This window comes from Vibrio cidicii, from assembly GCF_009665415.1.
GTDB lineage: Bacteria > Pseudomonadota > Gammaproteobacteria > Enterobacterales > Vibrionaceae > Vibrio > Vibrio cidicii.
The window spans coordinates 173015-230685 of sequence record NZ_CP035922.1; the positions used below are offsets into that span (position 1 = coordinate 173015).

A 57671-nucleotide genomic window follows, 5' to 3' on the forward strand; every position below is an offset into this window, starting at 1 on the left:
AAATAGTGATTCATGTTAAAAATAAGGAGCTTGCGAGCTCCTTTTTTTCTTGCCTGATGATAATTAATTAAAGTTATTTGCCTTAAATTCTCTGTGGGTGAGAATGGAGCGGGCATGATTCAGTGACATTCCTGACGATGGCGGCACACTGCCTGTTTGAAAAATTGTTGTCTGTCTGGACAACAACGAGCAACAAAAGGGGTGTTATGAACAATGTTGTCTCTGTTGGCCCGCTAGCGTCTTTTCTCGTGGCGATCGGTGTGCTGTTTCTTGGTGGCTTGATAAATGGCCGTTTTCCTCTTCTGAAAAAATTCAATATTCCTGAACCTATCGTGGGTGGCTTAGTGATGGCGACGGTCATGACCTTGCTGCACTTTCGTGGTACGACATTCAACTTCGACCTGCCGCTGCAAAAAACCTTAATGCTGATGTTTTTCGCAACGGTTGGTTTGGCGGCAAACTATAGTCAGTTGCTCAAAGGAGGCGTGAAAGTCGTGCTCTTTTTGGCGATCGCCTCGCTCTATATTGTGATTCAAAATGGCATTGGTGTCTCAATGGCAAGCTTGTTGGGGCTCGATCCGCTGATGGGCCTGATTGCAGGGTCGATCACCTTGTCTGGCGGGCATGGTACGGGCGCGGCATGGTCACAAACCCTCACCGAGCTTTATGGCATTGAAAATACACTCGAAATAGCCATGGCATCGGCAACCTTTGGTTTAGTGGTCGGCGGGATCTTAGGCAGCCCTCTTGCGCAGCGCCTGATTGATAAACATCAGTTGGAATCGCATTACGGGCGTGGCCCACAAGCGCATCAACGCTTCCCTGAGCTTGTTACCTACAACCAGTATGAAGAAGACAAAGTGACCGCGCAGAAAGTGATTGAGAGCTTAGCGTTGATTCTGCTATGTGTACTAGGTGCTCGCTATTTGGAGCAGTGGGTCTCTGCCTTAGCTATCCGCTGGCTGATGATCCCCGATTTTGTCTATGCCTTGCTGATTGGCGTCGTGGTCACAAATTTGCTTGAAGTGACCCGAGTGAGAAAATTGGAAGCGGAGACGGTGGATATCATCGGTACCGTCTCATTGTCACTGTTTTTGGCTATGGCGTTGATGAGTTTGAAACTGTGGAATATTTTTGATTTAGCGTTGCCGTTTTTACTCATTCTCACTGTGCAATCTTTCGCCATGGTGCTGTTTGCCTATGGTGTGACGTATCGTTTAATGGGGCGCGGTTATGACAGCGCGGTGATTGCCAGCGGCCATTGTGGGTTTGGCCTCGGCGCGACACCAACGGCAGTGATGAACATGGGGACTATCGTCAATCGTTTTGGCCCGTCTCCACAGGCATTTCTGGTGGTGCCGATTGTTGGTGCTTTTTTTATCGACTTAATGAACATGATCATCTTACAGGGGTTTATTTCCCTGCTTGGCTAAGCCTTTGACTTGGGAGCGTGAGCTCCCTTTTCTTTATAAAACAGCGAACTATCTGATTCAGTCATCTTCTATTACAATGGTTTTGCAACCGTTTGCACCGTTTTGCTGGCGGCATAAAGAGGAAAGGTAAACCGAGGGCAGCATGATGAGCGAAAAAATTTCCACCACGGCATTGGCCAAAATGCGTAACATGGATGCTCCGATGTTGTTTAGCGATCTCAAACGTGCTGGCTACATCAGCCGCGTGGGTGATAAATGGATTTTAACGGAACTCGGCGCGCGTTTTGGCGGAGAGTATGTCGATCACCCTAAGTTCGGTCAATTCATTGTGTGGCCCGCCAATTTACATGTTGAATTGGCCAATACTCAAGGCAAGCTGCTTAGCGCCACCGAACTGGGGGCAGCGTGGCAACTTAATGCGAAAAAAATCAACCAACTGTTGAGTGAGCTGGGTTGGATGTTCAAATCAGAGCAAGGTTGGCAGTTAACCGAATCTGGGATCCGCGCTGGTGGCAAGCAAAGAGGCGATGGTAGCGAGCACCCGTTCTACGTGCTGTGGCACGATTCTCTGCTGCGTCACAAGCGTTTACGTCAATCGGTGGTGGAATTTTTAGGTCAAGATGCACAGACGCAATCCACCGATCGCTCACTGTCGAATTTCCGGCAGAAATTTGAGGCCAAACACCGCACTTTAGATGGCCACTACGTCCGCTCGAAAGGTGAGCTGCTGATTGACAATTGGCTGTACATGGCGGGTGTCGTGCACGCTTATGAAAGACAGCTGCCGATAGAAGAAGAGGTGATGAGCGATTTCTACTTGCCCGCAGGCAAGGTCTATCTGCAATTTTGGGGTTCAGACAACAGTGTAACGGCAGGCAGTATCAGAGAAAAAACCAGAGCCATCTACCAAGCGCACCATTTTAATCTGATCGAAATTGAGCCTGAAGAGGTGGATAAATTGGATGATGTGTTGCCAGCAAGGCTGCGTCAGTTTGGCATCAAAGCCTACTGAAAAAGAGCCAATAAAAATCCCGCGTTTGATGCGGGATTTTTTTATGAAAATGAAACGTAGCGAGGGCGATTAGAAGCCTTCGATGTTTTTTGCTTCTAGCTCAGAGAAGTATTTTACGGTTTTTACTTTGAGCTCTTGGGTCGATGGTGCGTCACACACAATCACCGATTTCGGATGCAATTGTAGTGCAGACACGGTCCATAAGTGGTTAACACTGCCTTCTACTGCGGCTTCCAGTGCGAGCGCTTTGTTGTGACCCGTTACTAGGATCATGATCTCATGTGAATCGAGCAAGGTGCCTACACCGATGGTCAGTGCGTATTTGGGTACCTGATTGATATCGCCATCGAAGAAACGTGAGTTGGCAATACGCGTGTCTTCGGTCAGAGTTTTGATGCGAGTACGAGATGACAGAGAAGACGCTGGCTCGTTGAAAGCAATATGACCGTCGTTACCCACGCCGCCCATAAACAGATTGATCTTGCCGTAAGACTTGATTTTATCTTCGTAGCGTTGGCATTCGACTTCGTGATCTTCAGCGTTGCCGTTGAGCAGGTTGATGTTTTCTTCCTGGATATCCACGTGATTGAAGAAGTTGTTGTACATGAACGAGCGGTAAGATTCTGGATGCTGTGGATCGAGACCCACGTACTCGTCCATATTGAACGTGACCACATGTTTAAAGCTTACTTCGCCTGCTTTGTACAGCTCGATCAGCGCTTTATAAGTCGCGAGTGGAGTTCCGCCAGTTGGCAGGCCAAGCACAAACGGACGCTCTGCCGTTGGGTTGAAATCATTGATGCGTTTAGCAATGTGCGCCGCTGCCCACTTACCAACTTGTGCCGCGGTTTGTAACGGGATAAGTCTCATTTTTCGCCCCTAGATATTGGAAATTTTGTTATGCTGAAACATTATTTTGCATTATAAAATAAGTTTTCTGGGTCTGCCATTGTTTTAGGTCAAAATTTCACAACTTTTGTTTTTCTAGGTTACATTTCGCCGGGTTAGTGGCGATTTTGTCCATATTGTGACCGACGTACGCTGCTGGCGGGGGAGTAAAATAAGCAGGTTTTCGCTAGGATGAAAGGATAAATTTACCACTTGAATTAAGTGAGCTTTTGATGGGCTTCATGTTTCGCTGTTGGCAAAAGTTTGTGTCGTTAACCATACTTAAAATGTCTCTCTGTTCAGGAGTACCTTTATGAAAAACGAACTCGATCCCACCAAAATTTTGCATGCTTATGAAGTGATTATGGAGCGTGGTACGCCGACGGAGTTCGGAAAAATCTATGAAGGCGTCGAAGCCTTCTCCGATTACGATGGCTACAGTGTCTACATGCGCGGCAATGGTGTTGAGTTGAAAATTGGTTTTCACAACACTTATCATCTTGACTACGATCAGGAACACCTTAAAGAGAGTTTCTTGAAGAAAGTGGCGATGCTGGCGAAATAGCGGGCAGAGTGCGGTTGCCCAAGTCATACGATTCTAAGCTCTACATAGCCTGTGGAGCTTTTTTCTATGGATCGTTTTACGGTTCTGTGGCCGTCAGATTTTTAGGCTGTCAATTAAATAAGTGAGATGTGGCTCTGCCTCGGCGCGCTTATCCATCAACAGGTGAGGCGGTTTGGTTAACCAGCCGCGCGCGACTAGTTCGTCAAGCAGATCGAGATAGCGGTGGCTGCATTTGCCCAGTAAAAGATTATCGAGGCTGCGCTGCTGCTCAAGTTGGCGCATGTGCAAAAAGCCGCTGAGATAGAGGTGATCTTTGGTAAAACCGCCGCCCCGGTAAACGCGCATGGTGGTGGTCCAAGCACTCTCTTGGTGCAACGCCAGTTCCTCACGCAGATATTGGTATGTTTGGTAGAAATTATGCTCTTTGAGCATCGAGTGCACCGCCAGTACTCGCGTGGCTAAGAGTTTCAGCCGCTGGTGGGACATCCAGCCCGCTTTGTATTCGGCCAAGATGGCCAGCCCTTCTTGAGTGGCGGGCGCGCCGGGCAAACCTAAACGAAACAGATTGAGCGGCTGCTTTCTTGCGTTCAGCGTTGTCGCCATATGCACGCCAAGCTCGTGGTGGATTAAACGCTGTACTTCGGCGTGAGAAAAGCCTGCTTTGCCATTGATCAGCAGAGTCGGTGGCTGGGATGTCACCATGGCTTTGGCCGCCAGTGAAGTAGACACAGTGACTTTACACGGCATGTGCCACTGCTCGGCTGCCTGTTGCATTAGCTGCTTGGCCTGCTGTGCGTTGTATTGCTCAATTTCATCCTCTGCCAGTGCTTTGGCGTAAAGAAGAAACTGAGCGTTATTGATCGCGTTGTTATCCGGTTGACCATAGTGGCGCAAAGAGTGATACAGAAACGATTCTTGGCCGACGCTGGTAAGCAGATCGACTTGTTCGCTCAAGCTATTGAGCGTGTCGCTGTAAAGCTGGCGCATGTCTGGATCGGCAATCTCTTCAATCGGTAACCGATAAAGCTGAGATTTAAACTCGTTGGCATGCAGGGGAAGCTGACGGTAACGGTAGTCCGGTTGATAGCGACTCGGTGCGGCTTCAAAACGCTTTTTCTCTGCGCTGAGATTGGTTGGGTTGACGTATTTAAGCGTTTCCAGTTTTTGCGCCAGTTTGTACAGCGCCTTGTCAACGTGCAGAACCGCAGGTTCAATCGATGAGCTGAGCATGTCGGCTTTACCAATGCGATGCTGGCGGTTAAAGTGGCGCTGAAAATAAGCCCCTGTTTGGCTAAAGGCTTGCTTGAGCCCGGTTTGCAATGCTTCCAACACCAGCGGAAATAGAGCTCCGCTCTCTTCCTCCATAAAGACTTTTTTCACTTCGGTTGGCAAAACCAGCGTGCGGTCAAAGTGGGCATTGGTGTGGGAAATCAGATACCCTCGACCTTCAAACACCGCATTGATTGCCGCGCTGGTGGTCATGTTGGGTAGCGTTATCTGCTCAAGCTCAGTGCAGAAACGTTTCACTACCGGGCCCCAACGTTCCATATCTATCTGCGCGGTGCCGATGTTGAATACTGGCGCGTCGGTCTTTTGCCGTTTGTAGTTGTATGAATGGAGATCAAACACCACCACCATCCCGTGCAGAGCTTCTAGCTTGCCAATCAGTGCTTCATAGAGCGTATAGAAGGTGGCGTGTTTGCGATGGCTCTCTTGCCGTTGATGAGCGCTGAGCGCTTTTTGCCACACTTGTCGGCTCCATGCCGATTTATAATAGGTACTGAGCGCCATCGGACGATTGAGATCGTACTCAAAACGAGAGTCCAGACCGATTAACGTAATTGCCTGGGAGGCGATCATTTGATCGGTAAACGGGTCTTCTTCAAAAAAGCGTTCGTCTGAGTTAAGCAAGCACTGTTTGTGCAGTTCGGGTCTTAAACGATGTCCGGCATGAATCGCGGTACAGACCACGGGAAGATATTCATCGATTTTAATGTAACAGCCCGCACCGATTAACTCGCCGTTAAATGGCAATCCTTGCTTGATAAACCCAAGCATCTCTTGCAGGGAGTAAGCATTAGTGTTCGATGTGTGCATTTTGCACGGCGCTGCGAAACGCGCTTTTGCGCTGTTGCAACAGGTCTTTTGAGTTGACGATGTTTTCAACAAAATCAATCACCTGACGCTGAAGCCGCACACGGTTTAATTTGTTGATGCGTGTGATGCCACCGGGGCTGAGTACGTTCACTTCCACCAGCTTGTTACCAATTACATCAAGGCCGGTAAAATAGAGGCCATCGCGAACCAATTTGGGCCCGATTGCCGCGCAAAGGCGTCGCTCCTCTTTGCTTATCACATGCTTAACCACCGAGCCGCCCGCGTGGACATTGGAGCGAAACTCTCCGCTCGCCGGGACGCGGCGCATCGCACCAATCGGCTCTCCGTTTAGCATCAGAATGCGTTTGTCACCCTCTTCAGCACCTTCGATGTAATCTTGCAAAATTACGTAGTTACTCTGTTCCCCTTCGCCAATGTAAAAATCGAGTAGAGAACGAAAGTTTTGCCGCGCGTTTTTCTCAATCACAATCACGCCATGACCGCCAAAGCCATTGAGTGGTTTTAAAATCATCTTCTCGCTGGGCGATTCTTCCAACACGCGCTGAAGGTAATCGCGGTTTTTTGAGACGTGGGTGCTGGGAAGAAACTCGCTTGCCGTTCCGCCCATGCTGGCGGTGTAAAGCTTGTTATTGGCAATGCGCAGCCCTTCCAAGTCATTGATGATCAAGGTGTCATCTTTGATTGAATCGAGAAAGTTTAACGCCAGATTATCCAGTGGCGGATTGGCGCGCATAAAAATAACGTCAAAGCCCGCCATGGGGAGGCGGGCTTTTTGAAACTCAGCTTGGCGATAGAAAGTGGGCACTTTCTCGGAGATTTTTTGGCCCTTTTTCAGGACCTGACAGAAACCGAACACGTTGCTGTCACGAATGGTTAACCCGCTTGTTGTTGTAATGGCAACCGTATGGCCTCTGGACGCGCATTCGTGCACTAAGCGCAACGTGGTGTCCGTTTCCGCACATACCTGCTCCCATGGATACATCAAAAAGCAGATATGCATTAATCTTCCTCGTTTAAGCTTGCGTCCTCTTCCACGTAATCATCCCCTGCGTCTGGCTTATTGCGGCCATTCAAAGTGTGAAAACGCTTGCGACCACGCGCTAAACGAACGTATTTGAGCCAAGTGCGTTCTACTTTGCTGTTGGCATTTTCTGGGTTATCCAGCAGAGTTAGAAAATGCGCTTCTGCTTCGTTTTCTGGTGTCAATGCACCTGTTTCCAGAGCCTGCAAAGTGTCCCCATAAAGTGTTAGGATTTCCTCTTCTGCCAGAGTAAAATCACCGGACTTGGCAAATCCTCTAGGAAACTTTGCGTTATCGTAAAAACGTTTTTTGCCATGACGAATCGTCGTGTCAGACATATCAAACAGCCTCTATAACCGTTATTGATCAACAATGATGATTTACGGCGAAAATTAGGCGCAAAATTAACAAAAGAAAAACAAAACTTTTTTATCGAAAAGATTGTTTTTTATTGTTAATCTGATGCCGATTAACCCGGAGAAGTGCAATGGACGTAAAGGTCTTTCGAACATTTTTAGAGTTGGCTAAGGTCCGTCATTTTGGTCGAGCGGCAGAAAATCTCTACATCACACAGGCTGCGGTGAGCGCCCGAATTAAGCAGCTAGAAAGCTATTTTGATACCCAGTTATTTATTCGTGATCGCAACAACATCAAATTGACGTCCGCGGGTGAGCGCTTGGTTGGCTACGCGGAAGTGATGGTGGCGACGCTGCAACAGGCTAAGTTAGAGTTGTCGATGCAAGATGGCCGAGGATTACAATTGACACTGGGCGGAACGCCTAATGTGTGGGATGCCTATCTGCAAAACTGTTTGAGTGTGGTGAGCGATGCATTTGGTGGCTACGGTTTTATCGCCGAAGTGATGGGGCGGGAGCAACTCAATCGTGGTTTACAAGAGCGTACCTTAGACATGGCGTTTGCGTTTGACCAAATTAAAGCCGATGAACTGTACTGCAAAAAAGTGGCCGATTTAGTGCTGATACTGGTGTCGACTCAGCCGCACAACAAAGAGACCGTGTTTGACGACAAATATGTTTATGTCGATTGGGGCACCAAATTCGCGTCTGAGCACGCAGAGCGTCATCCCAAAAGCATGGCTCCATACTTACGTACTTCGACTGCGCGTATCGCCTTGGATTTCATTTTAGAGAAAGGGGGCAGCGCTTATCTGCCAGCTTCTTTGGTCCAGCCGTTCATTGCCAATGAGCAACTGTATCGAGTTCCGGGCGTTGAAGATTGGTACCGCCCTATTTATCTGAGCTATCGTAAAGCCAGCTCAACCATAGATGCGATTCGCCAAGTGGAAGAGTTGGTGAAGATGATCGATCCACTCACCGCCTACAGTTTGCAACAAGTGGCCGAGCGGCCTGTTGAAGACGAATAAAATTGTTCTGGCCCAAACAGACAACAAAAGCCTCATGAAGAGGCTTTTTGTGTTTTAGGAGCAGTGCTACAGGTTCATCAGGCTTTCAAGAGAATCCTCAATGTTGTTGCAGTGATAGGTTCGGATAAAGTTCCCATCACGGGCATTGATTTGAATGGTTGAGATGCTTTTAGGCCCTTGAGTTTCGATGATGCCTAGCGAGTCTTCTACTGAGTTGCTGGTAATGACATTGCTGTTGCGCAGCACAATAATGCAGGTATGCAGATCCATAGCCGTTTTCCTTCTATCTGACGTTGCTGACCCAGCCATTCATAAGCAGTGAACTGGTGTCACAACTTTCACCTTAGTTCACTTTGGCAAATTTGCCACAACAATCGATGAAGCGAAGGTCGATTATTTTGTGTTCATCATTGAGTTCCGAAATTGGCTGGTTGTACGCGCTGTGATGTTTACAATTAGGGCATCAGCAAAGGAGTGTTTTTGTGGCGATATCAGTCTATTCACCGTTGACGAAAGAGCAATGCCAGCAGGCAAGAATGGCGCGTGACAGTCGTTTTGATGGCTTATTTTATGTGGCAGTCAAAACCACAGGTATCTTTTGTCGACCGGTTTGTCCGGCGAATCTACCGAAAGAAGAAAATGTGGAATACTACAGCGATCGCACTCAGGCGCTTGATGCAGGATATCGACCTTGTTTGCGTTGCAGGCCAGAAAGTCACCCAGGCTCCTGGGCGTGGAAAGGGGTAGAAACTACCTTCCAGCGCGCGCTCCATCTTATTGATAGTGGTGCGTTGCAGCAGCACTCGCTCGCTGAGCTTGCACAGCGATTAGGCGTGAGCGATCGTTATGTTCGGCAACTGTTTTCACGCTATTTGGGTATCGCGCCCAAGCAGTACGCCCAATATCAACAGCTGATGTTTGCCAAACAACTGCTGCATATGAGTAATCTCAGTGTCACGGACATCGGCTTTGCCGCGGGTTTTAACAGCACGCGCCGCTTTAATGACGCTTTTAAAAAAGTGATCCAGTTGACCCCCTCACAGGTGCGGCGAGAAGTTACGCTGCCAGCCGGTGAACAAGCGCTGATAATCCCTTTTCAGGGCGCGATGGGTTGGTCACACATGTTGAACTTCTACCGTTTACGCGCCATTGAGGGGGTCGAGCAAGTGGATGAGAACAGCTATTCTCGCTTTGCGAATTTGGCGGGCTCTCGCGTTTGGTTTAGGGTGCAGCAAACGGCAGAGCAGCAGATGACGGTGTGGTTTCGATTAGACGATGTTGGCCAACTGCACTTGCTAGTGAAAAAAATTCGCCAAATGCTCGATCTGAATTGCAATACCGATAACATTGAGCGCCATTTGCAGTCACTCGCTCCTGGCCTTGTCAAACAAACCGGTATTCGCATTCCCGGAGTATGGAATGCATGGGAAGCGGGCGTTCGCGCCATTTTAGGCCAGCAAGTGTCGGTTAAGGCGGCCATCGGACAGCTTAACTTGCTGGTGAGCACGCTCATGCCAGAGCCTAGTGAGCGTTGTTTCCCAACCCCTTTGCAACTTGCTCAAGCGAATCTCGATTTTCTGCGCATGCCGAAAAGCCGTAAGGAGACTTTGCATCGCTTCGCCTGTTATGTGCAAGACGACCCTGATGCGGATCCCGAAACGTGGTTAGCGCTCAAAGGGATAGGTCCATGGACGGTCAGTTATGCGCAGCTCAGGGGAGAATCGCGCCCAGATTGCTTTTTAGATAAAGACTTGGTAGTGAAAAAAGCCTTGTTAGCTTATCCGCAACTGAACGCAAAAACGGCCTCCCCATGGGGTAGTTACGCCACTTTTCATCTATGGAATCAGTGATATGAACTATTACACTATCGCACCAAGCCCGTTGGGTGAGATGACGTTGCAAGCCAATGATGAAGGCATCCTTGGCATCTGGTTTACCACTCAAACGACTCTGCCAGATGATCTCGGTCAGGAAAATGCCAACCACTCAGTGCTTAGTCTGGCGTTAACTCAACTGGATGAATACTTCTCGGGAAAGAGGACCCAATTCGATTTACCGATTGCGGCTAAAGGAACTGCTTTTCAGATGCAGGTTTGGCAGGCGTTAACCACCATTCCTTATGGAGAAACATGGAGTTATCAGGAGTTAGCTAATGCGATTGGCAACCCAAAAGCAGTTCGGGCGGTCGGGCTTGCCAATGGTAAAAACCCGGTTTCGATCGTAGTGCCTTGCCATCGTGTGATTGGTAAGAACGGCAAACTTACAGGTTATGCAGGCGGAATTGAGCGGAAGCGGTGGTTATTGGAGAAAGAGAGTAATCAGGGACGATAAGCCCCTGATTAAGTGATTGTTAAGCCGTTTGAGTTTTTGCTTGATAGCGCCCGGGTTTGTGATTCATGGCCAAAATCAAGTTGGTGGCCACTGCGCCTAACACGGAAAGCGCAATCAGAGTTGGCTCAACAATAAACAGTGACATGATGACGATGCCGCAATCGAGCGCCATTTGCACTTTACCTGCTCGGATGCCAAAACGTTCTTGTAAAAACAGCGCAAGAATGTTGAAGCCGCCCAAACTCATTTTGTGGCGGAAAATGATCAGCATGCCTATCCCAATCAATCCGCCGCCCAGCAGTGCTGCGTAGAACGGATCAATATGTGCGATTTCAATCACGTGATGCAGATGGTCAACGGCGAAGGAGACAATCGTAACCGAGATAAAGGTGTTGATGGTAAAACGCCAACCCATGCGCAGCACGGAAAGTAGGTAAAAAGGCAAGTTGAGGGCAAAAAATACCTGACCAAAACTAAAGTCGCTGATTTTTGTCAGGAAAATTGCTAATCCAGCGGTACCACCTGTGAGCAGTCCTACTTTGCTGAAAAAAATGACGCCGAGTGAAACCAAGGCACTACCTAGCGTCAGCGCCAATAGATTTTCTCTGAGGCTATGATCTTTATCCATTATCATGATTCCTTTCTTATTTGGTCGTCAAAGACGTAAAACGGGCAAAAAACTGGCTAAAGATGTCGATTATTGTGTTTTTTGTCGAGTGGCATACTGAAATCGGCAAAATGTTATGTGTTTAACAAAATTTACACAGCGGATTTGAGGTTGAGGGAAAAAATGAGTTTGCTACAAGGCGCATACAAGGAGAACTTCAATGATCAAACAAATTGGAAAAACCCCGATATTAGAAAAACATACCGCTTCCTGCCATTGTGGCAAGGTTGTGCTCGAACTGAGCCTGCCCAATGGTATTGATAAACCAAGACGCTGTGACTGTTCGATTTGCCGACGAAAAGGGGCCATCGTCGCTTCGGTGAAATTGGACGGTATCCGTATTTTGCAAGGTGAAGAGTCGCTCAAGCTATACCAATTTAATACCCACACCGCCAAGCACTACTTTTGCTCTCACTGCGGCATCTATACTCATCATCAACGTCGTTCCGCGCCGGACGAATATGGCTACAACCTCGGTTGTCTGGATGGCGTGAACCCGTATGAGTTGGGCGATGTGCCGCTCATGGATGGCGTCAACCACCCAGCGGACCGGCAGTAACTGGCTGGGGGATTTCGCACCAAAGTGCGCCAAGCGAAAGCTTTATCGGGGCAAACGAATCGGTTTACCCCTTTTTTCGCTTCAGAGCGTAAACAATGCAGAGTTAAACATTAAATGGACGGCAATGCTGGCAAAGTAACCAAACAAAATCACAGGTGTCCATTTTAAGTGACCAAAGAAGGTATATTGCCCTCTGGCGGCGCCCATCAATGCGACCCCCGCCGCTGAGCCAATCGAGAGTAAACTGCCGCCAACGCCTGCGGTTAGCGTAACCAGTAACCAGTTACCCGTTGACATGGTGGGCTCCATAGTCAACACGGCGAACATTACCGGGATGTTATCAACAATTGCCGAGAGAAAACCAACCATGACGTTGGCCCAGATCGGATCCCACTCGCTGTACATGGTGAGCGAAACCACGTGCAAATAGCCAAGCAAACTGAGCCCACCGACACACATCACTACGCCGTAGAAAAACAGCAAGGTGTCCCATTCGGCGCGCGAGATGCGGTGAAAAACATCAAACGGCACTATGGAACCCAAGCGTTTCAACGCTTCTTCATCGCCATTAGCAATAGCGATGGCGGTTTTTCTCGCCAAAGAGCGCACCAAGGTTTTTCTGAGAAAATAGCCAAAGAACTGCAGATAGGCCAAGCCCATCATCATTCCCATCACAGGAGGAAAATGCAGCACGGCATGGAAAGCCACTGCCGTGGCGATGGTCAGGACGAACAGAGCGACGATACGCCTCGCACCGCGTTTCAGCTCGACGTGTTGGTGAAGAGTTTGTGGTCGTTCTTGAGGAATAAAAAACGACATGATCAAAGCGGGCACCAAGTAGTTGATGACGGAAGGCAGAAACAGCGGCATAAACTGAGAAAAACTGACATGGCCAGCTTGCCACACCATCAGTGTAGTGATATCGCCAAACGGGCTGAACGCGCCTCCAGCGTTGGCTGCCACCACGATATTAATACAGGCAATATTGACAAAACGCCGATTATCGCCGGAGACTTTGAGTACCACGGTGCACATCAAAAGGGCGGTTGTGAGGTTATCGGCAATCGGAGAAATAAAGAAAGCGAGAGAGCCCGTGAGCCAGAAGAGTTTGCGAAAATCGAAGCCTTTTCCCACCATCCAAGCCTGCAATGCGTCAAACAACCCGCGTTCTTCCATCGCGTTAATGTAGGTCATTGCCACCAGCAAGAACAGCAGTAGTTCAGCGTACTCGAGTAAGTTGTGTTCTAAGGCCAGTTTAGCAACGTCACTTTGTCCATGAGCTTGATAAGCAAAACCAATCAGGATCCAGATGAGACCCGCTGCCAGCAGCACTGGCTTGGACTTACGCATCTTGAGATACTCTTCCAGCATCACCAAGAGATAGGCGAAAAGGAAAATAACCAGCGAGACGATTCCAATGGCAGAAGTGGTGAGATCAAGCGTACTGGTGTTGGCCGCGTGACTCCAAGTAGGAAAAAATAGCAGGATGAATGCAGCCATCCATTGAAAAATGCTCATAGAAATTTCTCCTTATTTGTTTGGAGAAATTCTAGACACAAATGAACGGTTTAGGTGTGATTACAGTCCAATTCGTTGGACGTCGCTAAGGTTAGCGTTTGAGACTGTATAAACCTGCGACACTGAGCAGAGCGGCCACAAGATACAGGCCATGAGATAACCAGATGCTGAGTTCTAAAATCGGTGTTAATTGACTGCTCCACATAACCCCTCCTTACTATCTTTGGCTACAACATGCGGAATATACTTACTACTTTACCGAGTTTGTTATTCAATTTTTGTGATTACTTACAAAGAGTTATAGGTGTATTTTTGTTGTTTGCTCATAATGAGATTTGGGTCGCAGTTTGCAGTGTTACAATCACGAATTCCCTGAGTAAGATCATGGAAAACCTCGTAGCTTGATTACCACAGGTGTGACCAGAGAATTATTGCTTGGTTGAAAAGAACGATCGTGCTAAAAAGGGCCATTATGAGTAAAGGTCGAATTACAAAAGAGTACATACTGCAACAAGCGTTTCAGTTCGCCAGTGAAAATGGGTTAGACAGCTTAACCATTGGTGAACTGGCAAAGCAGTGCGGTATGTCGAAAAGTGGCTTGTTTGCCCACTTCAATGCCAGATTGAATTTGCAGTTGTCAGTGCTTGAGTATGCCAATCAAGTGTTTACCGAGCGTGTCATTGCGCCAGCGAGGCGATTGGGGGACGTCGATATTGAACAGAAAATCCGTCAATTGCTCGATAATTGGATGACGTGGAATCACTCTTTTCAAGGCAGTTGTATGTTTCTTGATGCGTGGAATGACGTAAGTAGCAAAGAGTGTGAGCTGCAAAATGCGTTGCGCCAATCGATAGGGCACTGGCTGGATTACTTGCAAATTCAGGTAGAAAAAGGCATCGAACTCGGTGAGTTTCGTGCTGATCTGCAGGCGAAGCAAGCGGTATTTGAATTGTATGGCCTCTACTTAAGCGCTCACGTGTTCTATTCGATTCGTGGTAAGCAGGATAGCCAAACGCATTTTTGGTTAGGTGTTGAGAAATTATTGGTCAGTTGGCGCGCGCTTTAGGCGTCGATGAGTAAGGGCAACGCGGTTGCCCTTTTTAAAGCATAAAAATAGCACGGTCGTTCTATTGCGATCCAAGGACAACAAAATGAGTGAAAAAATCTACTTCAATACGTCAGCAAAGTTCAGCCTAAAGCGCAGTTTAGTGAACTGGTCTACTCGCTTGCATCATACGCTTGCCCCGACTCATGCGAAGAAAACCGCACGTAAGTTATTACTTACTCCGGCGCGAACGAAGAGCAAAAATGCACAACCGAATGGACTGGTGAAAGGCCAAGTCAGCACACCTCATGGCACTTTGACCACCTATCAGTTAGGTGCGGGGCCGGTTTGGGTGCTGACCCATGGTTGGTCCGGAACGGCCAGTCAGTTTTTCCCGCTAATGGAGTATATTGCTGCGCAAGGGTTTACTGCGCTTGCCTATGATCATCCGGCGCATGGTGAGAGCTCAGGTGAGATTGGACACATTCCCGCTTTTGTCGAAGGTTTAGAGGCGATACTCGACTCAGTTGCGCAAATCGAAGGTTTGATCGGCCACAGCATGGGCACCGCATCCGCGCTTGAATGCCGTCATCGTAAACTGGAAAACAAGCCGATTTTGTTGATTGCGCCCGTGCTCAACTATGTTGAGAACCTGTTCTCCAGCATTGAACGTTCAGGGTATTCGATGAAGCTGTTTAAGGCGGTGGTGTCAGAGGTTGAAGAGCAGTTCAATTATCCCATTCAGTCTATCGATCCGTATCGCCGTTTGGCAATGCGCGAAGCGCCAACCATCATAGTGCACGACCAGCAAGATAAATTCACCAGCCACGCAATATCGGCCTCTGCCGCCAGAGAAATGCCACGTGTTGAACTGGTTAGTACCAGCGGTCAAGGGCATGGCCGTGTAATGAAATGTCAGCAAGTGTTTGAGAGTTTTGACCGTTTAGCCAGAGTGCGCTGAGAAAGCAAAGATCAGGTGCTAGCACCTGATCTTGATTTTTAGTGGATTAAGTAACTAATTGAGGTTAGTTGCAGTTGGCTGGGCCCACTTCTTTCCATACGCCCCATTGACCTGATTTGCTTGGATCATCACCTTTTGTCCACCATTTCGCTTCCCAAGTTTTGTCTGCGTAGGTGACTTGCTGACCACCAGTATAAACGGCGGACGCATCCCATGTATTACTACAGGTGCTGCCGCTGTCTTTCTTCGCCACCACGACCGTAGTAGACGCGACCGAGCTTGCTAAGCCATCACTCACGGTGACCGAGAAAACTAGGTTGGTATCTGCGCTGTATTCTGCCGCGGTGAAGGTCACTTTCGAGCCGTTAACTTGTGCGTTCAGCCCTTGTGGTAACTGCCAAGTGTAAGTTAAGACGTCGTTATCCGCATCGGTAGAAGCGGAAGCATCTACCACCACCACATCGCCTGCGTTGGCTGCTGCTGGCGCACTCACCTTCGCGACTGGCGCGGTGTTGACTGGGCCAGTATCTTTCGCTTTCACTGTGACCACAACAGTATCGGTTGCACTGGCACCATCAGCATCAGTGACGGTCAGTTGGAACGTCAAAGATTGATCGGCGGCCACTTCCGCTGCGCTAAAGCTGGCGGATGCGCTGTTTGCGCCAGTTAATGCTACCGTTGTACCGCTGACTTGCTTCCACGCATAGCTGGCGATTGGCCCTTCTGCGTCTTTGGATGCAGAGCCATCGAGCGTCACAGTCGCAGGACCGACAACCGTGATGTCAGCGCCCGCATTCGCCGTGGGTTTTTTGTTTGGTGGTGTCACCACGCTGCCAGCTAAACCTTCATGCATGGCATTGAGGATATCGCCGTTATCGGCATCAATTTCCCACGAGAACAAGCCCGCTAAGCCTTGCGCTTTCGCATAAGCACCTTTGGCGAGTACTGAGCGATGGTCATCAAAGGTGATCAGCGTTCCAGTGCTACGGTTCCAAACGTACGGCGCTTCAGCTTGTGCATCATAGCCATATTCAAAGCCATTGATGCCGGTATTATTTGGCCCGAGCATGTAAGATTTAATGCCTTTGTAATCGATGACGCCATCTTCCCAAACGCCTTGGGCCGTGCTGCCTTTCAGTTTGCCGGTGCCTGTGCCTGTCATCGGATCGGTTGGGTCGGTGAGGGTGCTTGGCATTACGCCTTCCCAACCACGGCCATACATGGCAGCACCGAGAACCAGTTTATTGGCGGGGACACCTTGCGCAAGCAATAGTTGAATGCCGTTATCTGCGGTGTAAGCGGGGCCTTTGTATGGCACGCCTTCTTCGTCTACACCAGTACCGTCACATTGACCGGGGCGCATAAAGTTACCACAGTACAGTCCAGCTTGATGGCCGGGAACATTGTTCCAGCCGCCGTAGAAGTCGTAACTCATGGCAAAGATGTAATCCATGTACTGGATTGCATCGGCATAGTTGACATCTTCAATCTTGTCGTGGCCGACACCGATAGCGGATGTCAGCTCGTACGTTTTGCCAGTTTCCGTTTCAAGTTCGTCTAGCATGGCGCGCAGTTCACGCATCAAGGCCACATAAGCCGGGCCATCATTTATCGGATCGCCTTTGTCTGTCGCTGCACCATCACCCCCAGGGTATTCCCAGTCGATATCGATACCGTCGTAGAATTTCCATGTGGTCAGAAAGCGTTTTACTGAGGCAACAAAGGTGTCACGGTTTTTCTTGTCAACGAAGTCATAGAATGGGTCAGACAAAGTCCAGCCGCCGACGGACGGGATGATTTTCAGATCTGGATAGCGTTGTTTCAGCGCCATCATCATCGCGTAGTTGCCTTTGATCGGCGTGCTGTATTGATGTCCGGCTTGCGGGAAACTTTTTTGGAATGCCGCCCAAGGATCGTGGATCACCACTTCGTAATCAGGTACCCCCTGACAGGCGGTTTGTAGTGCATTGTAGCTGTTACCACCAATTGATTTTACCGATTCATTTGGACCACAGATAGGAATAAAACCGTAGAGAATATGGGTAAGATTTTGTGCCGGAATGTTATCCACTGTGTAGTTGCGGCCGTAGATGCCCCACTCAACAAAGTAAGTGCCTACTACGGTATTCTTATCGGTATTGTAAGACTTGTTGTTAGGGTCAACATTCATTGTCAATGGTTTTAAGTGCGCGCCATCGGTATCGGCAATGGTAATTTCTGCGGGTGCACTTTTGGCGCAGCCTGTTGCATCACAGGCTTCAATTTCCATCTGGAATAAACCGCCTTTCCCATACTGGAAAGTGGCGGTGGTCTGGCTACCAGAAATTGCACCAGAGGCCACTTTAACGCCATCAAAGTAGATATTGTACGTATCGCCAGTATTGCCGCTCCATTGATTGAACTTCACCGATATGGTGGCTTGGTCATGATATTTCACCATCTGGTTGTAACCAGCCGTGGTTTCCATTGCAAGTTCGATTTTTGAAAACTGCAGATTGTTAGAACCATACAGATCCAAGCTGGGTGCGGTAGGTACGGCAAGCGCGGTTCCGGAAAGAGCCAACGCAACACTCGCTGCACAGAGGTTTAATTTGTTCATCTTTTTTCTCTCAGTCCTTGAATGTTATGTCATTAAAATAAGAGACATAAGCTGCCAGTGAATGAGTTCACTTGGCATCATGGACAGTATTGAAGAGTCTTTTTTTTCAGCAAAAAAAATTAAAGCGCTTTTCGAGTGACCAGAGAGAAATTGATGGAAGAAAAGGACGTGTTACATTGAAAATGGAACCGTGGCATAAAGTTTTATAAATTATCGTACGGCATGGTGAAAATTTTGCAGTTTGACATGATTTGGTCATATGTCAGTGATTTCACTATTGCAGGGCAGATCAATTGGAGAGGTCGAAATGTTCTCGTAATGCTTGGCGGCGATCTTGTGCCGCGCCGTCAACACTTTGCAAAATGGTCTCTTCATAACCTTTTTTCACCAGCCGTTGAGCTGGGGAGTCCGGAACGATACGGCGTAGTTGAGGCGAATTGTCGTTACCTGCCAGTTGGTAGACGGTCAAACCAATACCCGTCTCAATGGTGATACGTTTGCCATTAAAGTGATAGCTGGTGGCGATCAAACGATTGTTGCGATACACACCTTTGTCACTCAAAGTTAGGATTTCGGTTTGATAGGGGGGCGCACCAATTTCAATCCAATCGCCATATACATTGGATGGATCAATGTATTCTTGGTACTCGATATAAATTCGGTAAGAAAAATAAGTCACTAAAGCAAGGAAAAGCAGCGTTACGGTCGAGGCTATCAAAATGCGCCGGATGCGACGTCTTCGCTCAGCCTCTTCCCGATTGTCGTCCAGTTTACGATTTTCGTTGGTGATTTTACTTGTGTTCATACATCATCCTTGTCCATCGTTAATAGTGGTTTTTTTGCGCTCAATTAGCAACTTTTCCCTCAGAAAGTTTGTACTTTTCTGTGCGAGCACTGTGGTGATGAGCTTTTTATCACCATGCAAGGAATGGCTTGAGGTCGATGTAAAAACACGGTAAAAAGAGGGTCCGCATCCAGCGGTAATTGAAGTGTTTAAGGATAAACAATGATCAAAGAAAATAGCTATTTTGCAGGTACCGTTAAATCTCTTGGCTTCGAACAAAACGGCGAAGACAGTAGCGTGGGTGTGATGCTGCCAGGCAATTATACTTTCGGTACCGATGCCCCTGAGCGCATGACGGTGATTAAAGGTTCCTTGGTCATTAAGCGCGCCGGAGAAGAAACGTGGAGCACCTACAATGCAGGTGAAGCGTTTGAAGTGGCGGGTAAATCTTCTTTCGACTTACAGGTCGAAATCGCCACTGCTTATCTGTGCGAATACTTATAAAAACAAAGGGTCCGAATCTCGGGTAATACCAGTCAGTTAAGCTGACTGGCATTTTTTCTATTTGTCGCGTACTTCTTGGGTTTCAACTTCACCCATCGAGGATAACTTCTATCTTCTCTTCGAGGTGGTAGGATAAACATGGATACATGCTCCAGTAATACTTCATAGTGTTTAGGGAGCTTTCCTGGGCTTGTTAAAGGCAACGCTGCAAAGTATTGCGTCACAGCCATAGCACTGCTCGTAAAGCTCAGTTGATTTGGCCAGACACTATCTAACCTACTTGCCGCTTTTGTCATAACCTGCCTGATAAGGTTATAGGCTAGTAGAATACCCCAGAGCTCCTGCTTAACCATATCTGGACGCTTGCTTCGCAATGTATACTCTCTGTCAAGCAAGGTTTCCTTCATTTCCCGATAGCCTAATTCGATTTCCCAGCGATAACGATAGAGCTCTACAATTTCTTCGCCAGGAAAACGTAACCCGTCACGCATTGAGGTAAGTATCTGATACTCTTTACCGTTAATGATTTTCGAGACTAGCCTTGCTTCAACTACATCAGGAAGTTCACTAAACTTCTTTCTTGCCTGAGGAGTGGTTTTAATCGCAACGATTGCATCACTCTTGCTGTACCTATGAACGACTTCATACTGGAAGTCTTTTCTCACAGGAAGCATCCAATGCCTCTCTTGGCCGACTTTGTTCCAGCGGTTCAGCAGTCCCAGAGAGTAATATCCTTTGTCAAAAATAGTCAGAGAATGGTCTGGCGTTTGTTCTATGAGCTCTTCTGCAAGCCGCATTTCGTTGGTTCGATAGTCAGAGAATGCACTATCGATGAGCTGATGGCTTGTAAGCTCCATCAAGCAAACCATGCGTACCTTAGGGTAAATATTTTCAGATGACTGATTACGCTGTGCTTTAAACTCTTGATGATTTTCAGGTGTATCCGCTGTTCTCCAAACGACACCATCGACAGATAGGAGATTGAGTCCACACCAAGTTTCAAATTTAGAAGATTGATAACTCTGAGCCGCCATCGTCTTAAAGACTTGTTTAACACCTTCTTCGCCTAATCTCTGCCTAGCTTGGACAACAGCACTTGGCGCAACAAAACGCCGTTTGTCTGGTAGGACAATATCAAGTTGGTTAGCAATATCCCAAACAGATTGTTGCCGAAAAAGACTCATTCCAACAACGGACCAAAGTACTGCTTCCAAGGGTAAACGTCTTCTTCTAACTGTTGCTACGCCAGCTTTTTCAAAACCTTGCTGGATAAGCTCTGGACTAAGAATTTCAGAGTATTTGTCAAAGTGATGGAAGGTATTGCATGAGCGAAAAGTACTCGCAAGTTGGCTCTCTAAAGACATGAAAAATCCGATATTAGTTTCCTAATATCGGATTTTGAAGCCTTTTGAGGATCGGTCAAATGATCTCAAAAACTTTTCTTAACTGATCGGCATTAGTCCGAATCTCGGGCCCTTTTCTTTAGACAAAATTGCCTGTTTGGTAATCTTTAATAGCTTGCTCAATTTCTTCCACACTGTTCATCACAAAAGGGCCGTAGTGCACGATAGGTTCATGGATTGGCATTCCAGCAAGAATCAGTGCGCCGCTTTCCTCTAATGCAGACAGTTTAAGTTGGTCTGCGCTGCTCAATATGCCGAGTTGTCCTGCGCTGATAAGCTGCTGGTCAATGGCAATTTTCCCTTGGTAGACAAACACTAAACATTGCAAGTCTGCCGGGATCTCGACCGTGAGATTATGGGCGGCGTTGCTGCGCCAATCGGCAATGGTCATGGCTATCGAACTGCTTTGCAGCGGGCCAGCGATCTCTTGCGCATCGATAGATAGCGCTCCGGCAATCACGCGGACTAACCCCCAGTCCGGATGGCTTTTTTCGGTAATGCTCTCCGGCTGGAAATCGTGATATTGCGCTGGCGACATTTTGTTTTTGGCTGGCTGGTTAATCCAGATCTGAAACCCATGCAGCTGTCCCTCCGTCATAATCGGCATTTCGCTGTGTATCACGCCGCGACCTGCCGACATCCATTGAGCCCCACCACTTCTCAGTTCTCCGACATTCCCCATATGATCTTTATGCTGAAAATGGCCATTGAGCATATAGGTTAAGGTTTCAATACCGCGATGCGGATGTGGTGGAAAGCCGCCGATATAGTCGGCCGCCTCATCTGATTTCAGCTCGTCAATCATCAGAAAAGGAGAAAAGTTCGGTTGGTTAAAACCCGCGATACGACGAATATTAACCCCATCACCATCTGAAGTTCGAACGGCGCGATGGAGCTGTTTTACAGTGCGGTATGAGGACATGGCTGACTCCTTGTTTTTCCAATGAGTTTAATGACATTCGTCTAATGAGAGCAGGTTGGAAAGTTGTTCGACATGTTCGAAAGATTTGAAAACCAGAAAGTGTTTTGGCGAGAAAATTTGTATCCTGCTCTGGATAATTCTGCATGTCGGAAATACATGCTTACGGTTTTCACTTTCATTTGAGAGACGTATTTAAGACCTCTCTGGAGGGAATTGACTATACTCACAATAGGCTAGCTAAGACGGAGGTGTCGTGTGGCTGTACAACCGAAACACAATGATCATCCCGCTCATTATGATGTACCAGATATGACCAACGAGCAGCGGCATCGCTTTACCTCTGTGGCCAACAAAGCGCAGGTAAGGAAAGAGCAGTTGGAAGAGCATCCCTCCATTATTGAAACAGCCAAACGAGCAGCGCTGAAGCCCGTAGTTCGACCGCGGCCAAACAAAATCAATAAAGTACGTTATGCCATTTGGTTATGTACTTTTTTAGCTGTCTGTTTGTGGCTGATGTATATGGCGGGGTAGTTCAGCGCATTGAGTGCATTTTGTTCACTCTAGGTGTTACGCACCCAGTTAGTATTTGCTCGGGCGCTGATGGGGTATCAGTTGGGAAACGTTCGTCATCGAGTGTGTCTTGGGTACATCCTGAGATTTACTGAAGTGGGTTTTCTCATCCTCATTGTAGTAAGCAAAACGGTTCTTGCCTGCGTGCTTGGCTTTATACATGGCTTTGTCTGCGCAGCGTGTCAACTCTGATAGCTCAACAGCATCTTGCCCGTATATTGCCGCACCTAAACTCAACGTCAAACCGTGGATACGCTCGTTGGCTTGATAGTCACTGTGATAAAGCGTAATGATGCGTTTGAGGATGTTGTCCAGATCTTGGCGACTTTTCACATCATAAAGCATCAAGACAAACTCATCGCCAGCGAAACGGGCAATCGAGTAATCATGCTTGTCGGTGCGGCGATCTTTATTACGGATGTTATTTTTCAGCCTTCGAGCAAAATGTTGCAGCACCTTATCGCCAACATCGTGCCCGTAGTTGTCATTGATGGTTTTAAAATTATCGATATCAATAAAGATAAGCGCGGTGATGCAAGTGGTGGGTTTGGTGTTGATATCCTTGAGTTTCTCTTGTGCCCAGCTTTCGAAACTCCAGCGATTGGCTAGGCCAGTAAGCTTATCGGTATAGGCGAGATCTTCGATGCCTTCGAGGTAGAGTGAATGAACGTAATTGATCAATCTATAGTGGTAAAATGCAAAAGTATGGCAAATAAGACTGGTGAAAACTAAGGCAACCACAAGGCTATAAGCGCTTTGGATCGGATATCCTTGCGCGGGATGGCTGACTAGTAGAGTCAGGCAAATGGTGAGGCAGAAGAGTGAGTTCAGTAACAAGCCGATTTTAAAACGGTTGATTAGGATAACAGTGCTTAGAATAGGGAACAACCAAAGGAGGCGTTCAGGGGAGGGCGTGGCGTGGAAAACCATCGGAATTACGCCAAGCAATAAAATCGCACTCAAGAATAGGTCGGCATTAAGGCCCTTACTACTACGTTGAAGGTAAGCAAATACGGCTAAGCTCAGCAAAGCAAACGCGCCATTGAGTAGTGCAATACTCAGATGAGCCGCCAACGCTTGTTCAATAGTGTGGTAGAGAAACAGCACGCAGGAGGCGAGCGAACATATGCTGACAATTTTGCGCTTTCTCGTCAGCCTTATATCCGCCATTTCCTCGATATGTTGTCCTGCTAAACTGGCCATTTTCCCTCAATAAATTCTGTAACTTGTACTCCTTCACAGCGTAATTGTAGTTGAGAAATGGATTTTTGAACCAATAGCTCAAAAGTGTTAATTGGGTATGGTGTTGTGTGAGACTGAACGGATTGTCGCAGTGTTAGATATTTGTCGTTACGACCATCGGCTTTCTTTGGCCTAAAGCGAAGGAATGTAATGTGTTCCAGGTGTCGTTGGCAAAAAATTGACCATCAGACGGTGACAAAATGTATAGCAAAAAGAGGCATTAATAGTGTTGCTTAATAACGAAATAATCTAAAGAGCCAATGGCGTCAAAATCAGAGAGGCTGGTTTCGACCAGCCTCTACCTTGTGTTAATCAGTAAGTCTGCTTTTGGGTGCTTCTTGGGGCTGATAGTGTAATATCGCCATCGACACCGGAGAGAGCAATAACTCCCCCTCTGCATGCCCAGGAGAGATATTACGTACGTTGGTATCACAGATCAGCGTCCAGGTTTGTTTACAGTCATTGGGCAGGGTAAAACGTGCCGGAGCGCTGGTTTGGTTGATAAGATAGACCATTTCCGCGCCATCTTTGCCAATACCAATATGCAGTGCCACCGCGCTCAAACGATTCCAATCTTCGTGCTCCATTGGTGAACCATCCACTCTACGCCAAAAAATGCGGTTGAGGTTGCGGTTTGATCCACTGAACGCACGAATAAACGGCACCATATAGGTCTGTCGATTCGCCACCATCTGCGAAAGCCAATGTTTAAAATCTCGCTTACGCTCTGACGATTGCCAATTGAGCCAACTGGTTTCGTTGTCCTGACAATAGGCGTTGTTGTTGCCCTTTTGTGTATGGGACAGTACATCGGCGGTAAGTACATGTGGAATGCCAAAGGCAAACAGTAGGCTCGCCATGAAGTTGCGCTTTTGCTTTTCACGCGTGGCGATCACCATCAAGTTCTCTGTGGGCCCTTCTACGCCATAGTTTTCAGAGCGGTTATCACCGTGCCCATCGCGGTTTTGTTCGCCGTTGTCTTCATTGTGCTTATGTTTGTAAGACACCAGATCTTGCATGGTGAAACCGTCGTGATAGGTAATGTAATTCACGGTGAGTTTGTATGGCCAGTTTGCCGCGCTGTAGATATCACGCGAACCCATCAAACGGGTGGCAAACTCTTTGAGATAGCCTTGATCGCCACGCCAAAAGCTGCGAGTGATGTCGCGCAGTTTGTCGTTACACTCGTTCCAACCAAACGGGAAATTGCCCACTTGGTAGCCATTTGGCCCGATGTCCCACGGCTCGGCAATCAGCTTGGTCTCTTTAAGGACGGGATCTTGTGCGACCGCTTTAAAAAATGCCGCTTCACGGCTGTAGTCATCTCCTTGGCGGCCCAGCGTGGCGGCGAGATCAAAACGAAATCCGTCGACTTTGAACTCGCTCACCCAGTAGCGCAAGGTATCCATAATCAAGTTGAGCGCGGGTTGATAGGTGAGATCCACCGTGTTACCGCACCCGGTAAAATTGGCAAAATGGCTGCCATGTTTAAAGTAAAAGCGTGAATCGAGCGCTTTTAGGTTAAATACGGTTGGGCCGGCACCGCCTTCCGCGGTGTGGTTGTACACGACATCAAGAATCACTTGAATACCGTGGCGATGCAGTTCCCGAATTGCGGTTTTAAGCTCAAGCACTGCATCTTTATCGGCGTAGCGCGGGTCAGGCACCATAAACAAATAAGGGTTGTAGCCCCAATAGTTCACTTTGCCCATATCGAGCAAATGCGGTTCGTGCATGCATGCGGCAATGGGCAACAGCTGTAAGGTGTTGATGTTTTGCTCTTTGTAAAACGCCAGCATCGGTTCGCTGACTAAGCCCAAATATCGTCCCCGTTCACTAACTGTAATTTCAGGGTGAAGTTTACTTACTCCCTTGACGTGCGTTTCAAACAGAATCATCTCTTCACGCGCAATACGAGGGTGATCGGTATCTTGCCAATCGAAATCATCCTGATAGACAACACACTTGGGCATGGCGAAGCTTTTTTCTGCGCTGTAAGGTGTCTTGTAATGCAGTGGTCCATCTAAGGCTTTGGCATAGGGATCGGAAAGGAGCAATGGCCCTTCTTCGCCGTCCACTAGGTAGCCATACTTTTGCCCGGCTTTAATGCCCGGAACAAAAGTGTAACGAATGCCCGCGTACTCATTTTCTAGCTCATAGGTTTTGAATTGTTTTTTTTCATCAAACAGAGCCAAACGAATCGACGGACAGTCCGGTGCATGTATGGCAAAGTTGCACCCCGTTTCGTGTAACGTAGCGCCCAGAGGGTATGGGCGTGAGAGCGATGCTGTCATAGTTATTTTTCTTGGGTCTTTATCCATATTCGGAACTATTAGTAAAAAACTTTGTCACAAAGAGGTCAAGCGCCCCTTAGAGATTAATATAAATGTAATAAAATTACTTTCTACCTATCATTGTTGGCAAAAATATGAATTGTGCCTCACTTTGTAGCGCGAAGATCTCTAGCAAAGTTACTAACTCCACCCTAATTCAGTGATCCTGCTCTATTAAACATCGTTCGGTAAAATCTATCCTCCTTTCTCATCCCCCCCATTTTTTTTGGGGGTGGAGGACGCTATTCTGTTCCTCCTCTCTTAGCATAGTCGGTGTTGAAACAACTGGGGACTTTGTCCCATCTTACCTCTCTTTCTTTAGGTGAATTTTACTGCCTACTTCATCTTGAGAGCGAGCGGGGAGAAAGAACGATAAATACCCTTAATGGAGCTAAGAATGAAAAAAGTAAGTTTGATCGCTGCCGCAGTGGCTTCTACTTTAGCAGCGGGTACTGCCTTCGCTGCTGGAACTGACGTTACAACCGACGGATGGGAAGTTCACGGTTATATGTCTTCTAACGTGCGTGTTGTTGATGGCACCACCACTGATACTGAATTTGGTAAACCTGACTATTTAACGGCTGGTACTCACGGCAAGAGCACTAACCAAGTTGAGTTTACAGTAAAAAAACACACTGAATACGAGAACGGTGTTTGGGCGAATTACAATTTGCGTGCTGAGTACGGTAACGGTAACTCTTACGCGTATTCTTCTTCTGGTAGCCAAAAAGCAAACGATACAGCTCAATTTGAAGTAAAAGAAGCGTTTGTTGAGCTCGGTGGCATTCTAGGTGAAGACACCTCTATTTGGGGTGGTCAACGTTTCCTAAACCGTAGTGCGGGTATCTTGTCTGGTGAATTCTGGAAACAATCTTCAGGTATCGGTGCGGGTATTCAAACCAAACTCGCGGGTAAAACTGCAGGTATCGCCTATGTAATGGCTGACCCAGATGCAGGAAACGCGAATCCAAATAACACTCGTCAAACCAACTCTTCTATTGACCTATACTACTATGGTGTTGATGCAGGTATTGGTAGCCTTGATTTCGACCTAAAACTGGGTCGCCAAGCAAAAGATGGCAAGGATGATGACGGCGTCGGCGCATCGGTGACTCTAAATACAAGCTACTACGGTCTAGATGGTTGGACTCAAACCGCGATTGCATACGGTAAAGGTGTAATGCAAAACCGCGGTGTGAACTTCGGTGGCTGGTCAGGCGGTGATGACAAAGCTGAGTCTCTATTCTTCACATCTTACGGTGTATTGAACATCTCAGATAAGATGCAACTAGGTACGGAAGCAACATACTTCACAAGCTTGGATACCCTGTTTGGGCAAGAAGACCTTACTCGTTGGATTTTAGCTGCTCGTCCTTCTTACAAACTAAGCGACAATGTTCGTCTAGAAGCGACAGCATCTTATGGCAATGAAGAGCTTGGTAACCCAGGTGCTTGGGGTCGAGGAAAAGACGCGGATGAGACGAAAGTTATCAACTTAGAGATTGCGACCGCATTTACAGCAAACTCAGATTACTTTGGTCGTCCACAAGTTAAGCCTTACATCAGCTACATCAAAGCGGATGATGAGACTAGTGCGGGTGTTATTGGTATCGAAAACGGAAAAGACCAATTTGTCTTTGGTGTCCACACTGAAATTTGGTTCTAAACCATTTAGTATTAAAGGCAGCCCACGGGCTGCCTTTTTGACTTTGTATCCTACAACCTATAGTGAGAAATAAAATGAAAAATAAACACTCTTTGTTGGCAGTTGTGCTGGGTGCCTTACTTACCGGTTGTGCATCGGATGCCAAGCTGCAGACAGAGCTTACTCCTCCGACTAATGCCGAAGTCTGTTGCAGCGACTTTGCTCAGTTTCCTTATGCTCAGCTTAACGATAAGGAAGATCTCAAGTTTGATGTCGATCTTGCCTCACCAGTAGGCACTTTTGCGGCGGGCAACAGCCACTTTGCTGCATTTCGCTTTAGCGAGCGCAGCGGCGATGTCACGGTGACGGTCTCCAGTCTGATGATTGACGATTCGGTGTTTGCGCCAGAAGTGCTGCTGCTGGATAAACAGTTTCAGGTGGTTGAGACCTTAAAACTGCAAGATTTCCAGATTTTGCCGTCCGATGCGTTCACCCGCACCCGTTATATTGAAAAATTCACCACTAATGCCGAGCAAACGCCTTACTTTGTGATTTATACCCCTGCTGATCAATTGGGCAAGCAAGTGACGGTTGACCATCCCGCGAAAATTCGCGCCAAAGAATTTGGCGAGGTGATGCCGATGGTGGTTGATCCTGTTTATACCTATCGTTTAGGCGGACGTATTGAGTTGCAGGTTGAGACGCGTAAATTGCGTCCATTCCGCGCGGCAGAAGCCGTACAATCGGTACAAACGCCAGTCGTAGAAAAAACCATTAAAGCACAGCCAGAGTCGCAGCAGTTCTACTTATCCGCAATTGAACAAGCGGTAGCGGCAGGTGACATCCCTAAAGCGTTGAGCCTATTGGATGAAGCCAAAGCGCTCAATATTCCCGGCGCGCAAGAAACGTTTGTCCGCGCGGTCAATCAGATGAAATAACCCCCTTCGTTCTTAGACGCTCCTTGTGAGCGTCTTATTTTAAGGAGCTTGTCATGGCATTTGATCCTGAACGTTTACAGATTCTGGATGCTTTTCACATGCCGCAGTTGGCGCGCGAGCGAGCCATTCGTCTCTATCTGCCACGTGACTATCACACCACCCAGTGTCGCTACCCGGTCATTTACATGCAGGATGGACAGAATGTGTTTGACGATGCCACCGCTGGTTATGGCCGTAGTTGGCGGGTTGGGGAAGCGTTAGATGCGCTGCATGAGCAATCAGGACAGGGCGCGATTGTGGTCGCCATCGACTGTGGAGAGGATTTACGTCGCTTTAATGAATACTCTCCGTGGCAAATGGATGCCCAGTTTGCGTTGCCCGGACGCGATAAGCAGGGGCTGCACGCTTCGGGTGGCGAAGGCGAAGCGTATGTACGTTTTCTTGCAGAGACGCTCAAACCTTATATCGACCAGCATTATCGGACGTTGAGCGCCCGCCAGCACACAGTCATTGCGGGCAGTTCGATGGGCGGTTACATCAGCTTGTATGCGGGAATGACGCGACCGGCGATATTTGGTGTTTTGGGCGTTTTTTCTCCCGCGTTCTGGTTTAATCGCCAAGCGATGTTTGATTTGGTCGAGCGCACCACGCTTGCCTACCCAATGCGTATTTATATGGATATGGGCAGCGACGAAACCAGCGATCACGCCCGCAGTGACTTTGCCCAAGTCTATCTGCAAGGCTCGCGAGATATGCACGCGCTGCTGCAAAACAAAGCCTACCTTGACGTTGAATACATCGAAGGGGCTGGCCATCAACACAATGAACTGGCTTGGTCACTGCGCTTTCCACACTTTGCGCGTTGGGCTTTGCCAGCCGAAAAGGCTTGAGCTTGAACACCAATCAATAATAAGCCACCAATAAAAAGCACTGGGGTCACCAGTGCTTTTTTCTTGGTCGTGATCTGTTCTGCTGGGTTTAATCCTGTGCGATGCTGAGTTTCTCCGCCATGCGTTTTTGCAGCAAGTAGTCACTCTGTGTCAGCGCTGAATGCTCGCGTTGCCAGTCCGGTTGAGCAAAGCAGAGCCCATCGAGCAATGGATAGTGCACCGCTGCACTTTCCACGCAGTGCACATCGCTCGGGGAGCAAATGACCTCGCCATGGCGGATAGTCACCAGCAGCTCGCTTTGCAGCGTCTCCGTGATTTGCAGATGTTTGTCGCTCGTCTCCAGCTCCAGCAGCAAGGTGATCGATGGCTCGTCGCGTTCGGCTTTTACACTGTAAATAATGCCATCCTTGTTGCTTGTCATCTCAAACCACAGCGCATTACCTTGACCAAAGGGCAGGCGCGCTTTGACCTGCTGCCAAGCGCTTGGCAGGGCAGGGCGCAAAATAATACGTTGCTCGGCGAGGCGCGGCGTAAAGCCGAGATAATCTTGCTGCGCGTTGCGTGCATATTCAGAGACGGACCACGCTTGCGCGTAAGTGCCTGTCATCACCAACGCCTTTTCATCCGCTTGATACGCATCGAGGTTTTCACTCATGGTGCCACGATGCCCTTGGGTTAAGATCTGCTGAGCGAGATTTTTGCTCAGCTGATAAGCAAAATCTTGCTGCTTGAATTGGCACAAAGCACTGACGGTAAATCCGGCGTTCCAGCCCCAAATGGTGCCGTTGTGGTAAGCCGCGTCTTTGTGGTACTCGCTGCGATTGTCGTGATACGGGTGGAAATCGCGGTGATCTTGCGTCAAAGAACAAATGCCCCACGGAAAGAGCAACTGGTCAACGCTGTTTTTCACCACGTGCTGCGCAATGTTGGCAGAAAGCAGATTGCGTTTGAGCGGAATGGTTAAAGTGAGCAACTGATTTGGCCGAGTGCTTTCATCGGCAATATCTTGGGCCCGCAGGCAATCGGCCAAGCGCTGGCTCTCTGGATTCCAAAATTTCGCTACAAAGCTCTGTTGCGCTTTGGTGGCGAGCTGGTGGCAGTGCTGAGCAAACGCCTCATCATCTTGCCAAAGAGCCAGTTGTTCGGCAGTTTGCAGGCTCTCAAACCACAAGGCCTGAATGTCGTTGGCTTTCGGTCCACGTGGTGACCACGGGATCTGGCCATTGATTTTGGCGTCCATCCAGGTATCCGGATCGCGGTGCGACATCAAACCATCATCGTCTAAGTAGTGCTTTTCTACCCCTTGGATAAAGCGTTTCACCACAGGATAGATCTGCTCGGCAAATGTCATGTCACCGCTGTAGTGGATGTATTCCATCACTTCGCGAATCATCCACGGCGTACCATCGGTGGTGTTGTAAATGATGTTGGTTTTACTGGTGACGCGGTTGGGAATGCGGCCATGATTGACGTCATCCAGATCCTCCTTCTGCATGGCGGCAAAGTTACGGATGATCTCACGCGCTTCGTTAAACGCACCGTTTATTAGTGACGTGCCGGAAAGGGCAATAAAGGTATCGCGACCCCAGCAATCTTTGAACCACGGTAAACCTGCCCAAATACCAGCGCCAAATTCATGGCTGACAAACGTGCGGCTGGCGAGCCTTGCCCACATCACTGCGCGGTTGTATTGCACATCGTCACACCATAGGTAATTGTCGGTCAGGAACTGGTAAATCTGCTGCTGATGCTGCGTTTCGGCGTGCTGTTTGGCGGCCAGTTTGGCCTTGTGCAGCGCCTCTGCTGAGTCATGTTCAAAGCAGAGATAAACACTCAGCTGAGTGGTTTCTCGAACCGTGCTAAGCATCAATTTGCAATTTTGCCCGTTGAGATGCACTGCTGTATCGAGCGCAGGATACGCATCAAACCTAACCTCTTTAGCGCTAATGGTTTGATTGGCGCTGATGGCGATAAAGCGCGGCGCACCTTCTGGGCACAGCTCAGGTTTCACCGCAATCAATACCACGTCGTCAATCGCTTCAATCGTGCAGTCGTTGAGGCCGAGATTAAGCTCCGGCAGCAGCGACAGCACCGCCTCGGTTTGGCTTTCGACGCTGAGTGTCACCAAGCGTTGCCCTGCCGCCAGCGAGAGGCGATCTCGACTATGGCTGGTAAACAGGTGCTCAATGCCGTAAGGGAGTAAACGCGCGCTGCTCGCTTGGGTTTTATCTAGCAGTTTGCCATCGACAAAAGCGGCAAAGCCGCCTAAGTACCAACCTTGATGATGCCGATAGCGGCCCGCGCCAACAAAGCAGTGGCTGTGCCCTTCGTAGTAGCCATCGACGTTGTCGCCAAACACAAACGCAAAGGAGCCAGTCTCATCAATGGCGAGGGTATCGAATAGCTCGTTGGCCGAGAGAGCGCCGTAACGTGTCTCGAGTACTGGCAGCGGATCGCAATCGATCTTGAGCACGCTATCAAGCAGCGCGCGCTGGGCGAGCGCTTGTTGGTTGCTTGCGCCAGAAGTGATGGTCAGCGTGGGGGCAGGGCCGGATAAATCCAACGTCAAGGTAAAACGGCCAGTTTGGCTGGGAGTAAAGGCGAGATCGTTGCCGATGCCTTGGGTGCTGATCAGCGTTTGTGGCTGATCGAGATTAAGCGTGACCGCTTGGGTTGGGTGCGCGGCCAGTGTCCATTGCGCGCTGCCATCCATATCGGCAATTTTGCATTGATGGCGGTCCGCGGAAAACACCACGCTGACTTGCAGCTGTGAGTCAGAAATAGGCACAAAGGGTGTATCAAGTCCCCAACCGTTAAAGGTGCCTTTTAAATACAAAGTGGGCATAGGCATCATTTTCTTCCCAAAAACGAAAAAAGGCACAGCGAACTGTGCCAAGGATACGATGAAATCGTTATTTAGTGATCTGTTTGGCTGCGGTATCGAGCGCTTGTTTAACGCTCTGTTTACCTTGCATGGCATTATCAATCGCGGCGCCTTCGGCAAACCAGTAAGCGGTCATTTGCGGAATGTTTGGCATAATTTCGCCATTTTCCGCGTTGATCATGGTGGATCGGATGCGATCGTCGCTCTCTAGCACTTTCTGGAATGACTTCAACGTCACCGCGCCAAGCGGTTTGTCGTCGTTCATGGTTTTCAGCGCGTCGTCTTTAAACAGATAGTTTTCTAAAAACTCCACCGCGAGATCGGTATTTGGACTGGCCGAGTTGATGCCCGCGCTGAGAATGCCGACAAACGGATTGCCTTTGCCGCCGTTTAAGGTAGGCAAAACGGCCACGCCGTAGTTGACGTTCATTTTGTCCAAGTTACCCCACGACCAAGGGCCGTTAATGGTCATTGCCGCTTCGCCTTTAGTGAAAGCGGCTTCCGAGACAGAGTAATCCATGTCTGGGTTGAGCACGCCTTGGTTAACCATGTCTACGAGGAACTGCAAGCCTGCTACGCCGGCTGAGTTATTCACACCAGTGCTTTTGGCGTTGTAGCCGCCGTCGATTTTCTCAAAGGCAAACGCGCCGCCAGATGAGATCACTGGCCAAGTAAAGTAGGCGTTTTTGATGTCCCACATGATGGCTTTCTTGCCTTGTTTTTGCATCTGCTTTTGAATCGCAGGCAGCTCTTCCCATGTTTTGGGCGGGTTTGGCAGTAAGTCTTTGTTGTAAATCAGTGAAGGCGCTTCAATCGCCAATGGGTAACCGACAATTTTGCCGTTGACGGTCACGGCGTCCCAACTGAAATCAACCAGCTTCTCTTTAAACGCTTTGCTTGGCTTGATTTCATACAACAGGCCCGCTTCCGCGTAACCGCCGAAACGATCATGGGCCCAGAAGATGATGTCTGGGCCGCCGCCTGTGGCCGCGTGCTGTTGGAATTTGGCTTCCAGTGATTCTGGGTGCTGGACGATCACTTTTACGCCGGTATCTTGCTCAAATTGTTTGCCAATTTGTGCCAGACCTTCATAGCTTTTATCGCCGTTGATCCAGATGGTGATTTCGCCCTCTTGCATCGCCATGACTGGCGTGGCAATCAAGGTTGCAAGCGTACAGACAGAAAGGGTTTTGATGACTCGTTTCATTGTTATTATTCCGTTTAATATGTTCTGAGTGGAATATTAACCTCTCTTTTTTATCGGGAGAAATAGCCAAGCGATGCAGTGATATAGGAAAAATTGATATCACACTCTATTGCGACGCTTCTAAACCGTGTTATCAAGTCAACGGGCTTGTCACCTTAATGCGAATTTGTGAACAAGCCCAAAAACTAAATATTGCCTCGCCAATCTTGGTGGAATTTGGCTATGTCGCGTGCCGTTTATTGCTGCAACACCCAAGCGCTGGCCGCAAAGGGTGGCAGTTCAATCCAGACGTCCCCTTGCCCTTGCTGTACTTGCAACTGAATGTCGGCTTGCTCGCCAACCGCATCGCTGAGTGTATAGCTTCCGTCGCTCAGGCCGAACTGGTTGAGCAACTTTTCAGGCAGCGTCACATGGCACGTATTACTCAGTTCAGCAGAGAAATTACTCGCCGCTAAGACCAGCGTTTGCTGATCAAAGCGAGCAAACAGATGGCAATGCTGGCCGAGTGCTCTTTGGTTAAGCGGATAGAGATCCATATACTCGCCACGCAGCGCGGGGCAATCGAGGCTGAAGTTGAGTAAGCGGGCGTAAAAGGCGCGCAGCGCTTTTTGTTTGTCGCTTAACAGGCCACCGTCAAACAGGCCGTTGTTCATCCATTTCTGATGTTCCGGCACGCCGATATAGTCAAAAATCGAGGTACGACTTGGTAGGCCAAAGCCCGCGTTTTCATTGCCCGCCTCGCCGACCTCTTGGCCGAAATAGATCATGCTGGGAGAACTGCTCAGCAGTGCTGAGACTAACATGGCCGGGCGACCATAATCGGCGTCGCCGGCAAATTCGGCGTGGGCCAGCCTCTGCTCGTCATGATTGTCGAGGAAATGCAGCATATTGTGCTCAATATCCATCATCTTGGTTTGAATTTCACCGATAATCGCCGTGGACGCTTTGCCCTGGATGACCGCTTTTAGCCCATCGTACAAGTCCACCTTGTCATACAGGTAATCCATTTTGCCCAGATGAATGTAATCGCGATAGAGGTGAGGTTGGTAAACTTCCGCCATCAAAAATGCGTCGCGGTTGCGCATCTTGATGTGTGAGTTGAGATAGCTCCAAAACTCGACAGGGACCATTTCCGCCATGTCGTAACGGAAACCATCGACGCCAAAATCGAGCCAAAATAGCGCGATATCGCGAAACTTGTGCCAAGAGCTCGGCACCTCTTGCTGCTGCCAAAAGGCAAAGTGTTCCTCAAACGAACGCTGCGCGTAATCGGCTGGCAGTTCGGCAAAATCTTTGCTGCCATCGGGTCGCACGCCGTAGTTCACTTTCACCGTTTCGTACCAGTCATCAAAGTTGGGTTTGGATAAGCGCGAGCCGTTGCCGGTCCACTTGGCGGGAAATTCCTCATACGGCTGTGCTAATTGCGGGTGCGCTTCGCCGCCAAGGGGAGAAGACTGCGCTGGAATATCCGGCAGTTGAAACGCTTGGCCGGGAATGTAGTAGAAGTTGTTGTCGCGGTGATACTCGACCGAGGTATCGTCATCAGCACCAAAGTCGCGCACTCCTTCAGGGTTGTTTAATCCATGATACTTTCGTGCTACATGATTCGGTACGATATCGATGATAACGCGCATGCCATGTCGATGAGTGCGCTCAATCAGCGCGGCGAATTCGGCCATGCGCTCGGCCGGATTGTCGGCCAGATCTGGGTTGACCGAATAGTAATCTTTGACCGCATAGGGGGAGCCGGCCCGCCCTTTGACCACTGCCGGGTGATCGTTGTTGATGCCGTAGGCTTGGTAGTCGCGCACCAAAGCGTGATGCGGAACACCTGTGTACCAAATATGGCTAATACCCAGTTGTTTGATCGCCGCAAGCGCGTCGTCGTTGAAATCGCTGAACTTGCCGACGCCGTTCTCTTCTAACGTTCCCCAAGGTTGATTTTGTGTGCCTTGATTGCCAAATAGGCGAGTAAAAACTTGATAAACTGAATGTTTTTGTTTTTTCATTGTTTATTCACTTGCAGATGTAGGGTTGGTCAGCGGCTAATTTAGCGAATATGAAATGCATTGAACTCATCCTAAGTGGGGGCGTAGAGCGTGGGAGCAAGTGACTGAAGAAAGCTGCGTCGGTTTGGCTATCCTCGTAGAATAGCTCAAGAATTTGCGATAAAAGCCGTTAAACTTAGCAAAAGGCGTGGTTTAATTGAGCTTGGGATGAGCCAATGATAAAAGAAATGACACTATGAGTATGATGGCGGTTGCAATTGGTGCTACCAGCCTTTCATTGCTGTTGGTTTTTGTCTGGATGTTTTCGCTGTCATTAAGGAAGCAGCGTCTAGAACAGGAAAGGAAAGCAAAAGAGGCAGCGTATCGCAGGGCGATTGAAAAAGCGCGAGAACAGGAACGGCAAGAACGCCTTTTTAAGGCGGAGAGTGGGCACATTCCAACCATTTTGTTTTTAGCCAAGGAAGCAGAACGCACCAATTTAAAAGAAGCGCTCTATTGGTACAACAAAGGTGCACGTTTGGATAACATCAATTGCATGTATGGCATTGTGCGCATGAGCGAACGCATGCGCGAAGATATGGTGCTCAAGGAGCAAGCCAACTTCTGGCGTTTGGTAATTGCTGGCGCAGAAGGTAACCTTGGGGCTAAGTTTGAAGCAGGGAAAGCCTTAGTCAACGGCCGCGGGGTGGAAAAGAACATTCCCAAAGGTTACGGCTTAGTGGAAGAAGCGGCCACGGAAGGTAACTTAGATGCCATGCTGTTTATGGGCGATTGGAGCCAGTCTTATCAAAATCCAGATAAATCAAGTGATAGTGCCTTTGAGTGGTATCACAAAGCGGCGGATTTGGGCAGCGTTGATGGGCAAATTCAGCTTGGTCTAAGTTACTTAAGTGGTTTGGGTACCAGTAAAGATCACACCAAAGGAACCTACTGGCTGGAGCGTGCGGCAGAAAAAGGCAGTGCAGAAGCGATGTTTCATGCTGGTGAAGCGTGGCGCGATTACGGTAAAACGGGCAATGCGCTGGCCTACGTGTGGCTGTTTCTGGCGTCGCATTTTGGTTATGAAAAAGCCCGGGCGATGCGTGACCAGGTGGCGACCAAAATTGGTGTAGATATCGTTGTTGGCTTGCAGTCGGTAGCAAAACCGTTGATGAAGAAACTGGAAGCGGGCAAAGTCGGCAAACATTCGATCATCAAGGCGCTGAACAAGGTCTACAAACGCCCTGCGTACTTCCCACCATTGGAAAAGCCGCTAGATGCGGATACTCAGTTGCTTAGCGATGACGCTGCGTTTGAAGAAACCTTGCTGGCGGATACGGTAGAAACTGAACAAGAACCCGTTTCGCCAAACGCCAATTCAGAAAAGCCTTCACTCGACTTTTCTCAGTCTTTCGAAATGCCGAAAAAGTAGCGAAATGTTCTGGTCGACATACTGCAAAACGCCCGCCAAATTGGCGGGCGTTTTAATTGCGAGTTGAGTTTGTTTGCTGCGGCAGATGTCGCCAAGTTACGCAATTACCGCAGTGACAAGGCCAATTAACCCCCCAAACACGCCGCCCCAAACCACCAGCCAGCCTAAATGTTGCTTGATCATCTTTTGCACCATCTCTTTGACCATTTTCGGCGTCAGCTCGTTGAGACGCTGATCGATGATGTTTTCAATATTGGCTTGGATCTCCTCCATCATGGCGGGCGCTTCCAACTCTTCTTTTAACGCCTGCTTAATGCTATCGCTCTGGCTAAGCTCAACCATGGCCGCTTGCATTTTTTCTACGAAAGGTTGTTTGAGTGGCACCAAGGCTTCTGTTCCACCCAACATCGCCAGCATGCCGCCAAACTGCGATTGGGCGATCACATCGACTAAAGAATCAAACGTTGGATTGAAATCCACTTTGGCGATGATCGGCTCAAGATTGAGGCTCTTACCACCTGCCATCTCTTTGTTGAGGAATTTGTCGATGTTTTCGCGGGTGAAAAATTGTTCCATCATCAGGGTTTTGATCGCCGCTTTGAACTCTTCAAAACGCGCTGGAATGACCCCTGAACCATACAGCCCCGGCACTTTTTCAAACAGCATATGAATTGCTAGCCAGTTAGTGATCGCCCCTGAAAAAGCAAATAGGCCAGCATAAAGAAGGTAATCGTTACTTAGCGCGTAACCCGCAGCTAAAGCGCCAAGCGACAGCAAATTAGTGATTAAGCTTTTGTTCATTAGTACAAAATCTGATTTGAGTTGAAGTCATCGGTGCGGCGATTTTAATCACATTTTGTGATCTAAGCCACCCTCGCATGGAGGTTTAAGCGCACGTTTCTCTTTAAAAAAGCCCCGAATGAACGGGGCTTGGGGCAACACATGGGTATTTTTCGACAGGACTTAGGCGATCTTGCTGTTCTCCTCTGGGCAATCGTCGGCGAGGAACCCGCCAGTTTGATGTGCCCAAAGCTGCGCGTAGATGCCTTTGTTATCCAACAGTTCTTGATGCGTTCCTTGCTCGACAATGTTGCCTTTATCGAGCACGATCAGCCGATCCATCTGCGCGATAGTCGAGAGTCGGTGGGCAATCGCGATCACCGTTTTGCCTTGCATAAGCTCATTCAAGCTCTCTTGGATTGCCGCTTCCACCTCGGAATCGAGCGCAGAGGTCGCTTCATCGAGTACCAGCAGTGGTGCGTCTTTGAGCAACACGCGAGAAATAGCAATGCGTTGGCGCTGGCCGCCAGAGAGTTTCACCCCGCGTTCGCCCACTTGTGCATCGTAGCCAACATTACCAAACGGATCGGTCAGCGTTTCGATAAACTCATGGGCGTGCGCCTGCTTGGTGGCGCGTAACAGCTCTTCTTCGCTGGCATCCGGATTACCATAAAGAATGTTGTCGCGAATCGAGCGGTGCAGCAGTGAGGTGTCTTGCGTCACCATACCAATTTGCGCACGCAGCGAATCTTGCGTGACCTCGGAGATGGTCTGCCCATCGATCTTGATCTTGCCACTCTCCACATCGTGAAAGCGCAGCAACAGGTTAACCAGCGTTGATTTTCCTGCGCCAGAGCGGCCCACCAAGCCGATTTTCTCTCCCGGTTTGATGCTCAGATTGAGATGGTTGATCACCCCTTTGTTCTCGCCGTAGTGGAAGCTGACATCTTCAAACTCGATTCCGCCTTGTGTCACCGTGAGCTCAGCGGCTTGCGGTTTATCTTGGATGGCAATCGGCTTTGCCAGCGTTTTCATCCCGTCAACCACAGTACCCATGTTTTCAAACAGCGCGCCGACTTCCCACATGATCCACATCGACATGCCGTTGATGCGCAGTGCCAAACTGACCGCAATCGCGATCGCGCCGACACTGATTGCGCCGCCCAGCCACAAATAGATAGAGAGCGACGCGATGGAAAACACCAGCACATAGTTGGTGACTTGCACGGCGATGTTAAAGCCCGTAACCAGGCGCATTTGTCGATAGACAGTGCCCAGAAATTCGCGCATACCGTTTTCGGCGTATTGCGTTTCCCGCTTGCTGTGCGAGAACAGCTTCACGGTTTGAATGTTGGTGTAGCTATCGACGATACGCCCGGTCATGGTGGAGCGCGCGTCTGCTTGTTCAGAAGCGACACTTTTCAGCTTTGGCACAAAGTAGAGCTGAATGGCGATGTAAATCAGCAGCCAAATCACCATCGGCACCATCAAACGCCAGTCGGCCGCCGCCAGCATCACGATGATGCTGGTGAAGTAAACCGAAACATAGACGAACACATCCATGGTTTTCATCACCGATTCACGCACTGCCAGCGATGTTTGCATCACTTTGGTAGCGACGCGGCCGGCAAAATCATCCTGATAAAAGTTCAGGCTCTGATTGAGCAGATAACGGTGCGCTAACCAGCGAATCGACATCGGATAGTTACCGAGCAGGGTTTGGTGTACCACCAGCGAATAAACCACGACGAGCGTGGGCATCACCACCAACAGTACCAAGCCGTAGTAAATCAGCTCGCGTTGGTTTTGCTCGATAAAGGTACGAGGGTCGCTATTGCTCAGCCAATCCACCAGTTGGCCCATTGCGCCAAACAGGGAGACTTCGACCATGGCGACAATGGTTGACAACAGTGACATCAAAATCAGCGGTTTTTCAAAGCCACGAGTGTAGTAGCGGCAAAATGCCAGTAATCCCTCTGGTGGCTGCTCCGGCTGTCCGGCCGGAAACGGATTGGTAAAGCTTTCAAATCGTTTAAACATAACGCGTCCTAAAGTAATGCACCCACACGGACGGAAAGTGCGGGTAAAACGAGACAGAGTGGCTTGGAAGGGCAAAAAGTAGTCTAACGGATTGGTGAGACAAATGTAACTAGTTGGTTATGGCTTTAAGACAATGGTTCGGCGCAGGCGACACTCTGGAGACGAAATAGTTTGTTTATCGGCGAGGTGTCGATAAATATTTCTGTCATCCCTCACTTCTAGAGTAACTATTACTGAAGGGGGCGTATGCTATGCTTAAAATCAGTAAAAACATGGTTAACATTAATTTTACAATCTGCCTAATCTAGTGATAAGGAATGGACCGATGTTGTTACCGAATGAGACAAATCTATCGAAACAGAGCGTGCGACAAAACGCCAACTGCGTGGTGATGGTGCCGCCGAAAGAGTTTCGTTTTAATGAAGAGACCGCTCGCGACAACGAATTTCAGAATCAAATCTCCCTCGGCCAAGAGGCAGTGCGACAAAAAACCATGGCGGAGTTTAAAGCGATGGTGAGTAAACTGCGTCAGGAAGGGGTGCAAGTGGTGGAGTTTGACTACCCCGAGTCATCCGTCGCAACGCCGGACGCCGTTTTCCCGAATAACTGGTTTAGTACTACCGAAGAGGGCGCTTTTTTCACTTTTCCGATGGCGTGTGAAAACCGCCGGGAAGAAGTTCGCCCGCAAGCTTTGATTGACGCGCTCATCGCCGCAGGGCGAGAAGTGACCCACCAAGATTCACTGACCCAATACACCCACGATCAGGCATTTTTGGAAAGCACGGGCGTGATGGTGATCGATCATTGCAACAAAACCATTTATGCCGCCCTGTCACAACGTTGTGATCGCTTGGTGCTGGAAGAGTATGCCAAACGTATCGGCTACCCGCGCGTGATCTCTTTTCAAACCCGCTTACCGTCTGGCAAGCCTATCTATCACACCAATGTGATGATGGCGATTGGCGAGAAATTTTGTGTGATTTGCGATGAAGTGATCCCCGAGTTTGAACGTCGTTTCGTGCTCAAAGCGTTGGCGAAAGATAAGCAAGTGATCTCGATTTCCATCGAGCAGATGAACCGTTTTTGCGGCAACATGTTACAGTTGGAAACGGTCAACGGCAGCAAGGTGATTGCGATGTCGCAATCGGCCTACGATGCGTTTTCAGAAGCGCAGCGCAACCAACTGGCCACGCACGGTAAGTTGCTGCCATTTGACGTAACGACGATTGAAGACATTGGCGGCGGTTCAGTGCGCTGCATGCTTGGTGAAGTATTTTTACCCAAACGCAAAGCGGTGTTGTAAGTTCCCCAGAGCTTCCCCAAAAAGCACCATGTTGAAAGATGTGGTGTTTTTTTATTTGTATTGTGGGTGAAGAGCTGACCATTAAAAATGCCACTCAACATTGAGTGGCACCTTCATGCTTCGTCACTGCTAGCTTTGTTTAATCTAAAGCGAGCAATTCTTTTTCATGGGTGTTTTCGCCCACTTCATGACAGCAATGGTTGTGGTGATCCTCGTAGCCATCATACGCGCATTCGCCAATATTGTTTCTAGGACAGATAAGATAGTGACTTCTATCGATTAACTCTGTTTGACATATTGGACAGTACTTTTCCATAGCAACCTCCCACAACTAAAGATTGAAAATTTCGTCCGTAGACACGAGTTCAAGGGTATTTTTAGACCCTAGATTATGACCGTGATGTGAAGGTTTTGTGTGTGCTGCATGAGAAATAAGCACCTTTGTGAGGAACTGAGTTGAAACCGGTGGTAGGTAGTGATTTGATTTTTGAGTAAATTATTGATTTTTTGTGTTAATTTGTGAAGTCGCGAAGGGGGCGGAGCTAAAGAAAAATGACAATATGCAGATTAAAAAAACTTAGGCATAGAACCGCGATATCTATAGACGTCCCAGGATGACGTGTTTTAACTATAGCTGAGGTGATGAAGTGCAGGAGTGGCGAACTGAGTTCCGCCACTCTTAACAGGAGAGTTGAATCTAGAACAGATTAAAATCGTAGTGCGCGGTAAGCTTTATGTCGTAGTAATCTAACTTGTCGCCAAGTGCACTGCCTTCGCGATATTCTTGAGCCTTGTTAAGAATAGCTGATGTTTTAAATCCTTTCAGAGGCCCTTCTTGAACAGTATGACTTAGCACTAAGTTTGCACCTAAGCCTTCAATGTTGACGTCGTGGTCTCGATCCTCATAACCATCTGTCACGACAAGTGCTAGTCCCATATCGAGGGAATCAGAAATTTTGTAGAAACCGCCGATCTGCCATGAGAACATGTCGTAGTGATTGCGGTCGATACTTTGGTCAAATGGGAAGCCAATATCGGTGTCGATATCAGGATTTCCAGGAAGCTTTTTACCTACTTGGCCGAATGAACCCATAACTGTGATTCGGTCTTTGTTCCACAGGAGTTGGCCAGATAAGGCGTAAGTGTCATTGTCTATATTTTTGTCTTGTGATACGCCAATGGGTTGGGCATAGAAGCCGACGTACTCCGCTTTGACGAATCCTATTTTTGAGTTGATCCAACTGTGACTACCACGGCTCATTAACTGCCACGATAAATCTTCTTGATAGCTGGCACCAAATGACAACATGGTCTTTTGGTTGTCCCAAACACCCGCGAGGGTGTAGCTTGGCTTATTGTCGACATCAATTATGTATTTATCACCAGATGGTGCCAGCTTTATATCGGTTACTAATCCTTCATCTGTCCATTCTTGATAGTACCCACCTGCGTATTTCTGACTATACATACCGTATAAGTGGAAGTTTGCGAAGTTGCCTTTATAAAAAACACCTTCGTTTAGAGACGGCACTGTACGAACTGAAGAGTTATCAATCAAAGGGATCATGTAATCCAGAGAACCGTATCTGTAATCAGTACCGAACTGACCGATTTTAATGTTGGCCCAATCACCAAAATCTAAACTGAGGTTTGCGTAGTTGATAGTAAAACTTTCATGGCCGTCTAAATAAAAACGTGTTGATTTATCAGGGTCAGCGCGTAATTTTTCAATATGGTATGTACCTACTTGAAAGCTTACGGTATCCATGAGTTGACCCGACTCGAAATCGAATAAGAAACCTTGAACCCATGCATCAATCTCTGGGCCATAGACTCCATCACTTGCGCTTGGCCGTTCTGCGTTTCGGTACTCATTTCTCAGTTTTACATCTAAGGTTGAATTCTCGATGAAACTAGCTGACACAGGTGAGGTAAATAATTGACATCCAAGCATGGCAGCTATGTATCCGGATATCGTTGTTTTTCGGGTAAGGAGTGTTGTCATTGTTATATTCCAGCGTAGGGTGTTATTTATGCATACCAATATATACAGATTGGTAGATCAAAACCCATTTTTGGTATGTCATTTATTGATCGAGAACACACAGAAATAATTTTTGGGTGACAATGATCACTAAGCTCTCGGTTGCTATTTCCAAAATTTGAACTCAATAAGAGTTTTAGTAGGGAATTTTGGTATTCCGAATGGTAGAATGTCGTTTTTGAGCCTGATTACAATTGCGTTGGTGTACATGAAAGTACAGAGCGCAGATGAATTGATCATATCGTTCATTCAGACTAGTTATGTATTCAAATTTATAGGTATGGGTAGTTCGTCGCGAGGAAACGCACGCATAAATAGGATAAAAGTGACAATGTTTAATGAAAGCAAAACAACAAAAAATAGCCGTCGCTATGTTTCCATTGGTTTGGATTTGCTTACGCAACTAGAACAAGGTGCGTATGCGATAGGTGATAGGTTACCTACTGAAAGGGAAATTGCTGAGCAATATGACGTGAGCCGTACGGTTATTCGTGAAGCGATTATCATGCTGGAACTGGAAGGGTTGGTCGAGGTTCGTAAAGGATCTGGCGTCTATGTAGTCGCACTTCCAAACCAGAATCGCTCAGAAGCTTCTGGTTCTGCGCAACCTTTATCATCGGTGCAATGTTTGGATGGTACCGATATTGGTCCGTTCGAAATGTTACAAGGAAGACAGTTGATTGAAAGTAACATTGCCGAATTTGCAGCAACGCAGATCACCAAAGATGAAATTATGAAGATGCGTAAAGTGTTAAGTTTAGAGAAACAAGCACTTGAATCTGGTGAATACGCAGAAGATCACGATAAAGAATTTCATCTGTTGATCGCAAAAGCGAGTAAAAACACATTCTTGATTGAAGTGTCGGAATTGATGTGGAGAAAGCGTGCTGAAAGTAAAATGTGGGCTCAATTACACAGCCACATTGATACTTCGGAATACCTTTTAAAATGGTTAGAAGATCACGCAAAAATCCTATCAGCTTTGCAACGTAAAGATCCACAAGCTGCAAAGCTGGCGATGTGGCAACATTTAGAAAGTGTGAAGAATACCCTGCTCGATCTTTCAGATGTTGAAGATGAGAGCTTTGATGGCTACCTCTTTGATTCCTACCCTATTTTTAACGCGAGCAATGGATAAGTTAAGCTTCATTACTGCTTGATATATCGCAAAGGTGTTTGCGGCGATGAGATAAGTACATTGTCGCAATAACCTTTATATTCAATAGAATAAAAAGCCCTTCTGTTATTGTCCCCCCAATTGAACCAATAAGTAAGTTATTGGTAAACCAGCAAGTTGAGTTAACCAGAATTAGCAGTCGCATTTGCATTCCATCACATCGATATAGCGCATATGTACCGATACTTGCACCAATCATAGTGAGGATTTCACTTTGATATTGAAGTGTGGTTAAACCCGTTACCCAAATGAGGACAATAAATAAGATTGCGACAGCGAGCGATCGAGTCTTGGTGGAGAAGTAACTGCGCAGCGCGGCAATGAATGTGACTGCGGCTGATGCAAAACTGCCGAGCAGGATAAAGTGAATGAGTATGGTTAATTGAAACCAAGTGAGTCGTCTTTTGAACTTCTCACCATTTGGGTTCCAGAATGCTGTGGCGCCCAAAAACAGAGCGATAAAACCTACCCATTGTGCAAAATCAATCGTCATATACTTTCTATTTTAAACGGTACTTACGTTGGGTTGCGACCTTATCATAGTTTATTTGGTATACAGGTTGAGGCGGTTTGTTTTGTGATTTGGTGCACCAATTGGTTGTAAATCTATACTTGCGTGATCTGTGTCGCGGAATTGTCTGGGTTTGATCTCTATATTGGTATTCCAGTTACCGAGGAATGTTTTCTCGAACAATATTTACAATAATATAACTCTACTGATAAAGATCGGAGCATTTATGACTGCATTTTTGTACCCTCAAGAAACAATGACTCGTCGCGTTAAAGATATTAGCGGCATTTGGCGCTTTAAGTTGGATACACGTAACGAAGGTCGCGTTAACGACTGGAAAGATGGTCTAACTGACACAACAGATATGGCAGTGCCGTCAAGCTACAACGACATCTTTACTGAAAAAGAGATGCGCGACCATTGTGGTGATGTGTGGTACGAAACAGAAGTGATGATCCCATCTGAGTGGAAAGACAAAGATGTATTCGTTCGCTTTGGCTCTGCAACCCACCAAGCAATTGTATGGGTAAACGGTGTCGAAGTCGCGAGCCATGTTGGTGGTTACATGCCGTTCGCTGGTCTGCTAAATGATTGCATTAAGTTTGATCAAAAGAACAAAGTTGTTGTGGTTGTGAATAATGAGCTTTCACGTACAACCATTCCATGTGGTCATGTTGCTGAGTACGAAGATGGTGTGCGAGAAGTTAAACCTTGGTTCGACTTCTTTAACTATGCGGGTATTCATCGCCCAGTTAAGCTAATGGCACTACCAAAGCATCGTTTAAGTGATATCACAGTCATTACTGACTTTGAGGGTACGGTTGGTAAAGTTGACTATACGCTAGAAGCGAATCTTCCGGTCGGCGCACAGGTCAGCGTAAAACTTTATGATGCACAAGGCACTCCAGTTGCAGAGCATACTGGTGTAAAAGGTCAATTAAAGGTTGAGAATGTTAACCTGTGGAAACCTGGTAAAGGATACTTATACACATTAGAAACGTCTATTGAAGTAGATGGTGCGATTGTCGACCAATACCCACTAGAAGTTGGTATTCGTACTGTGAAAGTTGAGGGGACTAAGTTCCTAATTAACAATGAACCTTTCTACTTCAAAGGCTTTGGCAAACACGAAGATTCAGACCATCGCGGTCGTGGTTACGATCCAGTTGTAAACCTACGTGATATGGAACTGATGGATTGGATCAACGCAAACTCCATGCGCACATCGCATTACCCTTACGCTGAAGAGTTCATGCAGTTAGCGAACCGTCGTGGTTTGGTTGTCATTGATGAGACACCAGCAGTTGGTCAATGGGACATGATGATCAGTGGTGGTGGTATTGCAGGTGCTGGCGCGGGTGCTGGTGGCTCTGAAAAACTGAAATTCTTCGACAACGAAGACGTGAAAACAGAAGGTTTAGCGGCTCAAAAACATGCGATTGAAGAGTTGTTTAAGCGTGACAAAAACCATCCATGTGTTGTGATGTGGTCATTATCAAATGAACCGGATACATCACAAGAAAGCTCGAACGAATACTTCCGTCAAGTATTTGAATATGCACGTACTCAAGATCCACAAAATCGCCCACTGACATTCGTAAACTTTATGATGGCTCCGTATGGCAAATGTCATGCACATCAGCATGCCGATGTTATCTGTCTAAACCGTTACTACGGTTGGTACATCATGGGCGGCATTGAGATGCGTGATGCTGGTAAAGCATTTGCGAAAGAGCTAGCAGGTTGGGCTACCGAAGGTAAGCCAATCATCATCACTGAATACGGTGCAGATACGACGGCTGGTGTACACAAACTGCCAAGTGTTCAATGGTCAGAAGAGTACCAAGTTGAATACCTAGACCAACAGCACTTTGCATTTGATAGCTGTGATGCGGTTGTCGGTGAGCAAATGTGGAACTTTGCCGATTTCCAAACATGGGAAGGCATTATTCGTATGGATGGTAACAAGAAAGGCGCATTTACTCGTAACCGTCAACCTAAGATGGCTGCCCACCACTTACGTAAACGCTGGGCAAAAATTCCAGATTTCAAATATAAGAAATAATCGCAGAAAGTCACGTTAACTGACATTCCTTTGTTAAGGGGCCCTTGTGGCCCCTTTTTTGTTATATGGGCACCCACAAGGCATTTTGCCTTAAATGTACTGGCATCGGATTCAATTGGGTAGCGATTAATAAATGGAAGCGGCACACCAATTATTTGAGAGTTAAATAAAATTACTGAACCTTAATCACAAGTGCATCACTCCTTTTGGCCATGAACAAAGGGCAGTTTTATACTGCTCTTCGTTGTATTTGTCGTGAGTAGTTGGATTCTTGAAGACAAGTGCGATATTGGGATGTGGTTCACCATTTTTTCATATTTATCCTTTTGGTATGCAAAGGGTGAGTTTGAGCACTTATTGGTATTCCAATGCTTTGTATAATTAGTCGCATATAAAGCAAGTGGCACTACTACTGCATTAACTCAAAATACAACGTGAACGTAAGGGAATAAGATGAAAACGATATCCGTATCAAACAAAGTTGGCTATGCCCTTGGGGATTTAGCTAACTCACTGACTTTTGGTATGAGCTCCATGTTTTTGCTGGCTTACTATACTGATGTTCTTGGTATTTCGGCCGCTGCGGCTGGTACGCTATTTTTGGTTGCTCGTGTTTGGGATGCGATAAACGATCCTATGATGGGGGCGTTGTGTGACAAATTGTTTGCTAAACGTCGTGGTGAAAAATTCCGTCCTTTCTTACTAAAAGGCAGTTGGCCAGTCATCATTGCCGCCATTCTTGTATTTTGGGCGCCTGAGGGACTGACCGATGTTCAGAAACTGATTTGGGCTTATGTCACTTATATTGTATTTGGTATGGCATATACCTTTATCAACATCCCTTATGGTTCACTCGCGACAGTAATGACTAACGATCCAGCAGAGCGTGCTGGCCTATCGGGTGCTCGCGCGTTTGGCAGCATGATGGGGATGGTTAGTTGTAACATGATTATGCCTTTCTTACTTTCGTTCTTTGCTGACGACTTATCGAAAGCTTACTTGTATGGCGTAACTGCACTTGGCCTTGTTTCTTTCATTTGTTATTTGTTTGCATACCGCATGACAGAAGAGCACATCAAACATGAGCTGACTGACAACCCAGATTTTGGTTTCAAAGACACCATTAAAACATTAGGCAAAAACGTACCGTTTCTGTGTGTGAGCGTAGCATCAATGCTGATGTTAACCGCAATGTTGGGCCAAGGCAGTGTGCTTTACTACTACTTATCACTAAACCTTGATGGCGCACTTTGGTTCATTTCTTTGACTGCGGTTGTACAAGTTGTGACAACCATCGTTGTCGCGCCAAGTGTGGGTAAATTGTCAGCACGCTTTGGGACTAGGAAGTTGATGCTAATAGGCTTTGCTGGTGCTGGTATTGCTTCTATGGTCAGCTTTGTTTTACCAACCAGTATCTATGGTGCGATGGTGTTCTATATTGTTGGTATGCCATTTATGTTGCTTCCAAACATTCTTATCTGGGCGAACGTAGCTGACTGTATCGATTACAACTATGAAATCTCTGGTCAGCGTCAAGAAGGCATTATTTACTCCAGTTACTCTTTCATGCGCAAAATGGGCCAAGCAATTGCCGGGTTTATCGCTGGTATGGGGTTAAGCATGGTTGGTTACAATGCGGCTCTAGACGTTCAAGCTGACGCAACATTGATGGGCATTAAAGCATTTATGTTCGCGATGCCAAGTATCGCAATGGCGGGTTGTTTTGTTCTTTATTACTTCTTCTGGAACTTAGAGCCAAAATCGGAAGAACCTAACGAAAAACCAAAAGAGGCGGATGCGCAAATCGCATAACCCCTGATAAAGGCACTGACTTGGAATCCCAGTTAGTGCCTTTTGTCTTTATGGCATTCGGGAAATTATAAGTACAAGCTGAACAAGGTAAGCCTGATGTACTTGGCACTGATGGGACTGAATATGAATACTTACATGAATGTATTAAATTGGACGGATGAACAGATCCCACATCGATTGTGGATCGAAAAACAAGAAGACGATACCACTCGCTTGTGTATGAAGATTGTTAAAGATAGTGAGCCAGAAATGCTCTACCTGAACTTAGACGCAAGCCAAACCTGTATTCTTAATGCATGGCAGGGAAGCGCATTTCCTGTCACTGATGCTTTTGATGATGGCTGTGTCTATAGCCAAGTAAGAAGTTTGCTTAATTTACCTCAAGGTTGCGTTTTATGGTCTTTGACGCACGTATTGCTCCCTGATGGTAAGAAAATATCGACCGATAAATTGGGATTTATTCCCGGAATGCGTCAACATAATGGACATCTTATTTCTGTTTAAATTGCCATTAAGTACACAAGTTTCAGAGAGTACGCTTAATTCGGGATAAGACAACAGAGTAAAAGCCCCTTTATTGTTCGGTTCAATAAAGGGGCTTTTGGTGTCTGTATAATTTTACTTTATATATCTTAATAACGATTGAATACCATCGATAGGGCTAGTAAGAATAGGGATGAATGGGTGACTGAACGTTGCGGCAGGCGCCATGGATGCTTGGGCAAGGATAATGACACTGTTTGAGGGAGCGTTTTCCAACGTGGATTCGATGGCCTTGGATATTGATGTAATATACGCCGAATGGTCACCGTTACTGTAGTGCTGCCATGCGTGAGGCACAATAGTGACATGAATCATCTCGCAGACTGATAATGGCGTTTTCTCTGCATTTTGACACACCAATTTATAAGTGGGAGACACCGTACTCTCTGCTGCTGCCAAAATATAGAGATGACGAAATCTGACGGCCTTTTCAGCCATTGCTCTATCAATTCGGACAACCTTAGCGGAAAGTCCTGATGTCGTTTCTGCGTATTCCCCGATGCTAGAGCACGTACAAACTATCAGATCAAAGCCTTGCCTTGCGATGTTTTTGATGCAGTTGTGCACCACGCTTTCTATGCTTTGGGCGCATGTTATGTTTTGCGAGTTATTTACGGCTTGCGATGGCGTGCTCTCTATCGCCTGATCCAATAAAGACTCTGCAAGGAAATGAGAGATTTGTATGTTGGAAGTTGGAAGCAAATCGTCGATATAGGGTTGAAATAGAGCGATGTTGCTACGAACGGTATGTAAAAAAGCGATTTTCATGTGTTTTCTTTTACAAGAAAGGCCTCCTGCATGAGGAAGCCTTGGAATTGAAAGGAAAGTATAAAATCAAATAGAACGAGATTAACTTGGTTATCGATGCGGATTAAGCAACTAAATCTGCTGCCTCACGAGTGAGTCGGGCAATCTCATCCCAGCGGCCTTCATTGATCAGCACTTTGTCCACCATCCACGTACCACCACAAGCTACGACACGTTCAAGGCTAAGGTAATCATTGACGTTGTTAGGATTAATCCCGCCTGTAGGCATCACTTGAATTTGCGTGTAAGGCGCTAAAAGCGATTTCAGCATATTGATGCCGCCAGATGCCTCCGCAGGGAAGAACTTAACCGTAGTAAGGCCGAGTTCTAGCGCTGCTTCAACCGCACTTGGGTTGTTTACGCCCGGGACGATTTCAATGCCGATTTCTTGACATGCTTTCACTGTATTTGGGTTTAAACCCGGAGAAACAACAAAAGTCGCGCCTGCTTCTTTGGCTGCAATGGCTTGTTCTTTATTGAGCACGGTACCTGCACCAATTAGCATGTCAGGTTGCGCCTCTCTGAGTAGGCGAATAGCTTCTGCCGCGGCATCTGAGCGAAAGGTGATTTCTGCCGCAGGTAGGCCATTTTCAGCCAGTGCTTTACCCAGAGGGATGATGTCTTCTGCACGGTCAATGGCAATAACAGGAATTACTTTTATTTCTGCAAGTTGCTCTGCGATGGTTTTCATTGTTTAAATCCTATTAATATCAAAGAGAAAACTGAATATGTTTCATTGTGTCAGTTGGAATAATAGCGCCCTTATGCTGAATCACGAGTCCTGCAAGCAGATGCCCTTGTTTTGAACATATACTTGGTGATTGGTTTAGTAGCCAACCAGCCAAGAAGCCAGCATTAAATGAGTCACCGGCGGACGTCGTATCGACCACTTGTTTCACTGGCTGAGTCCGAATTTCTAACGTTTCATTGGTCTTGAAATTGCAGTAAATATTGCCTTTCGCACCCATTTTAAGAGCGACCTGCTTTACGCCTTGTTGCTTCAATCGTTGTAGTGAAGCATTTTCATCGCTGTCGCCCCAAAGTGCTTGTTCATCGTCGTTTGTGACTAAAGCAAGGTCGGTGATAGCGAAGATTTGGCGATAGAAATATCGAGCCTCTTCCGCATTCTCCCAAAGGGCTGGTCGATAATTGGTGTCAAAGGCGATTTCGATGCCCTGTGACTGAAGTTGAGTCAACAAGCCAATCAAACGCGTGCGATCATCACGTGGTAAAATCGCCAAACTGATGCCACTTAAGTACACCATATCGACGTGAGAGAGTGCTTGCTCAACTTTTGAAAAATCTGGATGTTGGAGTAAGTGTCGAGCCGCCGACTGATTGCGCCAGTAAAGGAAAGTTCTCTCTCCCTTGCTATCGAGTTGAATCAGGTATAGTCCTGGTTGGCGTTTATCATCACGCAAGACCAAATCAGTATTGATGTTTTCGCTTTTCCAACGCTCTAGCATTCCTTGACTTACGGCATCCTGTCCAAGTGCTGAAACATATTGAATGTCGATCTGCTTGTTTGTTGTTCGGGCCAAGTAAACGGCAGTGTTGAGTGAGTCTCCGCCGTAGGACTGCAGCATAGAGCCAAATGGTTCACCATTTAACTCGATCATGCACTCTCCTATAATCGCGATGCGTTTCATGCTTGCTCTCCTGGTAACGTAAAGTAACGTTTCGCATTGAAATAACAAACATTTTCAACCATTTGGCTAAGAAGTTGGGTATCGTTTGGCGCTTCGCCTTTTACGACCCACTGGCCAATCATATTACACAGAATACGGCGGAAGTATTCATGGCGTGTGTAAGATAAAAATGAACGAGAGTCTGTTAACATACCAACGAATTGGCTAAGCAACCCAAGTTGAGACAATTGCTGCATTTGTCTCTCCATGCCGTCTTTTTGATCGTTAAACCACCAGCCAGAGCCAAACTGCACTTTTCCTGCAATGCCACCCCCTTGGAAGTTACCAATCATGGTCGCCATCATTTCATTATCGCGTGGGTTTAAGCAGTACAGGATAGTTTTAGGCAGTTCATTGGTTTGATCCATGTCATCGAGAATGTGTGCTAGCTCGAATGCAAAAGGGCGATCGCCTATAGAATCAAATCCTGCGTCTGCTCCGAGTAAGTTAAACATGCGAGAGCTGTTGTTGCGCTGTGCGCCAATGTGTAATTGCATCACCCAGCCGCGCTTTGCGTACTGTTTGCCTAGCCATACTTGAACGGCGGTGGTGAACTGATCAATTTCCTGCTCTGTCAGCGTTTGCTCGTTGAGGCGGCGGCTTAGAATGGCATCGAGTGTGCTTTCACTAGGAATCGAAGCGTAACGAACCACTTCTATGCCATGATCGGCAGCGCGACAGCCATGATGAGCAAAGTAATCTAGTCGAACTTCAAGTGCTTTCAGTAGATCAGAAAAGCGTTGGATCTCAATATCAGCACTCTCACCTAGTAATGCCATGTACTCATTGAACCCTGCCAATTCAATTTTGAATGCGCGGTCTGGGCGCCAACTTGGTGCAACTTCCACGTCAAAGGTCGTGTCTGCTGCGATGGTTTTATGGTGTTCCAAGGTATGGATTGGGTCGTCGGTCGTGCCCGCCATGACCACGTTCATTTGCTTCATGATGCCACGAGCTGAGAAGTCAGAGGATTGCAGCAACTCATTACCATGATGCCAAATTGAATCAGCGCTTTCTGGGCCGAACAAAACACCAGAGATGCCAAAAGGACGTCTAAGTTCAAGGTGAGTCCAGTGATATAAAGGGTTACCTAAGGTTTGTGGAACCGTTTTAGCCCATGCTTGAAACTTGTCTAAATCTGACGCATCACCGGTGATCAGAGATTCTGATACACCTGCCGCTCGCATTGCACGCCATTTGTAGTGATCGCCCTCTAACCAAATTTTGCTAAGGTTCTCAAATTGGCGGTTTTCAGCCACATCTTTTGGGTTTAGATGACAATGGTAATCATAAATTGGCAGGTGTTTGGCATGGTTGTGGTAAAGATCACGTGCGACGTCTGTATCTAGTAGAAAGTCTTCACATAAAAAGGTTTTCATATTGGGGCTCCAGCCCAAGCGAAATAAGGCTTCCGCTTGGGCTTATTGAATTAAAGAGAAGCAACGGCAGCACGTGCGCCTTTGGTTAGGATCAGTTGGAACGCTTTGGTAACCTCTTTGACGAAGTTTTCATTTTGAATGAGATCCGTACCGAAGATTGACTCAATAGCCAGAAGCTCTTTTACTGCGCCACTTTCAATGCCATGCTGTGTGAAAATCGCTTTGAATTTGTCACTCATTGGGTCTCTAACATCGATCTCTTGACCTTTTTCATCGACACCCGCGATGTAACGCATCCATCCTGCTATACCCATTGCAAGCCAGCGATAGTCGCTATGGTTTGCAAGGTGGAATCGCAATGAACCGCCCATACGCTGAGGAATCTTTTGGCTCCCGTCCATGGCGATTTGCCAAGTTTGATGTTTTAAACTTGGGTTAGTAAATCGCTCAATCAATAGTTTTGCGTAAGCGGTTAAGTCCGTTCCCTCTGGCATAGATAGTGTCGGTGCTTGTGCTTTTAGCATCATATCGAGCGCCGCTTTGCGATAGTTATCATTGGTCATCGTATCAGAGATATGCTCGTAACCACCTAAGTAGCCGAGATATGCCAAAAACGAATGGCTACCATTAAGCATGCGAAGTTTCATTTCTTCAAAAGGCACGACATCAGTAACGAACTCTGCACCTGCCACGTTCCAAGCTGGACGTCCATTTACAAAATTGTCTTCGATAACCCATTGACGGAACGGCTCACAAGCAATGCCACATGGATCTTCGTGACCAACAAGATGGGCGATTTCTTTGAGGGTTTCTGGTGTAGCCGCAGGAACAATACGGTCTACCATCGTGCATGGAAACGTTACGTTTGCTTCAATCCAGCCTGCTAAGTCTGTATCGATTAGGTAGGCGAAATCTAGGATTGCGGCTCTTGCGACGTGTCCGTTCTCTTGAACGTTATCGCACGACATGACGGTAAATGGTTTGAGCCCTGCTTGTTTGCGCAATCTTAACGCTTCGACGATGTAACCAATTGCTGAACTCGGAGAGTGAGGCGTTTCTAAATCCTGTTGGATGAGGGCATTTGTTTTATCTAATCGACCTGTTGCAGGGTCCGCACAATAACCTTTTTCAGTGATGGTCATTGATACGATAGCAACTTGCTCTTCGACCATTTTATTCAAAACGGCTTCTTTGCCATCAAGTGCCGGGTGTAGGGACTCGGTTACCGCTCCAATCAATTTTACTTCTGTTGATTTTGCGCCTTTTTCTGCAACGGTGTATAGGTGGTCTTGTGCTCTTAGTTGTGTGATGAGGTCTTCACCACCAAATAAGTTGATCTCACAAATCCCCCAATCACTGCCAGTTTTTTCGAGCATTTCATTAGTGAACAGCGCTTGGTGTGCTCGATGGAATGCACCAAAACCTAAATGAACGATACGACTCTTGAGCTGAGAACGTGAGTACGTAGGTTGAGGTAATTGAGTAAAACGGTCGGTAGAAAGCGTGGTCATTGTGTTCTCCATCTAAGCACGACAAGCAGTTAACGGTGCCAAAGTGCCCTAAATCTGTTTGTTAAGCGCCTTTTTAATAATTGGTTTACCAAAAAATGAGTTGAAACCAGTATCTGTCATTAGGGCTATAAGTAGTGTCATCTTTGATTGTGCAGGTTTTGCGCAACAAAATCAGTCATCGCTATTATAAGTTTAAATTGGTTTTGGTATGCGTGATTGTGGTCACAAATGTTTTGGTATGCCAAATGTGGGGTGTTTTTCGTGATTTTGGTCAATCAATTGTATGTTGGTGTTTGACTCAATGTAGGTCAAGCATCAGTATTTGCTTCATGTTTTGGGGATGTTGTTATTGGTATACCATTATCAACTATGCGGTAGGCATAACTCTTCTCCATGTTGAATAGTAATAAGAAAAGGTATCGATATGGAACAAACTTGGCGTTGGTACGGCCCGAATGATCCGGTTTCGCTAGACGATATTCGTCAAGCGGGCGCAACAGGCATTGTGAATGCCTTGCACCACATCCCAAATGGGGAAGTGTGGCCAAAAGAAGAGATTTTAAAACGTAAAGCCATCATCGAAGCGAAGGGCTTAACGTGGTCAGTGGTTGAAAGTGTGCCAGTTCACGAAGAAATCAAAACTCAGACGGGCAATTTCCAACAATGGATCGACAACTACAAGCAAACCCTGCGTAACCTTGCAGAGTGCGGTATTGATACCGTTTGCTACAACTTTATGCCGGTGCTTGATTGGACGCGCACCGACTTAGAATTTGAAATGCCAGATGGCTCTAAAGCGCTGCGTTTTGACCAAATTGCCTTTGCGGCATTTGAGCTGCACATCCTCAAGCGTCCGGGCGCTGAAGCGGATTACACCGAAGCTGAGCAAGCGCAGGCATTGGCATACTTCAACAACATGTCTGAAGCGCAAATCCAGCAGCTCACCAGCAACATTATTGCAGGCTTACCGGGCGCAGAAGAAGGCTACACTTTGGAAGAGTTCCAAGCACAATTGGATCGCTACGCGGGCATTAGCAAAGACAAACTGCGTGAGCATATGGCGCACTTCTTGGCAGAGCTTATGCCAGTGTGTGAGGCACACGGCTTGAAGCTTGCGGTGCACCCAGATGATCCACCGCGCCCAATTCTTGGCTTGCCGCGTATCGTTTCAACCATCGAAGACATCGACTGGTTGACCGAAAAAGTGCCAAGCAAAATGAACGGTTTGACCATGTGTACTGGCTCTTACGGTGTGCGTGGTGACAACGACCTAGTGAAGATGATCAAAAAGCACGGCGAGCGTATTTACTTTACCCATTTGCGTTCCACCAAGCGTGAAGAAAGTAACCCGATGACATTCCACGAAGCGGCGCACCTTGATGGCGACGTGGACATGTACAACGTGGTGATGGCGATTCTGGATGAAGAACAACGCCGCGCAGAAGTGGGCAACCACCGTTTGATCCCAATGCGACCGGATCACGGCCACCAAATGCTGGATGACTTGAAGAAGAAAACCAACCCAGGCTACTCCGCCATTGGTCGTTTGAAAGGTTTGGCTGAAGTTCGCGGCCTAGAAATGGCACTAAAACGCGCTTTCTACACCAAGTAACGATTTACAATGTAAAACCGATTTTTAAAAGCGCAGGGTTTCGGCTCTGCGCTTTTTGTTTGTGCCGCACGATTCTCAGACCATGCTTAGTTTTCGCTTCTAAAATGGGATGGTTCGCCCACTAGATTGTGGTAAAGTCCGCGCCAGCGCTTTAGCGCAGTGTGACTGTTTTTACTGACTCTTCAACCCAAAGCACAAGGTTAAGCCAATGCCATTTTCTACTCTCTCATTGAGTTCTAAGCTGATTCACGCCCTGCCAAAAGACTTCAAGAAACCGACCGACATTCAAGTGTTGGCCATTCCTGAGCTGTTGGCTGGTAAAGATGTGCTGGCGCTGGCGAATACGGGCAGCGGTAAAACCTTGGCTTACGGTCTGCCTCTGCTTGAGCGTTTAAAAAACAGCCCCGAGCAGCAAGCCTTAGTGTTGGTACCCACGCGTGAATTAGCCATGCAGGTAAGTGAAGTGTTCACTTACGTTGGCAAACCGTTAGGGCTGAACACGCTCTGCTTGTGCGGTGGGGTAGATAAGATTGAGCAGCAAAATACGCTAGCCGAGATCCCAAATATTCTGGTGGCCACGACGGGACGTTTGTTCGATCTCACCCAAAGTGGATTGAGCTTGAACCGCGTAACGACGCTGGTGCTAGACGAAGCGGATCGGCTGCTCGATATGGGCTTTTGGCCTGAAGTGCAGAAGATTGCCGAGCAAACCGCCTGTGCACGACAAACCGCGATGTTCTCGGCGACGTTTTCAGATGAGCTAAAGCACAAAGTCGCGCAACTGATGCAAGACCCTGTTCAACTGGCGGCTCACGCGCAAAACAGCACTAATCAAGATGTGGCGGAAACGCTCTATCTCGTCAATAAAGGCAGTAAAACCAAAGCCTTGATTGAGCTTGTACAGCAAAAGCAATGGCCACAGGTGTTGGTGTTTATTGGTGCGAAAGAACATGCCGATGGCTTAAATAAAAAGCTCAACAAAGCGGGCATCGCTGCCAGTGTATTGCATGGGGATAAAAGCCAAAGCGAGCGGGAGACGGCGCTTGCGCAGTTCAAAAGTGGCCAAAGCCAAGTGCTGATTGCGACGGACGTTTTAGCGCGCGGTGTACACATTGAACAACTGCCAGTGGTGATCAACTTTGACCTGCCGATGCACGCCGAAACCTATGTACACCGAGTCGGTCGCACTGCAAGAGCCGGACAGCAAGGCCTTGCTCTTTCGCTGGTGTGCCACGGTGAAATGGAATCGCTCAATGCCATTCGCCACCTCACGCAACGTGAATTGCCGGTGCAGAACCTAGAGGGTTTCCCGGTTACGGACCAGCCCTCAACGGGTGAGAGTAAGCGCGCTCCGCGTGACAAAAAAGCCAATCGCCGCACGCAAAATAAAAACAGCATCAAACAGTTCCAAAGTAAACCGACCAAGCCGAACCCGCGCGCCAAATAGTCATCTCGGCTAACCGCGTAAGTGGCATCTGAGGTCATGACCTACTTTGGGATTGCAATGGACAATCACAGCTAAGCCATGACCATCTTCGACAAGCGCACTTTGGGGT

At 47.5% G+C, this 57671-nt stretch carries 48 protein-coding genes (1 of these 48 cut by a window edge); 23 read left to right on the forward strand and 25 right to left on the reverse strand.

The window, feature by feature from the left end; all coding sequences use genetic code 11:
* From gltS (EWA64_RS16320) to EWA64_RS16330, 3 genes are all read left to right on the forward strand, one after another.
* Positions 1-6, forward strand: partial view of a sodium/glutamate symporter gene (gltS, locus tag EWA64_RS16320; RefSeq protein WP_061895465.1) — the 3' portion only. Its footprint begins 1221 nt before the window's first position; only the last 6 of its 1227 coding nucleotides appear in the window; its start codon lies off the left edge, out of view; the stop codon is at positions 4-6.
* A 200-nt stretch (positions 7-206) separates the two neighbouring features.
* Positions 207-1433, forward strand: coding sequence for a sodium/glutamate symporter (gene gltS / locus EWA64_RS16325; RefSeq protein WP_061895505.1), 1227 nt, complete (start codon positions 207-209; stop codon positions 1431-1433).
* 145 nt (positions 1434-1578) lie between these two features.
* A complete protein-coding gene (locus EWA64_RS16330) occupies positions 1579-2445 on the forward strand; it encodes a hypothetical protein (RefSeq protein WP_039441918.1) in 867 nt (288 codons plus the stop codon).
* A gap of 69 nt (positions 2446-2514) precedes the next feature.
* Here EWA64_RS16330 and nagB read toward each other — a convergent pair whose 3' ends face one another.
* On the reverse strand, positions 2515-3315 hold the full coding sequence (gene nagB, locus EWA64_RS16335; RefSeq protein ID WP_039426665.1) for a glucosamine-6-phosphate deaminase: 801 nt from the start codon (positions 3313-3315) through the stop codon (positions 2515-2517).
* A gap of 331 nt (positions 3316-3646) precedes the next feature.
* On the opposite strand from nagB, the gene EWA64_RS16340 reads away from it, so the two are divergent.
* Positions 3647-3898 (forward strand): DUF3081 domain-containing protein, encoded by a 252-nt coding sequence (locus tag EWA64_RS16340; RefSeq protein ID WP_039434906.1) that lies wholly within the window; start codon positions 3647-3649, stop codon positions 3896-3898.
* A gap of 93 nt (positions 3899-3991) precedes the next feature.
* Here the strand turns inward: EWA64_RS16340 and EWA64_RS16345 are convergent, their stop codons facing one another.
* The 3 genes from EWA64_RS16345 to EWA64_RS16355 are packed head-to-tail and all read right to left on the reverse strand — an operon-like array spanning position 3992 to position 7375.
* Positions 3992-5995 carry a flavohemoglobin expression-modulating QEGLA motif protein gene (locus EWA64_RS16345; protein WP_061895464.1) on the reverse strand — a complete coding sequence of 668 codons (2004 nt, stop codon included), beginning with the start codon at positions 5993-5995 and terminating at the stop codon, positions 3992-3994.
* Complete coding sequence (gene gshB, locus EWA64_RS16350) at positions 5976-7016, reverse strand: glutathione synthase (RefSeq protein ID WP_045571394.1); 1041 nt, start codon at positions 7014-7016, stop codon at positions 5976-5978. The genes EWA64_RS16345 and gshB overlap by 20 nt, the downstream gene beginning before the upstream one ends.
* Entirely contained in the window at positions 7016-7375 is a 360-nt protein-coding gene (locus EWA64_RS16355) for a MaoP family protein (RefSeq protein ID WP_061895463.1), read from the reverse strand. Before EWA64_RS16355 ends, gshB begins: the two co-directional genes overlap by 1 nt.
* 149 nt (positions 7376-7524) lie before the next feature.
* On the opposite strand from EWA64_RS16355, the gene EWA64_RS16360 reads away from it, so the two are divergent.
* Positions 7525-8421, forward strand: a complete 897-nt coding sequence (locus tag EWA64_RS16360) for a LysR family transcriptional regulator (protein ID WP_061895462.1) — start codon at positions 7525-7527, stop codon at positions 8419-8421.
* Between the two features lie 66 nt (positions 8422-8487).
* On the opposite strand, the gene EWA64_RS16365 is transcribed toward EWA64_RS16360, so the two are convergent.
* Positions 8488-8691, reverse strand: coding sequence for a hypothetical protein (locus EWA64_RS16365; RefSeq protein WP_061895461.1), 204 nt, complete (start codon positions 8689-8691; stop codon positions 8488-8490).
* 212 nt (positions 8692-8903) lie between these two features.
* On the opposite strand from EWA64_RS16365, the gene EWA64_RS16370 reads away from it, so the two are divergent.
* Both EWA64_RS16370 and EWA64_RS16375 read left to right on the forward strand, forming a co-directional pair.
* A complete protein-coding gene (locus tag EWA64_RS16370) occupies positions 8904-10271 on the forward strand; it encodes a DNA-3-methyladenine glycosylase 2 family protein (RefSeq protein WP_061895460.1) in 1368 nt (455 codons plus the stop codon).
* A gap of 1 nt (position 10272) precedes the next feature.
* A complete protein-coding gene (locus EWA64_RS16375; RefSeq protein WP_061895459.1) occupies positions 10273-10752 on the forward strand; it encodes a methylated-DNA--[protein]-cysteine S-methyltransferase in 480 nt (159 codons plus the stop codon).
* A 19-nt stretch (positions 10753-10771) separates the two neighbouring features.
* Here EWA64_RS16375 and EWA64_RS16380 read toward each other — a convergent pair whose 3' ends face one another.
* Positions 10772-11380 carry a DUF6198 family protein gene (locus EWA64_RS16380; RefSeq protein ID WP_061895458.1) on the reverse strand — a complete coding sequence of 203 codons (609 nt, stop codon included), beginning with the start codon at positions 11378-11380 and terminating at the stop codon, positions 10772-10774.
* A 199-nt stretch (positions 11381-11579) separates the two neighbouring features.
* On the opposite strand from EWA64_RS16380, the gene EWA64_RS16385 reads away from it, so the two are divergent.
* A complete protein-coding gene (locus EWA64_RS16385; protein WP_061895457.1) occupies positions 11580-11978 on the forward strand; it encodes a GFA family protein in 399 nt (132 codons plus the stop codon).
* Between the two features lie 81 nt (positions 11979-12059).
* On the opposite strand, the gene nhaD is transcribed toward EWA64_RS16385, so the two are convergent.
* Positions 12060-13496: a sodium:proton antiporter NhaD gene (gene nhaD, locus EWA64_RS16390; RefSeq protein WP_061895456.1), complete on the reverse strand. Its 1437-nt coding sequence runs from the start codon at positions 13494-13496 to the stop codon at positions 12060-12062.
* Positions 13497-13968: 472 nt separating this feature from the next.
* Between nhaD and EWA64_RS16395 the strand changes: the two genes are divergently transcribed.
* Both EWA64_RS16395 and EWA64_RS16400 read left to right on the forward strand, forming a co-directional pair.
* Positions 13969-14562 carry a TetR/AcrR family transcriptional regulator gene (locus EWA64_RS16395; RefSeq protein WP_061895455.1) on the forward strand — a complete coding sequence of 198 codons (594 nt, stop codon included), beginning with the start codon at positions 13969-13971 and terminating at the stop codon, positions 14560-14562.
* 85 nt (positions 14563-14647) lie between these two features.
* Complete coding sequence (locus EWA64_RS16400; RefSeq protein ID WP_061895454.1) at positions 14648-15502, forward strand: alpha/beta hydrolase; 855 nt, start codon at positions 14648-14650, stop codon at positions 15500-15502.
* Between the two features lie 64 nt (positions 15503-15566).
* Here the strand turns inward: EWA64_RS16400 and EWA64_RS16405 are convergent, their stop codons facing one another.
* Positions 15567-18101, reverse strand: a complete 2535-nt coding sequence (locus EWA64_RS16405) for a glycosyl hydrolase family 18 protein (RefSeq protein WP_061895453.1) — start codon at positions 18099-18101, stop codon at positions 15567-15569.
* A 289-nt stretch (positions 18102-18390) separates the two neighbouring features.
* On the reverse strand, positions 18391-18906 hold the full coding sequence (locus EWA64_RS16410) for a DUF2850 domain-containing protein (protein ID WP_082796711.1): 516 nt from the start codon (positions 18904-18906) through the stop codon (positions 18391-18393).
* 201 nt (positions 18907-19107) lie between these two features.
* Between EWA64_RS16410 and ppnP the strand changes: the two genes are divergently transcribed.
* A complete protein-coding gene (gene ppnP, locus EWA64_RS16415) occupies positions 19108-19389 on the forward strand; it encodes a pyrimidine/purine nucleoside phosphorylase (RefSeq protein WP_061895452.1) in 282 nt (93 codons plus the stop codon).
* Between the two features lie 32 nt (positions 19390-19421).
* On the opposite strand, the gene EWA64_RS16420 is transcribed toward ppnP, so the two are convergent.
* Both EWA64_RS16420 and EWA64_RS16425 read right to left on the reverse strand, forming a co-directional pair.
* Positions 19422-20753, reverse strand: a complete 1332-nt coding sequence (locus EWA64_RS16420; protein ID WP_061893439.1) for an IS4 family transposase — start codon at positions 20751-20753, stop codon at positions 19422-19424.
* Positions 20754-20871: 118 nt separating this feature from the next.
* Positions 20872-21714, reverse strand: coding sequence for a pirin family protein (locus EWA64_RS16425; protein ID WP_061896153.1), 843 nt, complete (start codon positions 21712-21714; stop codon positions 20872-20874).
* Positions 21715-21969: 255 nt separating this feature from the next.
* Between EWA64_RS16425 and EWA64_RS16430 the strand changes: the two genes are divergently transcribed.
* Entirely contained in the window at positions 21970-22245 is a 276-nt protein-coding gene (locus EWA64_RS16430; protein ID WP_061896152.1) for a hypothetical protein, read from the forward strand.
* A 48-nt stretch (positions 22246-22293) separates the two neighbouring features.
* Here EWA64_RS16430 and EWA64_RS16435 read toward each other — a convergent pair whose 3' ends face one another.
* The gene (locus tag EWA64_RS16435) at positions 22294-23487 is read right to left on the reverse strand and encodes a GGDEF domain-containing protein (protein ID WP_061896151.1); all 1194 of its coding nucleotides are present in this window, start codon (positions 23485-23487) and stop codon (positions 22294-22296) included.
* Positions 23488-23834: 347 nt separating this feature from the next.
* The gene (gene glgX, locus EWA64_RS16440; protein ID WP_170320373.1) at positions 23835-25820 is read right to left on the reverse strand and encodes a glycogen debranching protein GlgX; all 1986 of its coding nucleotides are present in this window, start codon (positions 25818-25820) and stop codon (positions 23835-23837) included.
* A gap of 436 nt (positions 25821-26256) precedes the next feature.
* Here glgX and EWA64_RS16445 point away from each other — a divergent pair, with 436 nt between their 5' ends.
* The 3 genes from EWA64_RS16445 (at position 26257) to EWA64_RS16455 (ending at position 29332) form a co-directional block, all read left to right on the forward strand.
* Positions 26257-27525, forward strand: a complete 1269-nt coding sequence (locus tag EWA64_RS16445) for a carbohydrate porin (RefSeq protein WP_170320372.1) — start codon at positions 26257-26259, stop codon at positions 27523-27525.
* Between the two features lie 74 nt (positions 27526-27599).
* Positions 27600-28442 carry a MalM family protein gene (locus EWA64_RS16450; RefSeq protein WP_170320371.1) on the forward strand — a complete coding sequence of 281 codons (843 nt, stop codon included), beginning with the start codon at positions 27600-27602 and terminating at the stop codon, positions 28440-28442.
* Positions 28443-28495: 53 nt separating this feature from the next.
* Positions 28496-29332, forward strand: coding sequence for an alpha/beta hydrolase (locus EWA64_RS16455; protein ID WP_061896147.1), 837 nt, complete (start codon positions 28496-28498; stop codon positions 29330-29332).
* An 88-nt stretch (positions 29333-29420) separates the two neighbouring features.
* Here the strand turns inward: EWA64_RS16455 and EWA64_RS16460 are convergent, their stop codons facing one another.
* The 3 genes from EWA64_RS16460 to EWA64_RS16470 form a co-directional block, all read right to left on the reverse strand.
* Complete coding sequence (locus EWA64_RS16460; RefSeq protein WP_061896146.1) at positions 29421-32186, reverse strand: amylo-alpha-1,6-glucosidase; 2766 nt, start codon at positions 32184-32186, stop codon at positions 29421-29423.
* A gap of 58 nt (positions 32187-32244) precedes the next feature.
* The gene (malE, locus tag EWA64_RS16465) at positions 32245-33423 is read right to left on the reverse strand and encodes a maltose/maltodextrin ABC transporter substrate-binding protein MalE (protein WP_061896145.1); all 1179 of its coding nucleotides are present in this window, start codon (positions 33421-33423) and stop codon (positions 32245-32247) included.
* 236 nt (positions 33424-33659) lie between these two features.
* Positions 33660-35432, reverse strand: coding sequence for an alpha-amylase family protein (locus tag EWA64_RS16470; RefSeq protein WP_061896144.1), 1773 nt, complete (start codon positions 35430-35432; stop codon positions 33660-33662).
* Positions 35433-35667: 235 nt separating this feature from the next.
* Here EWA64_RS16470 and EWA64_RS16475 point away from each other — a divergent pair, with 235 nt between their 5' ends.
* On the forward strand, positions 35668-36843 hold the full coding sequence (locus EWA64_RS16475) for a tetratricopeptide repeat protein (protein WP_061896143.1): 1176 nt from the start codon (positions 35668-35670) through the stop codon (positions 36841-36843).
* Between the two features lie 96 nt (positions 36844-36939).
* Here EWA64_RS16475 and EWA64_RS16480 read toward each other — a convergent pair whose 3' ends face one another.
* Complete coding sequence (locus EWA64_RS16480) at positions 36940-37644, reverse strand: DUF445 domain-containing protein (protein ID WP_039441542.1); 705 nt, start codon at positions 37642-37644, stop codon at positions 36940-36942.
* Positions 37645-37806: 162 nt separating this feature from the next.
* Entirely contained in the window at positions 37807-39663 is a 1857-nt protein-coding gene (locus EWA64_RS16485; protein WP_061896142.1) for an ABC transporter ATP-binding protein, read from the reverse strand.
* Positions 39664-39988: 325 nt separating this feature from the next.
* On the opposite strand from EWA64_RS16485, the gene EWA64_RS16490 reads away from it, so the two are divergent.
* The gene (locus EWA64_RS16490) at positions 39989-40966 is read left to right on the forward strand and encodes an arginine deiminase-related protein (protein WP_061896141.1); all 978 of its coding nucleotides are present in this window, start codon (positions 39989-39991) and stop codon (positions 40964-40966) included.
* Between the two features lie 697 nt (positions 40967-41663).
* On the opposite strand, the gene EWA64_RS16495 is transcribed toward EWA64_RS16490, so the two are convergent.
* Complete coding sequence (locus EWA64_RS16495; RefSeq protein WP_082796742.1) at positions 41664-42971, reverse strand: OprD family outer membrane porin; 1308 nt, start codon at positions 42969-42971, stop codon at positions 41664-41666.
* Between the two features lie 370 nt (positions 42972-43341).
* Here EWA64_RS16495 and EWA64_RS16500 point away from each other — a divergent pair, with 370 nt between their 5' ends.
* Positions 43342-44148 carry an FCD domain-containing protein gene (locus EWA64_RS16500; protein WP_061896139.1) on the forward strand — a complete coding sequence of 269 codons (807 nt, stop codon included), beginning with the start codon at positions 43342-43344 and terminating at the stop codon, positions 44146-44148.
* 1 nt (position 44149) lies between these two features.
* Here EWA64_RS16500 and EWA64_RS16505 read toward each other — a convergent pair whose 3' ends face one another.
* Entirely contained in the window at positions 44150-44680 is a 531-nt protein-coding gene (locus EWA64_RS16505) for a YgjV family protein (protein ID WP_061896138.1), read from the reverse strand.
* Between the two features lie 244 nt (positions 44681-44924).
* Here EWA64_RS16505 and uidA point away from each other — a divergent pair, with 244 nt between their 5' ends.
* From uidA to EWA64_RS16520, 3 genes are all read left to right on the forward strand, one after another.
* Positions 44925-46763: a beta-glucuronidase gene (uidA, locus tag EWA64_RS16510; RefSeq protein WP_061896137.1), complete on the forward strand. Its 1839-nt coding sequence runs from the start codon at positions 44925-44927 to the stop codon at positions 46761-46763.
* 453 nt (positions 46764-47216) lie between these two features.
* Positions 47217-48575, forward strand: a complete 1359-nt coding sequence (locus EWA64_RS16515) for an MFS transporter (protein WP_061896136.1) — start codon at positions 47217-47219, stop codon at positions 48573-48575.
* A 96-nt stretch (positions 48576-48671) separates the two neighbouring features.
* Positions 48672-49079 (forward strand): hypothetical protein, encoded by a 408-nt coding sequence (locus EWA64_RS16520; RefSeq protein WP_082796741.1) that lies wholly within the window; start codon positions 48672-48674, stop codon positions 49077-49079.
* Between the two features lie 114 nt (positions 49080-49193).
* Here EWA64_RS16520 and EWA64_RS16525 read toward each other — a convergent pair whose 3' ends face one another.
* The 5 genes from EWA64_RS16525 to EWA64_RS16545 all read right to left on the reverse strand — a co-directional run bounded on the left by EWA64_RS16525 (position 49194) and on the right by EWA64_RS16545 (position 54503).
* Positions 49194-49886: a hypothetical protein gene (locus tag EWA64_RS16525; protein WP_061896135.1), complete on the reverse strand. Its 693-nt coding sequence runs from the start codon at positions 49884-49886 to the stop codon at positions 49194-49196.
* A 103-nt stretch (positions 49887-49989) separates the two neighbouring features.
* Positions 49990-50616: a bifunctional 4-hydroxy-2-oxoglutarate aldolase/2-dehydro-3-deoxy-phosphogluconate aldolase gene (locus EWA64_RS16530; RefSeq protein WP_061896134.1), complete on the reverse strand. Its 627-nt coding sequence runs from the start codon at positions 50614-50616 to the stop codon at positions 49990-49992.
* Between the two features lie 19 nt (positions 50617-50635).
* Positions 50636-51574, reverse strand: a complete 939-nt coding sequence (locus EWA64_RS16535; protein ID WP_061896133.1) for a sugar kinase — start codon at positions 51572-51574, stop codon at positions 50636-50638.
* Positions 51571-52992, reverse strand: coding sequence for a glucuronate isomerase (uxaC, locus tag EWA64_RS16540; protein ID WP_061896132.1), 1422 nt, complete (start codon positions 52990-52992; stop codon positions 51571-51573). The genes EWA64_RS16535 and uxaC overlap by 4 nt, the downstream gene beginning before the upstream one ends.
* 50 nt (positions 52993-53042) lie before the next feature.
* Positions 53043-54503: a fructuronate reductase gene (locus EWA64_RS16545; RefSeq protein WP_061896131.1), complete on the reverse strand. Its 1461-nt coding sequence runs from the start codon at positions 54501-54503 to the stop codon at positions 53043-53045.
* A gap of 424 nt (positions 54504-54927) precedes the next feature.
* Here EWA64_RS16545 and uxuA point away from each other — a divergent pair, with 424 nt between their 5' ends.
* Positions 54928-56115 (forward strand): mannonate dehydratase, encoded by a 1188-nt coding sequence (gene uxuA, locus EWA64_RS16550; RefSeq protein ID WP_058666340.1) that lies wholly within the window; start codon positions 54928-54930, stop codon positions 56113-56115.
* Between the two features lie 208 nt (positions 56116-56323).
* Positions 56324-57562 carry a DEAD/DEAH box helicase gene (locus EWA64_RS16555; protein WP_061896130.1) on the forward strand — a complete coding sequence of 413 codons (1239 nt, stop codon included), beginning with the start codon at positions 56324-56326 and terminating at the stop codon, positions 57560-57562.
* The last annotated feature ends 109 nt before the right edge of the window (positions 57563-57671 follow it).

Bases quoted from the DNA above. Each gene is read 5' to 3' on its own strand.
- gltS (WP_061895505.1), top strand. From the start codon at position 207: ATGAACAATGTTGTCTCTGTTGGCCCGCTAGCGTCTTTTCTCGTGGCG.
- EWA64_RS16330 (WP_039441918.1), top strand. From the start codon at position 1,579: ATGAGCGAAAAAATTTCCACCACGGCATTGGCCAAAATGCGTAACATG.
- nagB (WP_039426665.1), bottom strand. From the start codon at position 3,315: ATGAGACTTATCCCGTTACAAACCGCGGCACAAGTTGGTAAGTGGGCA.
- EWA64_RS16340 (WP_039434906.1), top strand. From the start codon at position 3,647: ATGAAAAACGAACTCGATCCCACCAAAATTTTGCATGCTTATGAAGTG.
- EWA64_RS16345 (WP_061895464.1), bottom strand. From the start codon at position 5,995: ATGCACACATCGAACACTAATGCTTACTCCCTGCAAGAGATGCTTGGG.
- gshB (WP_045571394.1), bottom strand. From the start codon at position 7,016: ATGCATATCTGCTTTTTGATGTATCCATGGGAGCAGGTATGTGCGGAA.
- EWA64_RS16355 (WP_061895463.1), bottom strand. From the start codon at position 7,375: ATGTCTGACACGACGATTCGTCATGGCAAAAAACGTTTTTACGATAAC.
- EWA64_RS16360 (WP_061895462.1), top strand. From the start codon at position 7,525: ATGGACGTAAAGGTCTTTCGAACATTTTTAGAGTTGGCTAAGGTCCGT.
- EWA64_RS16365 (WP_061895461.1), bottom strand. From the start codon at position 8,691: ATGGATCTGCATACCTGCATTATTGTGCTGCGCAACAGCAATGTCATT.
- EWA64_RS16375 (WP_061895459.1), top strand. From the start codon at position 10,273: ATGAACTATTACACTATCGCACCAAGCCCGTTGGGTGAGATGACGTTG.
- EWA64_RS16380 (WP_061895458.1), bottom strand. From the start codon at position 11,380: ATGGATAAAGATCATAGCCTCAGAGAAAATCTATTGGCGCTGACGCTA.
- EWA64_RS16385 (WP_061895457.1), top strand. From the start codon at position 11,580: ATGATCAAACAAATTGGAAAAACCCCGATATTAGAAAAACATACCGCT.
- nhaD (WP_061895456.1), bottom strand. From the start codon at position 13,496: ATGAGCATTTTTCAATGGATGGCTGCATTCATCCTGCTATTTTTTCCT.
- EWA64_RS16395 (WP_061895455.1), top strand. From the start codon at position 13,969: ATGAGTAAAGGTCGAATTACAAAAGAGTACATACTGCAACAAGCGTTT.
- EWA64_RS16400 (WP_061895454.1), top strand. From the start codon at position 14,648: ATGAGTGAAAAAATCTACTTCAATACGTCAGCAAAGTTCAGCCTAAAG.
- EWA64_RS16405 (WP_061895453.1), bottom strand. From the start codon at position 18,101: ATGAACAAATTAAACCTCTGTGCAGCGAGTGTTGCGTTGGCTCTTTCC.
- EWA64_RS16410 (WP_082796711.1), bottom strand. From the start codon at position 18,906: ATGAACACAAGTAAAATCACCAACGAAAATCGTAAACTGGACGACAAT.
- ppnP (WP_061895452.1), top strand. From the start codon at position 19,108: ATGATCAAAGAAAATAGCTATTTTGCAGGTACCGTTAAATCTCTTGGC.
- EWA64_RS16420 (WP_061893439.1), bottom strand. From the start codon at position 20,753: ATGTCTTTAGAGAGCCAACTTGCGAGTACTTTTCGCTCATGCAATACC.
- EWA64_RS16425 (WP_061896153.1), bottom strand. From the start codon at position 21,714: ATGTCCTCATACCGCACTGTAAAACAGCTCCATCGCGCCGTTCGAACT.
- EWA64_RS16435 (WP_061896151.1), bottom strand. From the start codon at position 23,487: ATGGCCAGTTTAGCAGGACAACATATCGAGGAAATGGCGGATATAAGG.
- glgX (WP_170320373.1), bottom strand. From the start codon at position 25,820: ATGACAGCATCGCTCTCACGCCCATACCCTCTGGGCGCTACGTTACAC.
- EWA64_RS16445 (WP_170320372.1), top strand. From the start codon at position 26,257: ATGAAAAAAGTAAGTTTGATCGCTGCCGCAGTGGCTTCTACTTTAGCA.
- EWA64_RS16450 (WP_170320371.1), top strand. From the start codon at position 27,600: ATGAAAAATAAACACTCTTTGTTGGCAGTTGTGCTGGGTGCCTTACTT.
- EWA64_RS16455 (WP_061896147.1), top strand. From the start codon at position 28,496: ATGGCATTTGATCCTGAACGTTTACAGATTCTGGATGCTTTTCACATG.
- EWA64_RS16460 (WP_061896146.1), bottom strand. From the start codon at position 32,186: ATGATGCCTATGCCCACTTTGTATTTAAAAGGCACCTTTAACGGTTGG.
- malE (WP_061896145.1), bottom strand. From the start codon at position 33,423: ATGAAACGAGTCATCAAAACCCTTTCTGTCTGTACGCTTGCAACCTTG.
- EWA64_RS16470 (WP_061896144.1), bottom strand. From the start codon at position 35,432: ATGAAAAAACAAAAACATTCAGTTTATCAAGTTTTTACTCGCCTATTT.
- EWA64_RS16475 (WP_061896143.1), top strand. From the start codon at position 35,668: ATGAGTATGATGGCGGTTGCAATTGGTGCTACCAGCCTTTCATTGCTG.
- EWA64_RS16480 (WP_039441542.1), bottom strand. From the start codon at position 37,644: ATGAACAAAAGCTTAATCACTAATTTGCTGTCGCTTGGCGCTTTAGCT.
- EWA64_RS16485 (WP_061896142.1), bottom strand. From the start codon at position 39,663: ATGTTTAAACGATTTGAAAGCTTTACCAATCCGTTTCCGGCCGGACAG.
- EWA64_RS16490 (WP_061896141.1), top strand. From the start codon at position 39,989: ATGTTGTTACCGAATGAGACAAATCTATCGAAACAGAGCGTGCGACAA.
- EWA64_RS16495 (WP_082796742.1), bottom strand. From the start codon at position 42,971: ATGACAACACTCCTTACCCGAAAAACAACGATATCCGGATACATAGCT.
- EWA64_RS16500 (WP_061896139.1), top strand. From the start codon at position 43,342: ATGTTTAATGAAAGCAAAACAACAAAAAATAGCCGTCGCTATGTTTCC.
- EWA64_RS16505 (WP_061896138.1), bottom strand. From the start codon at position 44,680: ATGACGATTGATTTTGCACAATGGGTAGGTTTTATCGCTCTGTTTTTG.
- uidA (WP_061896137.1), top strand. From the start codon at position 44,925: ATGACTGCATTTTTGTACCCTCAAGAAACAATGACTCGTCGCGTTAAA.
- EWA64_RS16515 (WP_061896136.1), top strand. From the start codon at position 47,217: ATGAAAACGATATCCGTATCAAACAAAGTTGGCTATGCCCTTGGGGAT.
- EWA64_RS16520 (WP_082796741.1), top strand. From the start codon at position 48,672: ATGTACTTGGCACTGATGGGACTGAATATGAATACTTACATGAATGTA.
- EWA64_RS16525 (WP_061896135.1), bottom strand. From the start codon at position 49,886: ATGAAAATCGCTTTTTTACATACCGTTCGTAGCAACATCGCTCTATTT.
- EWA64_RS16530 (WP_061896134.1), bottom strand. From the start codon at position 50,616: ATGAAAACCATCGCAGAGCAACTTGCAGAAATAAAAGTAATTCCTGTT.
- EWA64_RS16535 (WP_061896133.1), bottom strand. From the start codon at position 51,574: ATGAAACGCATCGCGATTATAGGAGAGTGCATGATCGAGTTAAATGGT.
- uxaC (WP_061896132.1), bottom strand. From the start codon at position 52,992: ATGAAAACCTTTTTATGTGAAGACTTTCTACTAGATACAGACGTCGCA.
- EWA64_RS16545 (WP_061896131.1), bottom strand. From the start codon at position 54,503: ATGACCACGCTTTCTACCGACCGTTTTACTCAATTACCTCAACCTACG.
- uxuA (WP_058666340.1), top strand. From the start codon at position 54,928: ATGGAACAAACTTGGCGTTGGTACGGCCCGAATGATCCGGTTTCGCTA.
- EWA64_RS16555 (WP_061896130.1), top strand. From the start codon at position 56,324: ATGCCATTTTCTACTCTCTCATTGAGTTCTAAGCTGATTCACGCCCTG.